Origin of the sequence: Heliophilum fasciatum, assembly GCF_004341395.1 — a bacterium.
Classification (GTDB): Bacteria; Bacillota; Desulfitobacteriia; order Heliobacteriales; family Heliobacteriaceae; genus Heliophilum; species Heliophilum fasciatum.
The window spans coordinates 1-57671 of the sequence record NZ_SLXT01000019.1; the positions used below are offsets into that span (position 1 = coordinate 1).

The window sequence follows — 57671 nt, forward strand, 5'->3', positions numbered from 1 at the left end:
GTGCGTTTTGTGGCTACTTTCTTGATTAATTTGGAAAAAACACAGTTTCAACGAATACCATGCTTATTTTCATTAGGTTCCTAGACGGACTCTATTAGCTAAAATATTAACTGGTGTTGTGAAGTGGAATCCTTTTTTGGCTTTAAATGTAACAATATCGTTAACTTCTAGTTTAGAGGGAGGAGCAATTATAACCGCTATTGCATTTTCAGTGTCTGAGTCCGATGGCGTCTTCGCTATACCGGTTACTTTGTCATAATATTTATCATCACCTAACTGAGGTTTGGTCGTAATCTCAGCAACTACTATTTGTTTTGGATCATCCTGATCTTCTTTCAATTCATCATTTTGAAATCCTTCAGAAATTACTTGATACACATCATCACTTATTTTAATAACCTTTGTAACAAATCTCCCCGAAGAAGTGGTCTCTTTGATGGTAAATACCTTTTTATCACTTGGTGCTTCCTGCCACAGACGTATAGCCATCTCAGCGCCTGAGCGCGCTTGATAGTAAGCACCGGCCCGCTGGCGATTGTCATTCAAATATTTACTATCCTGCATGGCAAGCTCAACTAATTTCATACCAAGGAAGCTAAGCATCAACAAAACAATCAGTGCGATCGGCAAAATAAATCCCTTTTCATTTTTCCGATGCAATGCTTTCACCTCCTTGCTTTGGGTAAGGTCGCTACCACTTCGGCTCACCGTGCTTAGCTTAATGATGTGGTGATGGCAAACATCGGCAAGTACAACGCGATGATGATGCCTCCCACGATCAAGCCGATAATCACGATCATAAACGGTTCTAACAGGGCCGTTAGGCCTTTTGACATCGTCTGAACTTCTTCGTCATAAAATTCTGCTGCCTGAGTTAACATGTGGGTAATATTACCGGTTTCTTCACCAACGGCAACCATATCGATCACCATGGGGGGAAAGAATAGACTTTCCTGTAGCGGTCCCGCAATCCCTTGACCTTCTTGAACACGCTCACAAGCGGTTTTGATTTTTTCTGCGGCTAAACCGCTACCTGTCGAAGGCCCTGCCGCTTCCAGCGCTTGAATAACGGGAACCCCACTGGCCAGCAACGTCGCCAGGGTACTTGTGAAGCGCGCAATGGCCGCTTTTTTCAAAAGCGGGCCAAAGAGAGGCAACGAAAATTTATAATGATCCCACAATTTATGGTCTGTGCCCGTAAAATACGTACGCAAGGCAAAGAAGACCGATACCCCGCCGATCAGGTAAACATACCAATATTCGCGTACGGAGTGACTGGCAGCGAAAACTACCTGTGTCGCAGCCGGTACCGGTATGTTTTTCGGAAACATCCCCTCAAAAGTCGGCACAAGGTAAAAAAGCATAACCAACACTACAACTAAAGCGATACAAACCATAACGATAGGATACATAGCCGCCGATCGCAAACTATCCTTCAAACGCTTATCCCGACGCAGTTGTTCGGCAATACGGTGTAACATCTCTTCCAGCACACCGCCGGTCTCACCGGCTGCCACCATATCAATTTGCATCGCCGGAAACACATCGGGAAAGGATCGTAAGGACTCAGAAAAGCTCATCCCAGACTCAACGTTGCTAGCAATCTCTTCGATCACTTTGCCCATGGCCGGGTTTTCTGACTGGCGCTTAAGGGTTTGCAGTGATCGCGCCAAAGGCATCCCCGCTGAAATCATCGTCGCTAACTGAACCACAAAAAACAAAACATCTTTAGTTTTGATGCTACCGCGTCCTTGGGTTAAGCGAGCAAAAGGTGATTCCTTAACAACGGTAAGATCAAGCACGGAGTAATCCATCTTGCGCAAGCGAGCAACCGCTGCCATGTCATTTTCGGCTTCTACTCTTCCCTGCGCCATATTCCCATATTTATCAATCGCCTCATAGTTAAATACCGGCATTGGTTCCCCCCCTATGGGCTTTGTTTTACTACCCGCTGCTACAGTGCTCGTAAATACATCCTCTTATAGATTAAAAATACATACTCACTTTTTGCATTTCCCGCTCCAACTCGATCGCATCGACACAGTATTCAAAAGCGGCTTGACGGGTAATTCGTCCCGACGCATAAAGCGCTGCCAAAGCTTGATCCATCGTTTGCATGCCTTGACTGCGGCTCGTTTGCATGACCGTATAAAGTTGATGTTCCTTGCTTTCACGGATCAGGTTCTTTACGGCAGCATTGCTGATCAAGATCTCCGCCGCTACAACGCGACCTTTACCATCACTGCGCGGTAACAGCTGCTGCGAAACAACAGCTTGCAAGCAACTGGCTAACTGCTGAGCCATTTGATCGCGCAAATGGTTTGGCAGAACGTCAATGATGCGGTGAATTGTCAGCGGTGCTGTTTGGGTATGCATGGTTGAGAAGACCAAATGCCCCGTTTCTGCTGCTGTAATCGCGTTGCGAATACTCTCTAAGTCACGCATCTCGCCAACCATGATCACGTCGGGATCATGGCGCAAAACATGCCGCAGTGCATCAGCAAAAGAAAGCGTATCATTACCTACTTCCCGCTGGCGAATGATCGATTTTTTTGGCGTGTGGATATATTCAATGGGATCTTCGATGGTCACAATATTGAGATTGTTTTTTTCATTAATCTCACGCAGCAAGGCTGCTAATGTCGTCGATTTGCCACTGCCTGTCGGTCCAGTAACCAGGACTAACCCCCGCGGCAGTTGCGCAAATTCATGAATGACACTAGGTAAATTCAGCTCTTTCAAGCGCGGTATTTCTAACGGCAGAAGACGAAAGTTCGCTGAAATCGTTCCCCGCTGCCACATGATATTGCCGCGAAAGCGACTGACTTGGGAAATGGAGTATGAGAAATCAAGTTCTAAATCTTGCTCTAACCGCTCCCGTTGTTCCGGCGAGAAAATCGCATAGATCAGCTTACGAATCTCATCAGCTGATAACGCTTCCTGACCCTCTAATGGTATCAACTCACCGAAAACACGGACCATCGGCGGTAGACCAGCGACTAAGTGGACGTCCGATGCTTTTTTTTCCACTGCTTGGTTAAGCAATCCATCTAAAGTATGTTTGTTGGGTAACAACATGGTAACTACAGCACCACCCTTAAGACCTCTTCCAGCGACGTGAATCCTTCCTTGACTTTGCGGAGGCCGTCCTGGCGCAAGGTAATCATGCCTTCGGCAATCGCAGCTTGCTTGATCTCCGCGGCGGAGCGATTGGCAATCGTTAACCGTTGAATCTCTGAAGTCATCGGTAAGAATTCAAAGATACCAATCCGTCCTCGATAGCCGGTGTTGCTGCAACGCATACAACCAACGGGTCGATATAAGTTGAATGTTTCTTCCCCGCGTTCCAGCGGGAACCCGGGAATATTGACGACTTGAGCACGTGTAGCCGTATAGGCTTCTTTACAGTGTGGGCAAAGCAACCGTGCCAGACGCTGCGCTAACACACACACAAGCGATGATGTGGTCAGAAAAGGTTCTATTTCCATCTCGCCAAGACGGCTGATCGTACCGGCCGCGTCATTGGTATGTAACGTGGAGAAAACCATATGCCCCGTCATCGCTGATTCTACGGCAATGCGTGCTGTTTCTTTATCCCGCACCTCACCGACCATAATAATGTCCGGGTCATTCCGCAAGATGGAGCGCAAACCCGTAGCAAAGGTTAAGCCGGCTTTGGGGTTAATCTGTATCTGGTTGACCCGATCAAGTCGGTACTCAACTGGATCTTCGACAGTGATCACATTGCGCTGATCGCGATCTAGGTCCAGTAAACTGGCATATAGCGTCGTACTCTTACCGCTACCTGTCGGACCCGTAACAAGCACAAAGCCATAAGGAAGCTGAATCGCTTTACGGTAACGCTTGAGAATATCCGGTGCAATGCCCAGTTCCTCTAATGTAATAATTTCATTGGAGCGATCGAGTAAACGCAGCGTCAATCGTTCACCATAACTGCCGGGCAACGAAGCCGCTCGCACATCGATCACACGCCCATCAAGCCGAAAGGTCATCCGTCCGTCTTGCGGCGTTTGACGGTTGGCAATATCCATACCAGCCATGACTTTGATCCGCGATACCAGGGAAAGATGCATGCGCTTCGGCGGTTGCATCATGTCGTGAAGTACACCATCCAGGCGAAAGCGCACACGTAAATACTTTTCATAAGGTTCAATGTGAATATCGCTGGCTTTGGCACTAACGGCTTGCGCCAGAATCATATTAACGAGTTGAACCGCCGGTCGCTCAGCACCGTCATCGCCGGTAGTCTCCAACTCAGGCATCGTGTCTGTTTCTTCATTTTCATCAAAGTTGCTACTATTACGAAAATATTGTTCAATGGCAACTTCAAGTTCTCCATCAGGAGCAATAACAGGTTGAATCTCATAGCCGGTAAGTACACGCAGATCATCGAGCACCATGATATTTCTCGGTTCCTTCATGGCCACCAGCAACCGTCCGTCGTTATCAAACCCAATGGGTAAGGCATTGTAGCGTTTCGCCGCTTCCGGAGCAAGCGTCGCCAATGCATTCATATCACTATTATAATTTTCCAGGGAGATAAACGGAACACGGTCACGCTTAGCCATGATGCGCGCCACATCATTTTCCGTGCAATAGTTCAACTGGACAAGAATTTTGCCGATCAGCTTTTTATCTTTGCTTGTGCTTTGAATTTGTAACGCTTCTTGCAATTGTTCCGGTTTGATGATGTTTTCTTTAACTAGCCAGGCACCGAGGTAATTCTTAGCTACACCTTGCTGCATCTCTAAACAAACACCTCGTTTATTACGTTTTTACTATGCCCACGATGGATTTTGTAGAAACTGGATAGTCTACTTTATTATAAGCATTATCTATCCTTTATTCAATGTTTGGTGAACAAATGCTCAAGGTGTGTTTCAAGGTGTCAGCTTCGGTGCTGTCAGCGTTACCGAACGAGTGCTTTCATCCCAGCCGACTTTGACGCCCCACTGTTCACAGACCCAACGCAGGGGAACCATATAACGGGGGCCATACACAAAGGCGGGAACCGTCAGTTGGTGCTTGTCATCATTCACCTTAACTTCCTTACGGTCGGTAACAAAGCGGATTTCTTTACCATCGCGCTGTAAGGTTATGTATTCAACGGTGTTGGCCGGTTTAAAACTTGCGCCCAGCGCTTTGGCCAAATCTTCAGCGTCCACAAAAATCTGCCCTTCACGGTTCAGTGGATTCATAGTTGTCACAAATTCTTTGCCATCTACAACAATGTTAACGGCTAGGTTCGCCCTTTTGTCGCGCTGAACCGATTGGATGGCCGGTGCAACGGTGATGTTCGCCAAATACGCTTGGGCATTGACCGCTTCTTTTCCTTTATATGCTTGGTTCCACTTCAATTCTTCCGCCCAGATCCCGGTAACGGTCAACCCGCCTTTTTCATCGATACCGATTGCCATTTGCTCACTAAACTTGTCATTAGCCAAGCTACTGTAGCTGAGGCGGTTGCCGGACCCGTCTAGGCGCAAAAGGAACAGATCATACTTACCGGCTTTTTTGCTCTCGGTCCATCCGGCGATATAATAGCCGCCATCCAGTGATTGCTCCACATGCATCGCTACATCCCAGCCGTTTTGGCCGAATGATTTTTCCCACATCAAATTGCCGCCGCCGTCGGTCTTGACGATATAGGTGTCATAGTCGCCGTTATTAAAGGAAGCCGTGCGCCCTACGAGAATATAGCCGCCGTCCATCGTCGCTTCCATTGATTCGGCGATATCCCAGGCTTTGCCGCCATAAGTCTTGGACCATTGCTCTTTGCCGTTGGCGTCGATCTTCATGAGATAGAGATCATAACCGCCTTGACCACGGGAACTGGTTTCACCCAGAATCATCAAGCCGCCGTCAGCAGTCGGACGAATGGCTTTTCCGTGCTCATCATCCTTGCCGCCCCAAGATTTTTCCCAGACGACTTTGCCATTCGTATCGATTTTAGCTGCATAGAGATCGGCCCGTTGACTGCCGTGCTTATCGATGGTGCCTGTCATCACATAAGCGCCGTCATTGGCGATTTGCAGATCATTAAGGGTTACATCGGCTTCACCGCCGATTTTACGGTCCCATTCTTTTTTGGCACTGGCATTTAGCTTAAGCAAATAGGCGTTATCATAGCGCTTAAAGCCGACTTGGGAGCTGCCGCCGATGATGTACCCGCCGTCGGCCGTTGCCAGAATGGCTGTGCCCGTATCGGGGCCATAATCGCCGATCATTTTTTCCCACTGCAGATAACCGGTCTTATCAGTCTTGGCCAGATAAATATCGGCATCGCCAAAGGTATACTGCGTTTGGGCATCGACAGCCTGTCCGACGAGGGCAAACCCATGATCGGACGTAATGCATGTAGCATAGCCACGGTTTTGCTCCTTGCCGCCGTAAAGTTCTTCCCAGGCGAGGCTCATCGCCGGGGACGCTGCTTCAGCCGAAGTAGTTGCCCCCGCAGTAAAGCCGATCAATTGCGTACATACGAGAAACGCGGCCAGTGATTTGGTGCGCCACGTTTTGATTATTGAAACTGTCACCTACATCCCTCCCGGTTCTCCCGGCGCTGTCGACTGCAGCGCCAGTTTCCAGATTAGCAGCTATTTTCCAAATTCTAATCTGAATGCTAACATAAACATTTTCGCCAAAAATAACGAACATCCTGCAAAAGATTAAACAAATATTAGTCCTACTTATATCAATCCCTGAACAATGTAAGTAACCTACAACATTCATGGTTTTTTTCACTTTTAGTGCAAAATACTTGCTATCGGCGATGTGAAAAAAATAGGGCTGCAGAATATTCTGCAACCCCACTCCTTGGGCCACTCCGGTTGTACCGGAGCTTCCTATGTTCTATCCGTTACACCAGGGCGTCCTGCCCGGTGTTTCTAACGCACCCATCCATCGTTGCGGAGATCCTTTAGTAGTCTTTCAACAAACGCACACGGATCGCACAACGTCCGTCCGTTGTTCCTTCATAGGTTTGAAGCACTTCGGGGCAAAGAAAACTGCATACGGCTTGACCGTCATCACAACCATATTCGTTTTTGATGTTTTTGATCTCAACCTGGAAATTCTCCCAGAGATAAGCGGCAATGGGGCACATACCGTCTCCAGCCACGACTATCGCTCCTTTTGCTCTTGAATTCAGCGTGCGCCGGGAGCATCATACGACTGATCATATGACTATCATACAACTAATCATACGATTGATCGTGCGATCATACGCTCATTACCGCTGTTCCCGTTCCAGCGCCCGCCGTCCAATGTCGCGCCGGTATTGAACCCCTTCAAAACCGGTTTGTGCGCATTGGCTATAAACCAATTCGATAGCCGATCGAATATTCCTGCTTTTTGCTGTAATTCCGAGAACTCGTCCACCCTGGGTCACAATTTGACCATCACGAAGGGCGGTTCCGGCATGGAAGATCGCCACACCGGGCAACACCGGTGATAAACCGTGGATCACCTGGCCCTTTTCATAGTCGCCGGGATAGCCGGCCGCAGCCTGGACGACACAAACGGTCGCTTCTTCACTCCAGCGAATCGGCTGCTCATCTAAGCGCTTTTCCAGGCACGCTTGAATGATGTCCACAAGATCGGTCTCCAAGCGCATCAGTACCGGCTGCGTTTCGGGATCACCAAAGCGGGCATTGTATTCCAGCACTTTGACACCTTGCGCACCGACCATCAATCCGGCATAAAGCACGCCCACATAGGGACGTCCCTCCGCTTCCATGGCCGCAATCGTCGGACGCAGCACCTTCTCTTCCACAATCGGTGCCAGTTCTTCCGTATAAACCGGCGCCGGTGAATAGGCGCCCATGCCGCCGGTGTTTGGTCCTTGGTCATGATCAAAGATACGCTTGTGATCTTGCGCTGAGACCATCGGCACGATATGAATTCCATCACTGAAGGCAAGAATACTGACTTCTTCGCCTTCAAGGAATTCCTCGATGACCACACGGGACCCGGCGGCGCCGAAGCTGTTGCCGGATAACATGGAGCGCACTGCTTCTTTGGCTTCTTCCACGTCGGCAGCGACGATCACGCCTTTGCCGGCCGCCAGGCCGTCAGCCTTGACCACACAAGGGCATCCGCCGTCGGTCTTGGTGGCGGCCAGTTGGTCGATAAAGGCCAGGGCCGGTTCCACTTCGGTAAACACGCCGTAGGCAGCGGTGGGGATGTTGTACTTTTGCATCAAGTTCTTGGCGAAGGCTTTGCTGCCTTCGATCTCGGCCGCACCTTGGCTGGGGCCGAAGATCAGCAGATCGTGCGCTTCAAAGGTATCGACAATCCCTTTGGAAAGGGGTAATTCCGGTCCAACGACGGTGAGGTCAATCTGGTTCTTCCAAGCAAACTCCAGCAAGCCGCTCACGTCACCGGCTTCGATGGAGACACACTCGGCGATCTCAGCGATGCCGGCATTACCGGGCGCACAGAAAACCTGCGCAACGCGCGGGCTTTGTTTGATTTTCCAGACCAGCGCATGTTCGCGCCCGCCGCCGCCGACGACGAGCACCTTTAATCCTTCGGGCTTCAGCCGCTTCACAGGTGTTCCTCCCTCGGTTTAATGTTTGAAGTGGCGCATGCCGGTAAAGACCATGGCGATCCCCAGTCGGTTGGCGGCTTCGATCGATTCGGCGTCGCGGATCGATCCGCCGGGCTGAATGATCGCCGTTACTCCATAGGTTGCGGCCGCTTCCACCGTATCTTTAAAGGGCAGGAACGCATCAGAAGCCAGGGCGATGCCGCTGGTAACACCGGCAGCTTTGGCTTGTTCCATGGCGATTTGCGCCGAGCCGACGCGGTTCATCTGACCGGCACCGACGCCTAAGGTGACGCCGTCTTTGCCGACGACAATCGCATTGGATTTGACATGCTTGACCACTTTCCAGGTAAACAGCAAGTCGATCAATTCTTGTTCGGTCGGCTTGCGCTCAGTGACGCACTGCAGATCATCAGCGGTGACTGAGCCGGTATCGGCTTCTTGCAGCAAGAAACCGCCGCGGATTTTTTTGACATCATAAGTCGGGTCGGCCCCTTCCAGGGAACCCGTTTCCATGATGCGCAGGCCTTTTTTGGTTTTCAGGATCTCGATGGCCCCTTCGTCAAAAGACGGCGCGATCACGGCTTCCATGAAGGTTTTGACGATTTCATTGGCCGTATCGCTGTCAACGGGACGGTTGAAGGCGATAATGCCGCCAAAGGCCGAAAGGGGATCGGCATCATAGGCTTTTTTATAGGCTTCCACGACGGTCGCACCGATGGCGGTGCCGCAAGGGTTGTTGTGCTTGATGATGGCCGCTGCCGGCACATCAAACTCGCGGACCAGTTCCAAGGCGGCGTTTAGGTCGTAGAGATTATTAAAGGAAAGCTCTTTGCCCCACAGTTGCCGCGCGGTACCGGCGCCGGCACCTTGGTAGTTGTTTTCACGGAGAAACACTGCTTTTTGATGGGGGTTTTCGCCGTAGCGCAGCGCTTGTACTTGCGTCAGCGCACCGGGCACCACCATGTTGTTAAAAGCGGCAAAAGCGTCACTTGTTTCCACAACTTCTGTTGTATCGTCATTTTCGGCCGTTTGCTTTAACAAATAAGCGGCGATGGCGGTATCATATTCGGCGGTATGGGCAAACGCTTCTTGCGCCAGTTGCCGGCGCAGATCGGCGGGGACACTGCCATGGGTGCGCAGCGCTTCCAAGACGGTGTTGTAGTGGGCCGGGTTAACGACGATCGTCACGGCAGCATGGTTTTTGGCCGACGCGCGCACCATGGCGGGGCCGCCGATGTCGATGTTTTCGATCGCTTCTTCCAGGGTCACACCGGGTTTAGCGACGGTTTGACGGAAGGGATAAAGGTTGACGGCCACGACGTCGATGGGCACAATGGCATTTTCGTCAAGCTGGCGTAGGTGATCTTCCGTACGCCGGGCCAAGATGCCGCCATGTACTTTCGGATGCAGCGTTTTCACGCGCCCGTCGAGGATTTCGGGAAAACCGGTCACTTCCGTTACATAGGTGGCCGGTACACCGGCGGCGCGGATCGTTTTAAAGGTACCGCCTGTCGAGACGATCTCAAAACCAAGTTCAACTAAACCTTGGGCAAATTCAACTACACCTTGTTTGTCAGACACACTGATCAACGCGCGTCGTTTCATCGGTCGCCCTCCTTTATCGGTTCGCCTACAATTTATTTTATTCTAGGGTTCAAGAATGTTCAGGTTGCTCAAGACAACCATCCTGAAGCATCTTCGTTACTGGGCAGGCTGGATCTCTACACGCCGCCCGGTGACGGTCACCCGCCCCTGGGCGATCAGTTGCAGCGCCTCCGGCAAGATGCGGTGCTCTTCCGTTAAAATGCGCGCCGCCAGCGTCGCTTCTGTATCGCCCGGTTCTACGGGAACAACGGCCTGGCAGATGATCGGCCCCGAATCAAGGCCTTCATCGACAAAATGGACCGTGCAACCGGAATAGCGCACGCCGTAGTCCAAGGCTTGACGCTGGGCGTGCAGCCCGGGAAAAGACGGCAAGAGGGACGGGTGAATGTTCAACACCCGTCCTGCAAAGGCATTAATTAAACTGGCCGTCACGATGCGCATATAGCCAGCCAGCAACAGTGCTTCTGCACCGGCTTGCCGCAATTGCGCTGCCGCCGCCCGGTCATAGTCTTCGCGCGTGCCATAGGCCTTGGGATCAAGAAATACGGCCGGAATGCCGCGCTCCTTGGCTCGGGTCAAGGCATAGGCATCGGCTTTGTTGGCCAGAACCATGACCACGTGGGCATCAAGGCGACCGGCGTCGATCGCCTCGATGACCGCCTGTAAATTGGAGCCCCGGCCGGACGCCATCACTGCCAATTGGAGCGTCATCAGGTGCCCTCCGCCTTGGTCCAGGGCAGCGCTCCGGTATAGGTTACCGATGCCGGCATGGCGCAGCCTTCACCGTGGACGATGATCTGGCCGATCCGGTAGTTCGCTTCACCCATTTCGGTGAGGTAGGCCATGGCTGCTTCGGCATCTTCCGGTGCCACGACAACGACCATACCGATGCCGCAGTTAAAGGTACGTAGCATTTCGTCTTCAGCCACAGCGCCCAAACGCTGCATCAAGGAAAAGACCGGCGGAATCGGCCAGGAGCCTGGTTCGATTTGCGCTTGGAAGCCTTTGGGCAGGACGCGGGGCACATTTTCGGTGATGCCGCCGCCGGTGATATGGGCCATGCCTTTGACGTTGATTTTTTCCATCAACTTCAGCAGCGGTTTTACATAGATGCGGGTCGGCACGAGCATTTCTTCGCCGACCGTATGGCCCAGCTCGTCCAGATGGGTATCAATGCTGTACCCGGCATGTTCGAGCAAAATCTTACGGGCCAGGGAGTAGCCGTTGCTGTGTAATCCCGCCGACGGCAGACCGATCAGCACATCACCGGGAATAATCGTGGAGCCGTCAATGATTTTTTTGCGGTCGACGATGCCGACGGCAAAGCCGGCCATGTCGTAATCTTCTTCGGCATAAAAGCCGGGCATTTCGGCGGTCTCGCCGCCGATCAGGGCGCAGCCGGCTTGGCGGCAGCCGTCCGCAACGCCACCGACGATGGTGGCGACTTTTTCCGGGCTTAACTTGCCGACGGCGACATAGTCCAGGAAAAACAGCGGCTCGGCACCTTGCACCAAGATATCGTTGACACACATGGCTACACAGTCGATGCCGATGGTGTCATGTTTGTCCATGAGCATGGCGACGCGCAATTTGGTGCCGACACCGTCAGTGCCGGAAACGAGCACCGGCTGTTCATACTTATCACGATCCAGGGCAAAAAGACCGCCAAATCCGCCGATATCGGTCAGGACACCAGGGCGCAAGGTACTTTTTACGTGCGATTTAAACAAGTCGACGGCGCGGTTGCCGGCGGCAATATCAACGCCGGCTGCGGCGTAACTGAGGCCCTCCGCCGGGGACGGAGTGGTTGTACTCATAAAGGTGCCCCCTCTGCTTCCGGGGCATGCAGGCGATTCCCTGCCCTTCCGGAAGTCTTGTGGTTATGTGCTTTTACATGCTGGGTATCACAAAGGTACTGCCGATCGCCCTTAGCAACCGCAGCCTTCCATCGTGAATTTATCCACACCCTGCGGTACGTCGATGGGATAGTTGCCGCTAAAGCAAGCGGTGCAGTAACTTTCAGCGGGAAGATCGGCACGCTGATCGACCATGGTGTTCAACAAGCCCTCTTCGGACAGATAGTAGAGGCTGTCGGCGCCGATGGCCTGGCGGATCTCTTCAATGGTCTTTGTCGCGGCGATCAACTCTTTACGTACCGATGTATCGATCCCATAGTAGCAGGGATGGGTGATCGGCGGCGACGAGATGAGCATGTGCACTTCCTTGGCGCCAGCTTGACGCAGGAGTTGTACGATCTTGCCGCTGGTCGTTCCACGGACGATGGAATCATCGATCAAGATGACCCGCTTGCCTTCAACGGCTTTGACGATTGGGTTGAGTTTTAACCGTACCGCTTGGCTACGCATCTCTTGCGACGGCTGGATGAAGGTCCGGCCAATGTAGCGGTTTTTCATCAATCCTTCTTCAAAGGGGATGCCCGATTCGGTGGCGTAGCCAATGGCGGCGGCCGTACCGGAATCAGGTACGCTGATTACCACATCGGCGTCGATGGGGCATTCGCGAGCCAACTGCCGTCCCATGGCGCGACGCGCCCGGTTCACCGAGATGCCGTCGATGTTCGAGTCGGGTCGGGCAAAGTAGATGTATTCAAAGATGCACATGGCCCGCGGCGCGCGGATCATCGATTTGATCGATGTGAGGCCGCGCTTGTCAGCGACGACGATCTCGCCCGGTTCCACGTCGCGGACAAATTCGGCACCGAGCGTATCGAGGGCGCACGATTCGGACGCGAAGATATAGGCATCACCGAGGCGGCCGATACACAGCGGCCGCACACCGTGCGGGTCGCGCACACCCAGCAAGCGGTCTTCCGTCATGACCAACATCGAGTAGGAACCTTTGATGTCGATCATCGTCTTCATCAAGCCTTCTTCGATCGATGACTGGTTATATCGGGCCAGTAAGTTGACGATCACTTCGGTATCGGTGGTGGTCTGAAAAACAGCGCCGGTCACGGCCAAGTTATGGCGCTGTTCAGTTGCGTTGGTCAAGTTGCCGTTATGAGCCACGGCCATCATGCCTTTTAAGTAGCGAAAAACCAGGGGCTGGGCATTGGCCAGCAAACTGGAGCCGGTCGTCGAATAGCGTACATGGCCGATGGCTACTTGTCCGGCCATTTCCCGCAATTTATGCTCATTAAACGCTTCGGTCACCAGGCCCATGCCTTTGTTAAACTGGATGTCTTCGCCGTTGCCGATCGCGATACCGGCGCTTTCTTGCCCACGGTGCTGCAAGGCATGCAAACCAAAATAAGTCAATCGTGCTACGTCTTTGCCGGGACCATAGATCCCGATGACGCCGCACTCTTCCTCCATCTTATCCCAGGGCATCCCATGGCTGATTTCGTTCGCCATCGAAGGGCCTCCCGCCAGATTTTTCATCGTTATCTCCTCAGTTCGCCAGCTTGCTCTCCAGGCGGCGCAGGATCTCTTGATAGGCTTCTTCCAGGCCACCCATGTCGCGGCGGAAGCGGTCTTTGTCCAGTTTTTCTTTGGTCTCGGAGTCCCAGAAACGGCAGGTATCCGGGGAGATTTCGTCGCCGAGGATCACTGTATCGCCATGAACACCGAATTCCAGTTTAAAGTCGACCAGGTCAATGCCCAGATCGGCCATGAAGGTTTTGAGGATGTCATTGACGCGCAGCGCGATCGAAGCGATGGTGTCCATCTGCTCCGGTGTCGCCAAATCGAGGGCAGCAATGTGGTAGTCGTTGATCAGTGGATCGCCCAGTTCATCATCTTTGTAGTAGAATTCGAGGACCGGCTTGGCCAGCACCGTGCCTTCAGGGCGGCCGACCCGCTTGGCCAGCGAACCGGCTACGATGTTACGGGCAACCACTTCCACAGGAATGATGCGCAGCGATTTGACGAGCATTTCCCGGTCGCTCAGTTGCTCCACAAAGTGGGTCGGAATGCCTTGCTTTTCCAGATACTGAAAGAATAAGGCCGAAATGCGGTTATTCAGGATGCCTTTGTTGTCAATTTCTGCTTTTTTAACACCGTTGAACGCAGTGGCCGAGTCCTTATAGGCGACCCAATAAATGTTCGGATCGCTGGTGGCGTAGATTTTCTTGGCTTTGCCTTCGTAAAGCTGCTCTAATTTTTCTACCGATGCCATTTGGGCTGCTCCTCCTTTACCGTTCCGGACGATCGTTGATTAACATGTGTTTGGATGTAATGGACAGCCGGGCGAATTACAGTCCAACCCGTTTGAACAAGGTATCGACGTGTTTGATGTGATAGTCGTAATCAAAAAGGCCTTCGACTTCGTCGACGCTGAGTTTGTCCATAATGTCGGCGTCGCCTTTAACCAGTTCTTTGAAGGGCCGTTTGACTTCCCAGGCTTTGAGGGCGTTCCGTTGTACCAGATGGTAGGCCGTTTCTCGCAGTACGCCTTTGTCGACCAGGGCGAGCATGACTCGTTGGCTGTTGACGAGGCCCAGCGTTTTGTCCAAGTTGGCTTGCATGGCTTCAGGGAAGACTTGCAGGTTGGCCACAATTTCGATCATCTTGGCCAGCATGTAGTCAAGGAGGATCGTCGAATCGGGAATGATCACGCGCTCCACCGAGGAATGGGTAATATCGCGCTCATGCCACAGGGCGACGTTTTCCATAGCCGCCAGGGCGTTGCCGCGCAGGACCCGCGAAAGACCAGCCACCCGTTCCGACGTGATCGGGTTTTTCTTGTGGGGCATGGCCGAAGAACCTTTTTGGCCTTTGGAAAAAGCTTCTTCCACTTCGTGAATGTCGGTACGCTGCAAGTTGCGCAGTTCCGTTGCGAATTTTTCTAAGGAAGAGCCGATCACGGCGATGGTGGCCATGTATTCGGCATGGCGATCACGCTGGATCACTTGGGTGGAGATCGGCGCCGGCTTGAGGCCCAGGCGTTGGCAAACGAATTCTTCGACCGAAGGATCGATCTGCGCAAAGGTACCGACAGCACCGGAGATGGCACCGACGCTGATGATGTCGTTGGCAGCGTTCATCCGTTTGATGCAACGGCCCACTTCGTCATACCACAGGGCCAACTTCAGGCCGAAGGTGACCGGCTCGGCATGGATACCGTGGGTCCGGCCGACCATGACGGTGTACTTGTGCTCTTTGGCACGCTCAGCGATGACTTCACGCAGTTTCTTGAGCTTTTGCACGAGAATCGCGCCGGCTTCTTTCATTTGAAGTGACAGGGCTGTGTCCAGCACGTCCGACGAGGTCATACCCATGTGCACATATTTGGACTCTTCGCCGATGTACTCAGCGACGCAAGTCAAAAAGGCCAGGACGTCATGTTTGGTGATCTCTTCGATTTCATTGATGCGGTCAACGTTGAAGGCCGCTTTTTCACGGATCACTTCATAAGCTTCCCGGGGAATTTTGCCTTGCTCCGTCAGCGCTTCACAAGCGGCCACTTCCACATCGAGCCACTTTTGAAAACGGTTTTCGGCCGCCCAAATGGCGCCCATCTCAGGCAGGGTATAACGATCGATCATGGAAACATCCTCCTACATTGATTTGCTACTCTCGGTATTTTTGGCGGTTTTCTGGTGGTTTGATGAATAAAAAACAAAAGCCGAGACGGATAGATCCAAAACCAAACTCTGGAACCTATCCGCCTGGGCTTTTTCCCCTCCGGTGTAAAAGACGTGTTCGACGTTCGGTCGCCGTTGACTTCTTTTTGCAGCGCTCGGTCCAAACCGGTCTCCCGTGGAACCCTGAGCTGCTCTTCCTTCTATGCAGTTGTAATTAAAAAACAGGCCGTGGTTCGCCTAAAAGCGCATCTTTGGCCATGACTTGCTCGGCCATTTTTTGTTTGTAGGCAGCAAATTGTGCGCGCAGTTCCGGGTATTTACCGCCCAGGATCTGCACGGCCAGTAAACCGGCATTCTTCGCACCATTGACAGCAACGGTCGCCACCGGTACACCGGGCGGCATCTGGGCAATCGCCAGGAGGCTGTCCCAGCCTTGCAACGCGCCCGATTGCAGCGGCACACCAATCACCGGCAAGGTGGTAAAGGCTGCTATCACACCGGGCAGATGGGCCGCGAGACCGGCACCGGCAATGATCACTTCCAAGCCACGGGCTTCTGCCGTCTCGGCATAGCGGGCAGCGCGCTCGGGCGTACGGTGCGCCGAGCAGACGATCATTTCAGATACGATACCAAATTCTTTGAGTGCATTCACAGCTTCTTGCATGACTTTCAAGTCTGAGTCACTGCCCATGACAATGCCGACTTTTGGCGTATCTACACCCACGCGACGATCACTCCTGCTACTTTTCTAGGTATTCGCTTATATTAAACCACTTTTTGAGGAAAAACGCCACTGAAAGCTAGCGCTTAGTGGCGACTATTCCCACTCGATCGTGCCGGGCGGCTTGGACGTCACATCATAAACAACCCGGTTGATCCCGCGCACTTCATTGACGATGCGCGACGAGATCGATTCGATCAAATCATAAGGCAGTCGTGCCCAGTCGGCCGTCATGGCATCATCGGAGGTCACAGCGCGCAGCACTGCCGGAAAAGCATAGGTGCGCTCATCACCCATGACACCGACACTGCGGACGTTCGTCGGCAACACGACGAAGGATTGCCAAATCTGACGATAGAGGCCCGATTTTTTGATCTCTTGAAACACAATATCATCGGCATGACGCAGAATATCGAGGTTTTCCTTCGTCACCTCGCCAAGGATGCGGATCGCCAGACCCGGTCCGGGGAAAGGCTGACGCCAGACGATATCTTCCGGCAAGCCCAATTGCAGACCGGCTTCGCGCACTTCATCTTTGAACAAGGTGCGCAGCGGCTCGATCAGTTGAAACTTCATGTCTTCCGGCAACCCGCCCACGTTGTGATGCGACTTGATCACCGCCGCCGTCGACGTGCCGCTTTCGACGACGTCGGGATAAAGCGTGCCCTGTACCAGGAAGTCCACTTGGCCGATCTTGGCCGCTTCCGCTTCAAAGACGCGAATAAATTCCGTGCCGATGATCTTGCGCTTCGTTTCCGGATCGGTCACACCGGCCAACTTGCCGAGAAACTGCTCCGAGGCATCGACGGCGATGAGGTTCATGCCCAGCTCTTCCCGGAAGGTCTTGACGATGCGCGCTGATTCATTGAGGCGCATAAAACCATGATCCACATAAACGCAAGTCAAGCGATCGCCGACAGCGCGGTGCACCATGAGCGCCGCCACCGACGAATCCACGCCGCCCGAAAGGGCGCAAAGCACATGACCGTCACCGGCTTGTTCCCGAATGGCCGCTACTTGCTCTTCCACAAAGTTGGCCATCGTCCATTCGCCGGTGCAGCCGCAGATGTCATAGAGGAAACGCTTGAGCATCTCCAGGCCTTGCGGCGTATGGCGCACTTCCGGATGGAACTGCACGGCATAAAAACGGCGTTCTTTATTACCCATGGCCGCTACCGGTGCATGGGCCGTTTTGCCGATAACTTCAAATCCGGCCGGCAGAGCTGCCACTTTGTCGCCGTGGCTCATCCAGCACTGCACATCGCCGCTAAGTCCGATAAAAGGGCCTTCCGAAGCCAGTACCGCGAGGTCCGATTTACCGTATTCACGCTGCTCTGCACCAATGACGGTGCCACCCAATTGATGGGCCATCAATTGCATGCCGTAGCAGATCCCGAAGATGGGAATCCCTAACTCATAGATCGCCGGATCAACTTGCGGTGCTTTGTCCGCATAGACGCTGGATGGCCCGCCGGTAAAAATGATCCCCTTGGGATTCATTTGTTTGATCGCTTCGATGGAGATGGAAAATGGGTGCATTTCACAATATACGTGCAGTTCCCGCACCCGGCGAGCGATCAATTGATTATATTGACCACCAAAATCAAGGACTAAAATCGTTTCATGTGCTTGTGCCAACCAACTCGCCCCTCTCATAATTCTTGTGTTTTATGTTCGGTGACCCGCTTGGGTCAGTTTCCCCGCCTGGGTCAGTTTCCGGAGAACCCTCATCTGGATTCCGTACCTGGCGCTACCCGCCGTAGACCTCACGCTTCAGTACCGCCACAAACGGTAAATGGCGATATTGCTGCGCATAGTCCAGCCCATAACCAACGACAAATTCATCAGGAATCGTGAAGCCGTTGTAATCGACCGTCATCGCTACGCGTCGACGTTCCGGCTTGTCCAAAATCGTACAGACCTTCACCGATGCAGCGCCGCGCGACTTCAAGTTATCCATGAGATAGTTCAGCGTCAGGCCTGTATCGATGACATCTTCAACGACTAGAACATGGCGATTTTCAATCGATTGATCCAGGTCTTTGAGGATACGCACCTCGCCCGATGTGCTTGCGCCGGAACCATAGCTGGAAAGCGCCATGAAGTCGATTTCGAGGGGGATGCGGATCGCCCGGAGCAAGTCGGCCATAAACAGCAGCGACCCTTTAAGAATCCCGACGACCAAAAGATCTTTGCCTTCATAATCCCGCGTGATTCGCTCACCCAGTTCCTGCACCTTGGCCTGCAATGCCGTTTCGTCGAGCAGCACCCGGTCAATCACATGCTCCACGCTCATGCCTCCCTTTTCGTACTTGTCCACTCCATAAACACAAAGAAGGCCGGTATTATCTACCGGCCTCAACCTGACCTGTGTACCAGGTCGCCTACGACGAGCATACCTATCGTCAAAATTATAGCAGTAAGCCAAAACTCCGTCAATCGACGCCAAAGAAAAGTCGAATTTCGCCGCTACGGCAAAACCGGTGGTTCCACTGCATGAGTGCCGTCATAGTCGAAAAATTCAACCGTCAGCAGTAAGCGATCATTGGGGGCATTGCGGCTCGTCGCTTCCACCACCGTTTTGCAGATGACGTTCTTCCAGGGATCGATCCAAAGACGATAGTGAAAATCCTTCCAGAGTACATTCAGCAAGCGGTTGTGGACTTCCGTTTGATAATCCAAAAGCAAGCATTCGCGGTCACGCACTCTTTCCCGCCCCAGCACGCCCACATTCTGCAGTTCTTGGAAGTCAAAGATCGACAAGGGGCTGACTTCGGATAAAAGCAGATCTTGCGGGCCAAAACTGTTTTTCTCCAGTGTGTACCACGTCTTTTTCACCGGATCCCAAAGATAGAAGACCGAACCGGCTGTGTAAAACTCCGCCGGTGACTGCAGCATGATCCCCTTGTAATGAAAGCGATCGCCTGAGGCTCGCTCACCGCTGAAACGACTGACCACTTCTTCGCGACCGTCAACCTGAATTAAAAAGGTGCTCTCAAAACGAAATGCCGGACTTTGCAGTGTACCTACGACCGCCCGCCGAACCACTGCCGCCGGGTCCGGCGGATCCCAGCGTTCTTGATACCCGCGGATTGCCAAGACGACTGCGGCTACCATCATCGTCAACGCCACGCCGATCAAGGTGATCAGCCAGTACCGTCTCATGCCCTTCCCTCCCTGCGCTGAGCCGCTCTACTCAGAGCATATTCGGGAGGGAATGTCCAACTTACCAGCTATTATTCGTCATCTTCTTCATGACGCCGGTATTCCGAGCGACTCCACCGTTCACCGTCTCGCTCATAGCGGGAACGCTCCCCCTCTTCCCATCGTTCCCGTCCGTCGTGGCCTGAGCCGCTGCGATCATCGCGATGGCAAGACATGCAATCGGCAATTTTATTATAATCGCTGGTGCGATGCTTGCGGAGCATCTTGGCTTCACTGTGGCAAGAAGTGCAAGAATAGGTCGAATAATCATTGCCCGGGTGGCATTTCACGCAAGAAACCTGGTGCTCCTTGATCAATGGGTAATACTGGCTGTGATCAAACTTCGCCCCCTGCCAGGACTCGGTCGTATGACAAGTTGCACAATCATTGCCGGCCGTTTTATGGAGACTGTCGGCCGGGACCTGATGACAATCGATGCAGGCCTTTCCCTGGGCCAGCTTTTCATGATCGATCTTGGCCCCTTGCCAGGTCTCGGTCGTATGGCAGGCCGCACAATCGTTGCCTGTCGACTTATGCAGTTCATCCTTGGGCAACTGGTGACATTCGGTGCACGACATGCCCGCTTCCAGCTTGCTGTGATCAAAAGCGGTCGACTTCTGCCCGTCAGCGCCGCGATGGGCACTGTGACAAGCCAAGCAATCTTTCTGCTGGTTTTTATCATGGAAAAGCACCATCTCCGGCGACAATGTCTCCGCCATTTGTTCACGGCTGTGACAGTTCGATGTGGTACAGTTGGTACCCGTCACCGCTTCCCAGGGCTGATGACAATCGATGCAGCCCTTCACCGCATCGGTATGCTCTTGACTTAATTCACCGGGCGAATAAAAAACCTCCGGCAGCAGTTGCTTTTGCATCGCAAAGGCCGCCGTCGCCATCAACACAAAAAGCATCGAAAGCAAAATTACCTGCTTGGTCATCCGCGATAAGCCTTGACTTTTTTCCACCCGTTACACCCCCCGGTAATAGAGTGCCGAAACGATATGCAAGAGCAGCAACAGGCCCAGGGTGATGTTCAACGGAATGTGTACCTTCCGCCATCCGGCCAGGATCTGCTCCCCGGTGATCAACCAGGCCAACGCTTCCTCCTGCTCGGCCGGTGCCAGCCCTTCTTCTTTTAATTCCTTGCGCTCCTGGGCAATCTTACGCTTGCTATAAAAGTGCAGGTAGTAACCGACGAGGCCACTGAGCATGACCACCAGGAAAAAAACAAAAGTCAGCCACGGTACCAGCGCAAAGGACCGGCCACCGACGTGGAGGCAGACAAAAAAGTTCCCGGCCATACTTAACACCATGTGCAGATCCAGCCATGTGCCTAATTTACCGGGCAAGGGCTTCCACAGTTTTTTCACTGAATAACCGAGCGAAGCAAGTACCATCACCGTGCCGAGCCAGCCGGAGAAATACAACAGGTCGTCATAACGGTTGTGCACCATCCACCCACCCAGCCGGTAGGCCACGACCCAGACCAGCAAAAACCCGGCTGCCAGCCCCAAGGTACGACCAATCAAACTGCCCATTAAGGTTCACCTCACCTGTATCCACGATACGATAATACCGGAAATTAAAGAAACGGGCCGCCGTACCGGTAGCCCTTGACTGGCTGAAAATCACAGCATCTATTCAAAAAGCAAGTGGGCAATCGTCAGTACACCGGCAAAGACAAAGATACCGATATGAAGTTTTCGCCAGCTTTTCCCCGACTCCGGCTTTACCGGCACCAGCAGTGCCGCCAGCGCACCGACCACCATCGTCGTGCCTGCCAAGCCGCCGGCGATCAAGGCCGGCTCCAGTTTTCCTTCGGCCATGTACATCATCACGCCGTGCGCCACCGCCCCAATAACGGCAATCCCGCCGATCCACTTATGCCAGAGCGGTTTATACCCTTTCCAGCCGACTAGACGGAGGGGCCATTTGACCGCTGCCGCCGCCATCAGTGCCCCGCTTAACAAGCCGATCGCTTTGGATGCACCCTTGACCGGATTGCGCGGGCGGCCTTCTTTGCCCAGTTCACCGCTTCGCTCTCCATTTTGGACCACTTGGCCTTGGCCGTCATAGGACTGGCTCGTCACTTGCTTCTCTTTATAATCATCATCGTCGTCATCATCATCGGCCCAAGCGGGACCTCCGGCGTAAGCCAAACTGCCAATTCCCAGGCAAAAAGTCAGAAACAAAGCCATCAGTTTGTCGAAACCCCAACGCCGCATGCTCAATCGTACTCCTCATTCTCTTTGTTTGTTCCTATCGCTACCTTCAAAGGTTACCGTCACACATCGAATCCAGTTGGTTTTTCCTTGCCGTGCTTGCCCATGGGCAAACACACTTGGAACGTAGTGCCCTCGTTCAAGGTGCTTTCCAAGCCAATCGTTCCTTGATGGGCCGTAACGATCCAGTGGGCGATGGCCAAGCCCAAACCGGTACCGCCGCTTTCTCGCGATCGCGCTTTATCCACCCGGTAAAACCTTTCAAATACATGGGCTTGCTGCTCCGGCGCAATGCCGATACCCGAATCCTTGACCGTCAATAGGGCGCGCTCCTGGATGCCTTGTTTTTGCGCCACAAGGTTCACCTGCACCTGGCCACCTTCCGGCGTATACTTGATCGCATTGTCCAGCAGGATATACAAAAGCTGCGTCAGCCGCTCTTTGTCCCCCCAGAGCATCATCGGTATATGCGCCGGCCCACCGGTTTCATCGGTTGTGTCATTCATTGCCGCATACTCTCTTTCGTCCTGCACCGGGCTTCCCCACAGCATCAGTTGAATGCCTGCCTTTTCCGCCGCCGGGCGAAAACGCCGCACCACCTGAGCCACAATGGCCGCCATATCCATCGAAGCAAATTTCATCGCGCCCGCTTCCGTGTCGGCTCGGGCCAGCGTCAGCAAATCGCTGATCAACCGGGTCATCCGCCCCACTTCATCGCGCAGATCCGCCAGCACCTGCTGCGAAAACAGGGAAAGCCGGTCCGCTTCTTCCGCTTCCACCACTTCAATGGACGATTGAATCACACTTAAGGGCGTACGCAGTTCATGGGAAGCATCGGCCACAAAGGCCTTTTGCCGCTGAAAGGCCTCCTTGATCGGCACCATCGCGCGTCCAGCCAGGAAATAGCCCGCCCCTGCAGCCACTGCCAGAAATGTCAACCCCGTTGCCGTCAGCACCGCCAACAGCCGCACCAGCACATGCTGATAAAAGCCCACATCTTTACCGGCCAGCACCGTCACGCCCGTTCGATCACCATGACGTAGCGGCTGAGCCAGCACCAGCATCTTCACATCGCCTACTTCCGGCCGTTCCAGCGTAATCCAGCGCTCTTCCAGCTGCTTCGGGTGCCAGTCCGCCAGTTCCGCCAGGAGCATCGATCGCAATTCTGGCAGCGATTCCCGTCCAGCCAGCAATTGACCGTCCGGCCCGATCACATAGGAAAAGCCGCTTGCCAAGCGCCGCTCCCACTCATGATCGGGCCGCTCCTTGCGGTTATCGCTAAGCACGCGCAGCAACGGCGCACCGTTCAGCCCCTCCGGCTTGCCGCCACGCCCTTTGCTAGCGCCGTCACCGTTGATCCCGGCGAGTGCCTGCAGCGCATTGCCTATGCCGTCAGCCATCGCTACGCCGGCAGACATCAAACTGCTGCTTTTGTCTTCATCATCGTCGTTGTTATCGTCTTCGTGTTCATCATCATCATGGTCATCGCCGCCGACATCGCGGGCAGCGCCATTGGCCTCACTACCGCTACTGGCCGGCACCGTTACGCGACCGCGAGCTTCCAGCCGGTGAAAAAGCCCTGTTTCCTCCTGAACCATGGTGGTGATTTCCCGCTTTTGATCTTGATAGATCATCGAAGAAAGCCAGCCAAAGCTGATCCCGCCGAAAGCCAGTAAAAAAAGCGCCATAAATCCCATATAAAGCAGCGTCAGACGCTTGCGGATCTGCGTAAACATCGTTTAAGCCTCCAAGCAGTATCCTAATCCTCGCACCGTACGAATCCGCATTTCTCCTTCTACGCTCTCTAACTTTTTACGCAAAAGCCGGACATAGGCATCCAGCGCGTTATCGGTTACATCGGCCCCGACACCCCAAACCCGATCCATCAGCAGTTCTCGCGTCATCACTTGACCACGGTTCTGCATGAGCAAGTCGAGCAATTGAAATTCCCGGGTCGTCAACGTAATCGCTTCGCCGCCGCAAGTCACCACCCGGCGATTGCGATCCAGCGTAAACCCGCCGATCGTCATCGTATCGTCGACCAGCGGCACCGTACCGCGCCGGTACATGGCTCGCATCCGCGCCGACAGTTCGGCGAACGCAAAAGGCTTGACCAAGTAGTCATCGGCACCGGCATCCAAACCGTCCACCCGATCCTCTACGGCATCGCGAGCTGTCAGCATTAAAATCGCACCGCTGTAGCCGTCTTCGCGCAAGCGGCGGCACACACTGACCCCGTCTTCCCGGGGCATCATCCAGTCCAAGATCAAAATATCATAGCTGCCTTCCAACGCTTGTTCATAGGCCGCTGCCCCGTCTTGCACCCACACCACTTTATGGCCTTCCCGCTGGAGCATGTGCACCGTCAATTGGCCCAGCCGGCGATCATCTTCCGCTATCAAAACCTGCATGGTCATTCCTCCTCGTCACACGCGCAAAGGGCACCGCATCCTTCCTTAAGTAATTCGCTTTCCTGAAGAACAAATCCTTCAACAAATCCCAGCGTTACCCTCACCATGATCCCTAAAGAACGAACGGTGGATAATTACCTCCCTTACCATACAGGACTCATCTGAATTTTTTATGAAAAAAAAGATATAATCGCCTCACGTTACGGAGGGATTATACCTTTCTTTGTCAGCAGGGATTTTTCAGTCTCCCAATCAAAACGGGCCCTTTCGGTTAAAAGGCAGGAACAACAGCTCCCTTATACGTATCTTGTATGAATTGCTTGACTTCCGGGCTGCGCAGCGCCTTGTCTAACTTTTTGATTTCATCCCGATTCTCATCTCCTTGCCGAACAACAACGATATTCGCATAGGGAGATTCCGCATTTTCTCGGAACAACGCACTGGCTGGATCGATTTTCGCATCCAAGATGTAATTGGTATTGATCACCGCGCCATTGACATCCGGTAACACTCTGGTCAGTTGCGGTGCTTCAACTTCGACGAACTTCAATTGTTTTGGGTTATCAATAATGTCACGCGGCGTCGCTTGATAATTGCTAATCCCCGCTTTAAGTTTAAGCAAGCCCTTGTTCTCTAACAAAACGAGCGCGCGATATTCATTGGAAGGGTTATTGGGAATCGCAATGGTGCTCCCCACTTTGATTTCATCGGCTGATTTTATTTTTTGCGAGTAAAAGCCGATCGGTTCAATGTGAACTTTCGTGGCAACAGTGAAATTATAACCCTTTTCTTTGGAAACAGAGTCAAGATAGGGCACGTGTTGGAAGTAATTAGCGTCGATCTGTTTATCGTTCAACGCCGGATTAAGTTGAGCTTCATCATCCATTACCACAACCTGAAGATCAACACCTTCCGACCTAAGCTTTGGTTTGATGAACTCCAGGATCTCCGCATGGGGAACAACAGCAGCCCCTACTTTAAGTACTTTTGCCGTAGCGGCCGGCGCTACCGTTGATTGGGCGCCACCTCCACCGGATTGGGCACAACCGGTCATTAATCCTGCAACCAGAAGCATGCCGGCCAACATCATTGACACAATTTTCTTCATCTCTTTACCTCTCCTTTTCTAATCAATCCGAATTGGATTAAAGGTTTGCCGCATCACATTACCCAAACTGGTGGCGCCGACGATCAATACTGCGGGCAAGCAGATTTCCTCCCCACTGAAATCCTTGCACAAGCAGAATCAGCGCCACAATCGTGGCGATCATGACATCATCCCGATAGCGCATGTATCCGTAACGAATGGCTAAGCTCCCTAGCCCACCGGCGCCGATAGCACCGGCGGTAGCTGTAAAGCTGGTGATGGTGATAACCGCCAGTGTCATGCTGCGAATCAGCGAGGCTAACGCTTCGGGAATCAAAACTTTGCCGACAATCTCCAGCGGGCTAGCGCCTAACGCAATCGCAGCTTCGATTTTCCCCCGCTCCACTTCTTTGAGTGAGTTTTCGATAAGACGTGCTACAAATGGCGCTGATCCCACGGCCAAGGGTACGACGGCAGCCGTTGCACCTAATGTCGTTCCCACGATCAACCGCGACAAGGGCAGCAAAACAACGATTAAAATAATAAATGGAAAGGATCTTGTTGCGTTGATGACCGTACCCAACGCATTATGGAGATGAGGTAACGGCCATATATGATTCGGCGCTGTAATTACCAGAATGATCCCCAACGGAAACCCCAACAGGAAGGCCATCAGGGACGATAAGGTGATCATATACAAAGTCTCGATCGTACCCGTCAACATCAGCGGCAGTAAATCATCCGGCAAGAGAATTCACCTCCTGATAATCCGCCCTGTTTGTCAGTTGATTTGCCTTTATCGGCTCTTTCTGTTGTCCAAACAACCGCAGGGTTGCGCTGGAGGGCCGCCGGAAAACGGCTTCCACGGCTCCCGTTTCCACAATGCGCCCCTCTTCCATGACTACCACCTGATGGCAAATGCTCTGCACCACGTCCATCTCGTGCGTGATCAGCACAATCGTGACACCCATTTGTTGATTAATCTTTTGCAGCAATTCCAGAATCGATTGGGTAGTACGTGGGTCAAGGGCCGAAGTCGCCTCATCACAAAGCAAAAGGTCCGGATGATTGGCCAAGGCGCGCGCGATACCAACACGCTGTTTTTGCCCACCGCTGAGTTGTGCCGGATAAACGTCGGACTTGTCGTCTAAGCCCACCAAAGAAAGTAACGTGGCTACACGCTCTTTAATCTGTTCTCTACTCCAGCCCGCTACTTCCAGGGGGAAGGCAATATTGTTCCATACTGTCCGTGAATCAAACAGATTGAATTGTTGAAAGATCATGCCGATTTTTTTCCGTGCCTCACGCAAGGGCTTTCCTTGTAGTCCGGTGATGGTTTGTCCGTCGATGACGATCTGACCGGCATCGGGTTCTTCCAGTCGATTCAAACACCGAACTAAGGTGGATTTCCCAGCTCCACTAAAGCCGATGATGCCTAAAATGTCCCCTTTTTTCACTTGAAAACTGACATCGCAAATCGCTTTGATCTTGCCGCTCGGTGTGTGGTAGGTTTTACTCAATTGCGTTACTTTCAGCATGCTCCATCCCCCTTAGCGGGCCGACGAAAAAAAGAGGCTGAGAAAACCGCCTTTCGTACAGGCGATTTTCTCAGCCTCTGGTTTTTTCCAGTCAGCCCTTTTGCACATTGGCACCCGGTCAATGCGTTCAAATCCTATGGAAAACATCTTAGAAGATGCAGGGATATCTGTCAACCTTTTTTTGCAAATTATAGAGATACGCCCGTTTCCTTAGATCTTCCTTTCCCTTATGGCCGGGCACAGTCACCGGCTTCACCGCCCAGCACCTCCAACCCATGGGACAATACTGGGAGAATCACGGCCAGACATTCGCGAACCGCCTTGGGGCTTCCCGGCAGATTGACGATCAGCGTGCGCCGGCGGATACCGGCAATCCCCCGGGTTAACATGGCCCGATTAGTCACCTTGGCACTTTCCGCGCGCATCGCCTCGGCAAGCCCTGGTACCAACCGGTCGATCACATCACCGGTCGCTTCCGGCGTCACATCACGAGGCGCAAAACCGGTGCCGCCCGTCGTCAAAAGCAAATCAACGTGCAGTTCATCGGCCATCATGCGCATGGCCGCCGCCAACTCCGCTCGATCATCAGAAACTACCTGGTAACCAACGACCTCCGCACCAAGCGCTGTCAGTTGCTCGCGAATCACCGCGCCGGAACCGTCGACCCGTTCGCCGCGGCTACCCTTATCGGATGCGGTCACAATGCCTACACGCCAAGGTCGATCCTGTCCCGTTCGGGCAACGCTGGCCCTGGACTCCGGCGGAAGCACGATCACGGGATCGCCGACCTGCACGGCACCGCCGGCGATCACCCGCATAAAGATCCCTTCCCGAGGCATAACGCAATCGCCGGCTTGCTCATAGATGGCACAGCGCGAATGACATTCCTTACCGATCTGGGTCACCTCACCGATGGCAGTTCCACCAATCTTCAGCCGTGTGCCTACAGGTAGGGAAACCAAATCGAGCCCTACGGTGGTTAAGTTCTCGGCAAAATCACCGGGATGAACTGATAACCCTTGCGCCCGCATCTTTTCAATGCTTTCCAGCGCCAACAAACTGACTTGCCGATGCCAGGGCCCACCATGGGCATCGCCTTCCAAACCAAAATCCGGCCGCAGGATACCACGGCCGGTGTTTATTTTGCGCGTACCTTTCTGTTCACTGCTACATACCGCCACCAGATGGCCCACGGACCTCTGTTTTTCGTTCATCGCACTGCTTCCTTCCGGACAAAGTGGCCGCTCCGGCCACCTTGCTTTTCCAGCAACCGGATTTCCCCAATGACCATCGACCGGTCCATCGCCTTGCACATGTCATAGATCGTCAGACCGGCCACCGTCACCGCCGTCAACGCTTCCATTTCCACGCCGGTCTTGCCGGTCGTCGTCACCTGCGCGGTGATCATCACCTGCGATGCTCCTTCATCGAGCTCAAAGTCAACGGCCACACGATGCAGCATCAACGCATGGCACAGGGGAATCAACTCGGGCGTACGTTTGGCTGCCATGATGGCTGCCACGCGGGCCACACTCAGCACATCGCCCTTCGCCAGCGTACCTTCCCGGATGCGCCGCAGCGTTGCCGGCGCCATCATGACCGTTCCGCGCGCCACCGCCCGCCGCTCAGTATCGGCCTTGGCCCCCACGTCGACCATGTGCGCCTGTCCCTGTTCATCAAAATGGCTCAAGGGATCTTGCACCGTGCACCGCTCCTTCCTTTAGATGATCAACCGCACGCCACCCAGTTCAGCCAGATTATAAGGAATCCCCGCACCGGGCGAACCCATAAACATAAAATTCATCGGAATCCCCCAGGACTGCGAAAGTTCTTGCACCAGTTCGGGACTGAATTTGCCTTCGATCACGACGACTTCAATATCAATCTCCGGATAGACGCGGTCAAAAAACTCCACATCCTCATACAAACGTGGCGGCACCTCCGCACCGTCACGGACGATCGTCACAATCTTGATCCGGTTCGTATGTTCGTTATTGCGCACATACTGAAGCGCCAAGTTTAGGTTAGCCGGATCGGCACCCCGGGTAAAAAACACGACTTGCTGCGAGTTGATCTGCTCGACCTTCGTCTCGATCATCTCCGTCATCTGCGACGTCCACCCGGAAATCCGCGTATTGATCGCCCGGATCAAAAACAAACAAGCTTCCAGCAAGGCAATCCGGTTGAGCATGGTAAACACAATGATTACCGTAGGCAAAAAATACTGTAAAAAAATCTGCACATATTTCGGGTTCATGATCACCGTACCGGTCAGCGCCGCCAGCACCGCACCAATCGCCAAAAGCGCTACCGGCCAGGCTGCCTGCACAGGCCGGTTCAACCCACCGCGCCGGATCTTCAAGAGCAAATTACCGATGCCAAAGAGCGCCATCACCGCCAAAAAGCTAAGCGAATAGACCCCGGCCAGCGCCGGCAGTTCACCGGCCGTCACGAGCAACACCGAAACACAAAGCACAAAAAAAGCGATCACAATCCGGTGCTGCGTGCCGTAGCGATTTTTTTTCAGCAAATACTGGGGCAAACAGCGATCAAGCACCATCCGGTGCACCAACCCGGTCACACCCACATACGACGTCAACACGGCACCGCTCAACACCAGCGCCGCATCGACGGCCACCATCACCGTCAGCCAAGGGCCGCCGGCCATGCCGCCCAGATAGGAAAGTAGTGCTTCCTTATTCCCCAGGATCTCGCCCATCGGCAAAAGCGCCAAGGCTAGAAAAGCAATCGACGGGTTGATCACCGTCACCGCCAGCCACATATTACGCAACGTCTTGGGAAAGACGCCCCGTTCCTGTTCCTCCACAAAGTTAGCCGAACTTTCAAAGCCAGAGATGCCCAACATGGCTGCCGAAAAGCCGAAAAACAGCGCCATGCCGATACTGCCTTCGATGGGCAGTGCATAATTGGCCATCAAGATAGCTGTGCCTTTTTGCAGGAAAATCCAGAACCCCGTCACGATCAGCATGCCCAGCGTCGTCAAGTGCAAAAGAAAAATCCCGGTGGCCACCTTCGCCGACTCACCGATACCGATGATCGTCAAGGCCATGAATAAGGCTAAAAGAGCAATCGTCGCCAACACCACCGGCAAATCCACCCATAGCGTGTGCAAGTAGTGCATAGCCTCATTGGCCGAGATGACCGCCGTCGCCATATAGGACAGCAAGGTAAAGCATGCCGCCAGCGAAGCGATGAATTTGCTCGTGGTGTTGAGCAACGCATTATAGGCACCACCGTTCAACGGCAGCGCCCCGACCACTTCCGCATAAATTTTGCGGTACATGAACAGCACCAGCGAAACCATCAGCAAGGAAACCCAGGCCCATTTCCCGGCATAGGCAATCGCCAGGGCCGATACATACAAGCACGATGACGTAATATCATTGCCACAAATCGCGGTCGCTGCTAATTCGTTGAGTTTCCCGTTCTTCTCACTCATTTTACCGTTCCTATCTTTTCTGCCGCCCTGTTTTTTCTACTGTCCCGATCTTTTCCTGGGCGTTACTATCCGTATTATACCGCACCGTTGGCGCGATGCAACAACCCTGTGACCGGCATGGAGCCACAAAAAAAGCAAGGCGGTAAACGACCCAGCATCCAGCAACAAACCAGCTATCTCAGCACGCCTCCCTGGGAAGAGTAACTGCATAACTATTCTTGTCGATGGTATCTCGGAACATTACCGCCTTGCACCCTTAGTATGTTTCAGGCCGCAACAGGCTATACCAATGGAAAATTATTTATTTCAACGCATGACCTATCTTATCCTGCAGTCCACGCAAGCTTGTTAGTTCGCTATCCGGAATAGCCACCGCAACATCGTCCAGTACCGATCATAGACGGGTTGCATATCCCCCACATCAGTAAACTGCTCTGCGCGCTTGAGATGTGGGTTCACATGGATCATCAGATTGGTAAGGTATTCCCTGCTGTGCAGCTCCAGCGCTTTTTTATTGGGATTGCTATACTCGATCCATTCATAGTTTTTCACACTTACTTCCGGTTCCAGCAGATAGTTGATGAATTGTTCCGCCTGCTGTTTATGCTTAGCCCCCTTGGGAATGGCCAACGAATCAATCCACAGCATCGTTCCCTCTTGGGGCACGCTAAACTCCACATTTGGGTTATGCTTATGAATAAAGGCGGCATCGCCGGCCCAAACCGTACCAATCCAATACTCATTCGATATAAACTTCTCTTTAATCGTCTCCGAATCAAAGGCCATCACATTGGGTAGCAGCTTTTGCAGATCCGTAAAGGCAACCTTAATCTGCACCTCATCATTAGTGCTGTTCGAGAACCCATTCTTGATCAAGCCCATGCCCAAGATTTCCCGGGGATCATTTAAGAGCGCCACACGCCCTTTGTATGCCGGGTTCCATAGTTCCTGCCAACTTTCCGGCTTTGTCTTGACATACTCCCGGTTGTAAGCAATCCCGGTTACACCCCATGTATACACGATGGAGTATGTTTCCTTGGAATCAAAAAATAACGTCTGAAAGTTATCCCGCAAGTTCCGCGCATTCGGAATATTACCTTTGTTGAATTCGGCAAGAAGCCCTAATTGAACCAGCTTGTCCACCATATAATCGGTCGGTACGATCAAATCATAGTCCGCACTTCCCGTTTGGATTTTCTTAAGCATTTCCTCATTGCTGGAGAAAACATCATATTTCACTTTGATGCCATACTTCTTCTCAAAGTCGGCCAGCACTTCCGGGTTAAAATAACCCGGCCAGCTATAGATATGGAGTACTTTGTCTCCCGACGCTTGGCCGTTTTTGACCGCTCCTGCGCCACAATCCGTAAGCAGCCCCAGCCACAACAACGCCACAATACCCAGTGACATCCACTTGCGCAACCCATCCCCTCCTTCCCCTAGTCATTACCGGAAAAAAAGCAGCAAGGCTGTGCCTTGCTAAGATGATCTCAATATCGTTATCTATCGTCTCTTCCTTTAATCCCGCCAGGACTTTAACATCTCCCAGTACCGATTATACAAGGGTTGTGCTTCATCCATATCCGTAAACCATTCCGTCCGCTCCAGCTGTTCCTTACTCATGTTCAGGATCGGGTTGCTACGGTAGGCCTCACTGTGCAGGGCCATTGCTTTTTCATTCGGGTCGCCATAGCCAATGGCTTCATAATTGCGCGCACTCACTTCCGGTTCCAGCAGATAATTGATAAACTGCTCGGCCAGTTGTTTGTTCTTGGCCCCCTTGGGAATCGCCATGGTATCCGCCCAGATCGCGGCACCTTCCTTCGGGATCACAAATTCTACATCAGGGTTACTCTTTTGAATATACAATGCATCGCCGGACCAGACCGTACCAATCCAAGCATCATTGGCAATAAACTTCTGCCGGATCATATCCGAATCCAATGACATGACGCCCGGCATCAATGTTTTCAGATCCGCATAAGCGATGCTCAGTTGTTGCTCATCTTTGGTGCTGTTCGAGAACCCATTCTTTTTCAAGGCCATGCCCAGCACATCCCGCTCATCTATTACGAGGATGACCCGTTCCTTATACTGCGGATTCCACAGATCCTGCCAGCTTTCCGGCTTCGTTTTCACGAATTTTTTATTGTAAGCGATCCCGGTAATCCCGGTGGTGTAGACGACAGAATATTGGTTTTCCGGGTCAAAAAAAGGCGCCCGAAAGTTGCTTTGCAAATTCGACAGATTGGGAATATTGGCTTTGTCCAGTTCGGCCAGCATGCCCAGTTTGCTCATCTTGCTCACCATATAATCCGTTGGCTGGATCAAATCATACTTGGTCGGACCAGCTTGCATCTTGACCAACAGTTCTTGGTTATTGGAGTAGGCATCGTAAACAATCTTGACACCGTATTTTTTTTCAAAATCATCGAGCACCGACGGTGCAAAATAGTCCGTCCACCCGTAGATATTCAGCACTTTCTCCTTGGTTTTGCCGCCTTGCGAGGTACTTTGCGACGCGCTCTCCGCTCCGCAGCCGGTCAGCATGCCCGCCATGCCAACTACAGCCAGCATGATCGAGAGCCATTTTCTCAACTGCATACGCTTGTCCCCCTTGACCCGTTCTTCGTCGCCACCGGCATCGCGCCTGTCGATTTGCTACTTTCTACTTCGACGTCATTATGCTATTTCCTACTCCGCCGGACGCATGCTCAACGAAATCCGTCCGCGTTCCAGTTCCACACCGATGACCCGCACCGTCACGGGCTGGCCCACCGATACCACTTCCAGCGGATGACGAACAAAGCGCTCGGCCAACTGCGACACATGAACAAGTCCGTCTTGTTTGACGCCGATGTCCACAAAAGCGCCAAAGTCCACTACATTGGACACCGTGCCGGTAAGCGTCATCCCCACTTGCAGATCTTTCATTTCCAGCACGTCCGTGCGAAACGACGGCTTCGGCAGATCCTCCCGGGGATCGCGGCCCGGCCGTGACAGGGCGGCTACGATATCAGTCAACGTGGGCACCCCGATACCCAGTTCCGCGGCAACAACGGGAATATCCAGCGCCGCCAGCGCCTGGCGCAGCTTGACCATTTCCGGACTGGCTTGCGAGCCGCTGAGCACGGCGGCCGGCACACCGAGGCGCTGCAGCAGTTTTTGCGCCGCTTGATACGCTTCCGGGTGGATCGGCGTATTTTCCAGCGGATCATCGCCGCCGGGAATGCGCACAAAGCCGGCACACTGCGTATAGGCCGCCGGACCGAGACGAGGCACTTTCAAAAGTTGGTTGCGCTTGCGAAAGCGCCCTTGTGCTTCCCGGTAGGCCACAATGTTCTTGGCAATGGCCGGCTTGACTCCCGCTACATAGGAGAGCAGCGACGGCGACGCCGTGTTGAGATCGACACCGACGGCGTTAACACAGTCCTCGACGACGCCGGTCAACGCTTGATCGAGCCGCTTGGGCTCCACATCATGCTGATACTGGCCCACACCGATCGACTTGGGCTCAATCTTGACCAGTTCCGCTAAGGGATCTTGCAGCCGCCGGGCAATGGAAATGGCACTGCGCAGTGACACATCCAACTCCGGAAACTCCTCTGCCGCCAGTGGCGACGCCGAGTAGACCGACGCGCCCGCTTCCGACACCATCGTGTACTGCACCGGCCGCGCCAAGTCGCGGATCGTTTCCGCAACGAGCACTTCGCTTTCCCGGCTGGCCGTACCGTTGCCGATGGCCACTATGGCCACATGATGCCGTTCGATCAACTTCACCAGTTTGGCTTGCGCTTCGGACCGTTTGTTTTGTGGTTGATGAGGGTAGATCGTCGCCACTTCGGCCAGCTTGCCCGTTTCATCGACGACGGCTAGCTTACAACCGGTCCGGTAACCCGGGTCAAAGCCCATCACCACACGGCCCCGCACCGGTTGCTGCAGGAGCAGCGGCCGCAAATTGGCGGCAAAGACCTTGATCGCCTGCTCCTCCCCTTGCTCGGTCATGGCTGCCCGCAGTTCGCGCTCAATGGCCGGCGCGATGAGCCGCTTGTAGGCATCATCGATGGCCCGGCCCACCGCTTCCACGGAGGCCGCCGGTGCACCAGGACGGGTCAACCAGCGCGTGCGCAGTTCTTGCTGCAGTTCCGGCACGGGCACTTCCAGCTTAACTGACAGCACCTTCTCCCGCTCGCCGCGATTGATCGCCAAGGTTCGGTGGGCCGGGATCCGCGCCACCCGTTCCCGGTAATCGTAGTACATCTCATAAGGGCCGCGCACCGCTTTATCGACGGCCTGCACGACCAGTTCGCCCTTTTGCCGCGATTTTTCCCGCATTAATCGCCGCATCTCTGCATGATCGGCGATCTCTTCGGCAATGATATCCAAAGCCCCTGCAAGCGCAGCTGCTGCATCGGCCACATCGCGCTCTTCCGACACATAAGCGGCAGCCAACACGTCGGGCGCTTGCGTAAGCAGTTCAGGGTTCTGCGCCAACAACGCCGTCGCCGGTTCATAAGTACGACAAACTTGTGCCAGGAGTACTTCCGCCAGCGGTCCCAAGCCTTTTTCCCGCGCCACACTGGCCCTGGTTTTGCGCTTCGGCCGGAAAGGGCGGTACAAATCCTCTACTTCCGCCAGCGAGCTTGCTTTTTTTAACGCCCCGACCCAACCATCGTCCAGCTTGCCCATTTCCTGAACCAAGCGATAGACATCAGCCTTACGGCCGTCCAAATTACGCACATAGGCCAACCGTTCTGCCAAAGCCCGCAGTTGCACTTCGTCCATTTCCATTGTCCGTTCTTTGCGGTAACGGGCGATAAACGGGATGGTGTTTCCCTCATCCAATAACTCAATCGCCGCCTGCACACGCGGCAGCGCAATTTCCACATCGGCCGCCACGCGAGGGGCGACCGGCGATTCCCAAGGCATCGCTTCCATAGTCATTCACTCCTTCAAGAATTAGCTTTCTCTACCATACCAGTTTGGGCCATCGGGCGTCAAATTCTTCTTTGACCGCAGTCCGCAGTTCACTTTCCACCCCTTGCCAACGGCGAAGATTGGGTGTATTGTATTGCATAGGGGCAGGGGGTATAATAATGGCATAGCAAATCCTGGGATAACGTGCTTTCCCCATGACCATGGTTCACGCCATTGGCCCCCACGAAAGGAGTATGTTTTTTCTATGGCTAAAAAAGTCCTGATTATCGGCGGCGTTGCCGGTGGTGCCAGTGCAGCCGCCCGCCTGCGCCGGCTTGATGAACATGCCGAAATCATCCTTTTTGAACGTGGCCAGTATATTTCCTTCGCCAACTGCGGCTTGCCCTACTACATCGGCAACGTCATCTCCGAGCGCGACTATTTGCTCGTCCAGACGGAAGAATCGATGGAAGCCCGCTTTCACATCGATGTACGTCCGGAGCACGAAGTCGTCGCCATTGACCGCGGCCGCAAAGAAGTGGAAGTCATCGCCAAGGGCGAACGGTACCGTGAAAGCTACGACTACTTGATCCTGTCGCCCGGCGCCGAGCCGCTTGTGCCGCCCATTCCCGGCATCGATCATCCTTCCATCTATACCGTGCGCAACATGAACGATATCGATAAAATCCACCGGCACATCCAGCAAGTTCAACCCCAAAAAAGCGTCGTCATCGGCGGCGGCTACGTCGGCATCGAAATGGCGGAAAACCTGCGTGAACTTGGCCAAGACGTGACCGTGATCGAAGCCGGCCCGAACATCTTGGCTCCCTTTGACTTTGAAATGGCCCGCATGCTGGAAAAAACCCTCCATGATCACGGCATCCCCGTCATCACCAATGATGCCGTGACGGCCTTCGCTCCCACCGCGGCCCCCGCTACCGGCTCCGGCGACAAGAGCCATCGCGGCCCCGTCACCTTGACACTCAAAAGCGGCCAAACGCTCACGGCCGATCTGGTCATTCTTGCCGTCGGTGTCCGCCCTGAAAACAAATTGGCCCGGGAAGCCGGCCTGGACATCGGTGAGCGCGGCGGCATCAAAGTGGACCCGTACCTGCGAACTTCGGACCCTTCAATCTACGCCGTCGGCGACGCCATCGAAGTCAAAGATCGGGTCAACGGCGCCTACAGTTTGATTCCCTTAGCCGGCCCAGCCAACAAACAAGGCCGCATCGCCGCCGACAACATCTGCGGCCGCAACATCCAATACACCGGCTCCCAAGGTTCGGCGATTCTCAAAGTCTGCAACCTCACCGCCGCAGCCACCGGCAACAACGAAAAACAGCTCAAGCGTGCCGGCATCGCTTATCGTAAATCCTATACCCAGTCACCTTCGCACGCCGGCTACTACCCCGGCGGCAACGAAATGGTCGTCAAAATCCTCTTTACACCCGATGAAGGCAAACTGCTCGGTGCTCAGATCGTTGGCGAAGACGGCGTCGACAAACGCATCGACGTCCTGGCCACCGCCATCCGTCACGGCATGACCGTCTACGATCTGGCCGAATTGGAGCTGGCTTATGCGCCGCCCTATTCTTCCGCCAAAGATCCGGTCAACATGGCCGGCTTTGTGGGCACCAACATCCTCCGCGGCGATGTCAACGTCGTGCACTGGGATGAGCTTCCTGCCATGGATCCTTCCACCTATGTGCTCCTCGACGTCCGCACAAGGCAGGAGCATCAATACAGCCATCCCGAAGGCGCGCTGTTGATTCCCGTCGACGAACTGCGTGAGCGCATCGATGAAATCCCGCGGGACAAAAAAATCTTCGCCTTTTGCCGCATTGGCATTCGCGGCTACATTGCCTGCCGCATTCTTGCCCCCCACGGTTTCGATGTCTATAACATCAGCGGTGGCAACGAACTGTACGCCGCCATGACTAATCATTACGGCGAAACATTGACACCGACGCAAAAAATGCGCCGCTCGGAAGGCCATTAAGCCGCCTTCCATCGCAGCGACAACAAGGCAACAAAAAAAGCACCGCTTTGCCCCTATGGCACAGCGGTGCTTTTTGCTATCTCTTTTTACCGTTGCCAAAGCTTTTGGCGCAAGGCCTGATCTTGGTAGCCCGTGAACAGCGTTAGCGCCAACACCGACCCGGCAAAAGCCAAAAACATATCCCACTGAGCATCCCAAGGATCGCCTTGCATCCCGGCAAAATCAGCTGAGAGGGGCAAGCCCATGCCTACCACAGCCCACTCAAAAAACTCATAGATCGAACTGAGCGCCAAGCCGGCGGCCAGCACGTACCCTGTCAACAGCCATCCCGGTTTCATCGGCGTCAAGCGCAGCAAAAGCTCCCGCGCCACCAGCGCCGTCGCAATACCTTGGATAAAATGGCCAACCCGATCAAAATGATTGCGCTGCAAATGAAAATGATCCTTCAGCCAGTCAAACCAAGGAACATGGGAATACCCATAATGGCCACCCACAGCCCCCCAGATCAAACAAGCCGCAATCCAGCCATAACAAAGCGTTGTCAGGGTCAATCGCCGGTAGGTCAACGCCAGTAGCGCCACACCCAAGAGCAGTGGCACCATCTCCATCATCCATAAGGTATAACTGGCCGGTTTGATCGCCGACCATAGGAACACAGCCGCAACGGTTACGAGCAACCCTAAGTGCCAAGGATGCGTCGTCATCATCATCCCCTCCCCTTACGGTTTGCCCCAAGTGTGGGCCGCTTATCCCCATCCCCGGAAAGAATTAACTCCACGGCGGTGAACTGTTACTAGCCAATCATAATCTTGCCTTCAGGGTAACGAATTCCTCCGGAACCGTTCAATTGATCTTGCGTCAGTGCAAAAACAAGTGTCAACGGTCCCACCCGGCCAGCGAACATGGCCAGCATAACCGTAATTTTGCCCACATCGGAAAGCGCCGGGGTCAGCCCCAGCGACAGGCCCACCGTAGAAAAAGCCGACGTCGCCTCAAATAACGCCGTAAGCAAGTCTGTCTTTTCGGAGAAAAGTAAGATAATCGTAACGATAAGAATCAATATGGACGAAACAAAGACCAGCGCAATCGATTTCTTGATCAAGCTGCGTGGCAAACAGCGCCCCATAAAATTGATCTCTTCACTGCGCTTAAAGGTGCTGACCACAGACAAAATCAGAGTAGCAAAGACCGTCGTCTTGATTCCACCGCCCGTCGAACCCGGTGAAGCACCGATGTACATCAGCACAATAATGACCAGTAGGGTCGCCGGATACAGTTCAGAAAGATTGAGGGAGTTAAGGCCGGCCGAACGCGGAGCCACCGACTGAAAAAAAGCCGCCAGCCACTTGTTTCCCCAATCGAACGACGCCAGTGCGTTACCGTTTTCAAAGAGGAAGATCAATCCCGTCCCGCCCACGATCAGTGCGCCGCTCATCAGCAACACACATTTGGCGTGCAGCGAAAGGCTGCGCCAACTTTTTCGCTCCCGGGCCAGTGTATAGATCTCCATCAACACGGCAAAACCTAAGCCGCCTAAAAAAATCAGCCCGGCCATGGTCAAGTTGATCATCCCATCATCAACATGGCCAGTTAAGCTGGAAAAATTGCCGAACAAGTCAAAACCAGCATTGTTGAAGGCCGAGATCGAATGAAAGACACTGTAATAGAGCCCTTTTTCCCAACCCATTTCCGGTACAAAACGGACCGATAAAATTAAGGTCCCGACCGTTTCAATCAGGATCGTCACGATCAACACGGCCCGGGCCAGCTTCACAATTCCCTGCAGCGAATCGGAATTAAGCGCTTCCTGCAGATACATGCGTTCTCGGTACGATACTTTCTTACCCAGCAAAATAGCGATAAAGGTGGTAAAGGTCATGACCCCTAAACCGCCGATCTGAATCAACGTCAAAATAATCAGTTGGCCCAGACCGGTAAAGGTCGTTCCCGTATCCACAACCACCAATCCGGTAATACAAACGGCGGATGTAGCGGTAAACATGGCGTCAAGCAAGCGCAGCCCCTTGCCGTCAACGGTAGTTTGCGGAAGCGTCAGCAATAACGAGCCGATGAAAATAAGTACTATGAAACTGAAGGCGAGCGTACGGGATGGCGTAATCAAGTTTTTTTTCAACGTTCCCATTGCCGCTTTTACTCCTGCAGCTTCGACAAATCATCATTTTCAGCGAGGATCACCAGCACATCGCCTTCTTGAATGATCTCATCGCCACCCGGCGCCGGAATGATTTCCGCACCGCGTTTGATCGTCAGCACTGTCGCCTTATAGCGGGCGCGCAAATCAAGCGTCTTCAACGACTTACGGCGGAATTTGGATGGAGCAACGATTTCCACAATGCTGTAGCCCGGAACCAGTTCAATAAAGTCAAGTACATTCGACGACAAGCTTTGGGCCAAGCGCGCGCCCATGTCTTTTTCCGGATAGACGATCTGATCGACACCAATCTTCTCCAAGACCCGGCCATGGAGCGCCGTTTGCGCTTTGGCGGCCACAAAAGGAATACCCATATCCTTTAACATCAACGAGATCAGAATATTTGCCTGAATATCATCGCCGATCCCTACGACAGCTGTTTCGAAATTGCGCACCCCGAGGGCGTTCATCTGTTTTTCATCACGACAATCGGCAATCACTGCGTGAGTAATCTTATCGGCCACGGCCTGCACCAGTTCCGGATCTTTATCGATCCCCAAGACCTCATGACCCATGGCCGCCAAGTTCAGCGCTACACTGGAACCGAACCGGCCCAGCCCGATCACAACAAATTCTTTTTGCTTCATGAGACATTCTCCATTTACGCTACATAATGATCGTGGTACGCCTATTCAAGTAAGTATATACTTCGCGTACGCTTGGTGCAATGACCGAAATGATTACTCATCACTCATCGCGGTAAACCGCCCGATCCACATGGACAATGGAAAGGCCGCCATTGCGCAAGTCGCGCTTGACGATGCGGCACCCCGGTGTCCACTGCAGCCAGAGCAACAGGATACGCAAAAAACCCAGGTGCGATACGACGACGATCGGTAGCGGATCATGACGGCGGCCGTGCGCGATCAGATCATGCCAGACCCGTTTGCTTCGGCGCCACGCTTGGTAGACCGTTTCCTCCTCTTTTGTCCAGGGCCAGGCGTGACGCCAGATCGTCATGGCGCAAAGCAAACCGTAAAAGCGCCGGCGCCGACCGCCACTCCAGGGGGCTCGCGCCAGTACCAGTTCGCCCAGATCGTCATGAACGATCGTTTCAGCACCCCAAACTTCGGCCAGTATGGCCGACGATTCCCGCGTTCGCCGGAAGGGACTGGTGATGATCTGCCGTACACCGAGCGGACGCAGCTGTTCCGCCAACATGCGGATCTGCTTTTCCCCGGTTTGATTGATCGACATCTCCGTCGGTGACGCCTTGATCATGGCATTAAACTCATCAATCGTATAGCGCCGGTAAAGCGGAATGATATTTTCATCGGTTTGTCCATGCCGAATAAATAGGATTTGCAGTTTCATCAGCCTCAACGTTGCAAAAATTACTCCCCCAATTATAAACGAATTCGCTGGCAATCCCAACCCTTCTTATCCCCACCCTTCTTGAGATTGCCCGGGTCAACTGGTATCATGATGCTACCTTTCCACCACGGCAACTGCCAATCACCCACAGCCCATCACCCACGAAAGAAGGAGTACTGATGAATCTCAAAGATCAACTTTACCGCATCATCCGGGAACAATCCGAAACGACCGTCGACAACCTGATCGTCCAAATGTACGGCGGCAGCTTGATCAGCAGCGGCCAGATGGAAGAACTCCAGCGCGCGCTCGATCAACTGGCGACGGAAGGTAAGATTGAGCGCACCTTCTGGAGCATTAAACCGCTTGGATAAACGACGCAAAAAGGACGGCCCCCTCAGGGGTGGCCGTCCTTTGCCGTAACTTCATGCCAGAATCAAGGGAATTCCACCAAACCAAGTGCCCGAGCCAAGGCCGCCCAGGAATCGACCACTTGCCCGGCACCGTTCGCCTCGAGTTCCGCCGCAGCAGCCATTCCCCAGGTCACACCGATGGACGCCATGTTCGCGGCAGCCGCCGCCTGCATATCAAAGGGACCGTCACCTACATAAACACAGTTTTCCACGGCCGTCCCGGCCAGTTCGGCCGCCTTCAGCAGCGGATCGGCAAAGGGCTTGGCCCGCGGCAAATCATCGGCACCGACAAGAAAACTCATGAAAGGCCAGATCCCGGTATACATCAGTGAATGGATCGCCGCATGATGCCGCTTGCCCGTCACGATACCCAGCTTACGCCCTTGTCGATGGAGCGCTTTGACCAGCGGCAGCGCCCCGTCAAAAGCGCGGGTCCAAGCATCATGGTCACGCTGGTAGATCCGGCTGTACGCCTGCATAAAATCTTCCCAGCGATCGCCGGCAAACTGCTGGCTGATTTGCTTTAAAGGCACGCCCATCATGCCCATGACCTCACCGTCATTCCAGGGAAGATCAAACTGACGAAAAACCTGCTCGTAGGTATTCCGGCAAAGCGGCAACGAATCAAGCAGCGTTCCATCTTGATCGAAAATCACCGTTGACCACGGTGCACCCATGACAGCACATCCTTTACATTCGAATCGATAAAATCCTCAAAACCTTCCGTCCCTGCTTTAGCGAGCGAAAAGCAAGCTGCCCATACCGGACCGGCGCACGGCAACGGCCCCTTCCGGACATAGCTCCTGGCAGCAAAGACAGCCGATACAGTTCCCCTTATCCAGCTTGGGCACCGCTCCCGGCACTTCTTTCAAGATCAGCGCCGTGGCCGGACAACTGATCACACAAACACCGCAGCTCACACATTTTTTCGGGTCAAACACCGGCAGGGGCCGCACTTGCCGTGATACCCAGTTGGCCATAGCGCTTGGCAGCCATTGGGCAGCAAAGTTAAGCTCACCATTGCGGGCCGGCACAAAAGGCACCGTACGGATGCGCTCACCGTCAGTGACCATCTCCGGCATCCCGATGCGCCCTTCTGCTTCCGCCACCATATCGGTAGCAATGCCCGTCAAGCCGATCAGACCCAGGGCTACCCGATCCAGGGCATAGGTTGATGTCGAGGCCAGGAGACACCCCAGTTGCTTCGGTGCCCCCGCCGTCGGTCCGTCCCCTTCCATACCCATGATCCCATCCATGATCGTCAACACAGGGCGTAACCTTTCATTCAGCGCGATGATCAGCCGGGCAAAGGCGCCCGGATCTTGCACACGAAAATGATATTCCGCTTTGATCATGCCCGGAATTGCCCCATACAAGTTCTTTACAGCGCCGGTATAGCCCATTTGCGCATGGGTTTTGATCTTGGGTAAATTGATGATCGCGTCAGCTTCCACCAATGCTTTTAAGAGCGTCACCCGGCGCAGCGGTGAGCCCTCATCGAGCGGTACCTCCACCGTCGTTACATCATCGCTCACTTCCACACCCAAACGGCGGCCCACGTCGGCCATGCCTGTTTGCTCATAGACAGCACGCAACCCGGCACCGCCGCGCCCGGCGGGACCACCGGGACTGTCGATGATCACCGGCACCGCGCCAACAGCCAGCACTGCTTTAGCTACGGCTTCCACAACCTGCGGATGGGTGGTCACCGCTTTTTCCGGCGCCTTCGCCATCACCAGATTCGGTTTCAGCGCCACACGCATGCCCGGCCGGATCCACCTTTCGATTGCACCCAAACGCACAAAGAGTCGCGCAAGCGCTGCTCCCACATGGGCCGGCTCATAGGTGTTACATCCCGTCGCTGCTACAGGAACTCGTTGACTCATCCCTACCGCCTCCTTGCTATACCAAAAAAAGCCCGCCGGCCCCGATCATCGAGAGCCAGCGAGCCCAGACCAAGCCGTTCTAAAAAAGATCTACCTGTCCCTATTCTGCCGCTTCAACCTCAAGCCCAGCAGCAGCCAGACGCCGCCGCCGCTGCTCCTCGCAATGCTGACACGTAGGCTTGGCAATCATCAAGGTCAACTCCGTCGGTAAGATCTCCAACTGATCGCCCACTTCCACCACACAAGGGGCCAATAAGGGTGAACAATATCCCCGGTCCCCTTCGACAAGAATCCCCATGTGCGTAATGGTACCCCAGTCGGTCTCAGCCACCGGAAACAAAATCGTCTCTTGGTTCTGCGCCATCCAACCGTCACCTGTTTTTTGCACTGCAAACACAACCGACGGTCGTTCATAGCCGCCACCCTGGACCTCCAAGGACCGGTTCATCGCAAAAAGGCCCTGGTCATCCATGGTTGACGACATCACCGGATTCTCTACATATAAGGCCACTTGACAAATTGGTTGCTCCACGTTTTTTCTCATCCTTACTGTTATGATTATGCTATGCTGTTTCATCGTTTCGCCGGGATGGTTTCGCCAGAATGGTTCCGCCGGGGATGCTTACTCGGAACCACCTTCCCTGGCACTGCCGATCGTGCTCCCCCACATCCACCGCTCCGACCTACGATCGCGGAATTCTACAAGCGCGATGACCACGATGGCCACCAGAAAGGCCAAGAACAGATTGGATTTGAGGGCCAACAAACCAAACATCAATAACACACCTTGATACAAGCGCCGCGCTTGCTCCAGCACCTTCCCCTGGACCTCACGGATGGGAAACAGCAGCGATAACAGCGCAGCCAGCACAAACCACCCGGCAAAGTTCTGTGCCGGAATCCCATAGTACACACCCGTATCATACCAAGTCCAGAACCCCCGGGCATAGGCCACCGGATCAAGAACCGCATCAAAAGCCAGTGCCCAACAACCTACTTCCAACGCCCGCCAGCCCAGTGTACGGGCTCGAGCAATGGTCACCCCATTCGTTACCACACCGATCCAAGCAAAACCAATCGCCAGCGGCACACCGCCCAAAGCTTCACCGAGGACCGTGGAATAGGAGTAGGCACCAAAGGGCCAACCCGTTTTTGTCCCTACCCATTCCACAACAAAAGCAATGACCGCCACCGCTATGGCGCGGCCGAAAAACAGCTTTCTACTCCCCGGCGTATGGCGATCCAAATACAGCGCATACAAAGCATAGAAGAACAAAAAAGCTCCATTGGCAAACCGCAACATCTCAGGAACCTGCAAAAATAGCAGTAAAATCAAACCGATGGCATACCAAAACCAAAATACATACGCGATCAGATGCGTTCCCACAATATCGCTCCTATGCAACAGCCATCTTCTTACGCCATTATCATACCATACAATCGGTACGGTCACACGGTTCGCACAGGAATCGCCTGTCTTCTTTTGCCACCAATCATCAAGGAACCCATTTCTGCAACACAGCAATCAGGCGATCACGTGAAAAGGGCTTGCTCACATAATCATCCATTCCGGCCCGCAAGCATTTCTCTCGCTCGCCGGCGACAGCATGCGCTGTCAGTGCAATGATCGGCGTGAACTGCTTACGCTGCGCTTCGCGCTTACGGATCCGCCGCGTCGCCTCATATCCGTCCATCACCGGCATTTCACAATCCATCAAAATCACCGCATACGGTTTGTCTTCCACCGCTTCCACCGCTTTTAAGCCGTTGTCAACGATATCCACCATGTAGCCCAACCGCTGCAGATGCATGCGCGTGACCATCTGATTGACTTCATTATCTTCGACAACCAGCACCAGTCGCCCCTTCTTGGACGATGAATCGACGTTGGCTCTTCCCACAACCCCTTCACTGGCAGCAACAGCGGACCATTCGTGCTTCATGGGAAGCGCAAAGGAAAAGATCGAGCCCTGCCCTTCTTGACTTTGCACTTCCATCGTGCCCCCCATCAACCCGATCAACCGGTGTGAAATCGCCAGTCCCAGCCCCGTACCACCATACTTGCGCGTCGTTGTCTGATCGGCCTGCGTAAAAGGCTGAAAAAGCCGACTAAGTGCTTCAGACGATAAGCCAATCCCCGTATCGGTAACGACAAAACGCACCAACACCGCTTCCGGATCCACGAGCGTCACCGTCAGACCGACCTTACCACGCTCAGTAAACTTGACAGCATTGCTAAGTAAATTTAAGATCACTTGATTTAAACGTACAGGATCACCGCAAACCGTTGCCGGAATCGCCGGTGAAATTATACTGTACAAAGACAATCCCTTTTCCTTCGCTGGCTTATCAATGATCGCCAGCATCTTGGTAATTGATGAGGGTAAATGAAAAGGAATCCTTTCCACTTTTATCTTCCCTGCTTCAATTTTGGATAAATCAAGAATATCATTGATGATGCTCAAGAGGGCCTCGGAAGAATTCCGTGCAATGGACGTCATGTGCCCTTGTTCTTCCGTTAGGTTTGTATCCTGGAGCAAATCAAGCATGCCCATGATCCCGTTGATCGGTGTGCGAATCTCATGGCTCATCATCGCCAAGAACTCGCTCTTGAACTGGCTGGTAATTTCAGCTTGCTCCTTCGCGAGCTGCAGCGACGCTTGCGTCGCCATCAGATCCTGATAGGTCCGCGCATTGACAATGACCAGCCCACAAATCCGGCTGAGTGTTTTGGCCAGATCCATGTACCGGTGAATATGTTGCGGAAACATCACCTGATCAATCAGAAACAAGCCCATCTTACGGTTGTGGTAAATGATACGAAAAAAAACCCTTGCCCTGAAGCCAGCGGCTTCAAGATCCAAGAATCCCCCTCGTCAGTTTGCTCATCCGCTTCCCGCAAGGGCCGATATTCCAGTCGTTGGGGTGCAAATAACATCGTAAAGAGTTCTTTGATCTTCTCGATCGCTTCTTTTTCTTCCATAAGTTGTGTCAAATCAATGATGAGATCAAAGGCCATCGCATAATTGGCGATCCGTTGCGACAGACTTGCCTGCACCGCCGCATGTTCTTGACGGTCTTTTACCAATTGCCATTCCAGCAAACGATTTTTGACGATATAAGCAAAATGATCGAGACCCACGGGCAACACTTCGTAAGGTACGCCGAGATAGTGGGCCATCGCTTGTAGGTTACGCACACCGTCCGGATCAACACCGGTATCCAGAAGCACTAACCCGGTGAGACATTCCTGAAAAAACCCGCGCGCCGTTGCTTGATCAAAGCCCCAGTCGGCAAGGTACTCTTCCCAGCGGGCAAGCCACCCCGGCGTTAATAGATATTTGCCCTTGGCCAGCAATGCTTGCACCGTCGCTTCATTCAGAAAATAATGAAAGCAAAGGGCCGGCATAGCCGAATCCCGGGAAAAATCGACATCGCACGTTCCCAAGCATGTTGCCGTCATGATCCGTAATAGGCCCTTCGTTGCTTGTTCTTGCTGCTCCCGCTCTTGTCCCCGTCCCTGCTCCAGTTCATTGTACGCGCTGTCACTCGTCTGTCCATTACAAAGCGCGGCTTTTTGCTTCGCTCGCATGCAACAAGGCGGGAACGTTTTGATCTGGATTGACGGCGCCGTCACCAAACCCGTACGCAACAACATTTGCACTTCACCGGCGAGATTGGTACAAACCTGAATTGTTATGTCTTTATCGCTTCGTCCATTCAAGAGGATACCGCCCCCATTTTTCTACAGCCAAAGCAATCGCTTGTAGTGTCTCTTCGGTTACCTGATAGGGGATTTCACCATGATTATCAGCCAGCAAAAAGCCGCCATGTGGCCCTGCTTTGGCGATCGTCGCTTTAACAATGGCTTCCGCTTCCTCCGGTGTCCAGTTCCACATCTCCAGACCATTAAGGTTACCAAGAAGGGCTGTTTTTCCGGCACAGTTCGCTTTCAGTTGCCCAAGATCCTCCAGCGTACTCACGCCAATGGCTTGCACCCCAAGGCGAAGTAAGTCATCGAGCACTGGCATACAGCGACCGGACGCCAGGTGAATCACCGTGGGGCCCTGTATGCGCGACAACACACGCTGGGCAACAAGGTAGCCCGTCTGTCGATACAGATCGCGCGAGATCATCGTCGGTGAACTCAAAGGATCAAAGTAACAGATCGCCGTTGCACCCGCCGCAAGCTGCGCATTGGCCCACTCCACACAAAAAGTCTCGTTCACTTGCATCAACCGTTCAAATAACAAGGGTTGCTCATAGATCAATTCAATATACCGTTCAAAACCAAATTGCATCACCGGCACAGAAAAGGGCGAGATGACCACACCGATCACGGGCACCGCCCCGGCCGAGAGCCGGTGTAACCCCTCGGTTACCGTCAACAAGCGTTGCAAGCATGGCACTTCCGCTACGCGAACTGGCTCCAAATTCCGGATGGCCTGCACATCTTGAATGATGGGCGTCCCGGAATTGGGCGGGCCGTCATCACAAAAAATAACATCCCCACCATAGGCTTCAACTTCAACAGCAGCATACGTGAACGTGTAATAACAATCGTTGCGGTACTTTTTTTGTAACCGCCGTTGTCCCTCGATCACATGGTCGGCCGCAGAGTAATACTCCTTGATACTCATTCCCAACTCTTTGGCGCCGTGCATCGTCAATGTCAGCAACAGCGGCACTTGGTCCGGTTCTTGATGCTGTAATGCCCGCAGTACACGTTCCATCGATGTCATCGGTTGTTCCCCCTTTCCGGAGTCATTGTGCTCATCCGGTCCGGCGATGCGATCACTCGTTCCAACACTTGCACGGCGTCACTGGCATTGGTGGCCATCGCATGGGCACCGACGTAAGCCCATAACTTGCGGTTTAAATTGAAGGGAGCTCCACCGACGATCACCCGAACTGACAAGTGGGCCTGTTGGAACTTGTCGACCAAATCCTTTACTGCTAACGCCGAATTTAAAATCAATGTGGAGAGCAGCAAAATTTCTGTACCGTGACGTTTGACGGCTTCGATCACTTCTTCGACTGTCAGGCCATGGCCAAAATCAACCATGCGATAACCGTGAGAATGCAAAAAAGCGGAGACAATCCGTTTGCCTAGCGAATGGTAATCAGCCAGCGTGACAATGGCAATTGGTGGAGTTTCCTTGGGGGCAATGCAATTTTCTCCGGACAACAATGATTCCACAAGTTGTTCACAAATCCGCGAAGCCATATACACTTGTGCCAGTGATACGGTCCCTTCTTCCCATCCCTCACCGATATCGGTCAATGCCGGAACGATGACCTCCTCAATCACGGTTAATGGCGGAGCACTCCCGAGTCGCATGGCAATGAACTGTTCCGCTCCTGCACGCTCCGCTTGCAAAAGCAAGTTGTAAAAATCGTTGTACCCCCCCTTATCAACCAAAGCCGAACCTCCTTCCACGGAAACCGCTTACCCCTATCTTCATGGGGTTCTCGATGTGACATCTAAAAAAAGCAGGAGCATATGATCGATGCTCCTGCTTTGCGCAGTATGTTACTTAGACCGCGGATAATCACGATGATGATGGCATTTGGCCTGAACCTCGTGGGCGTGGCACTGGCAGTTGTCATCGTGGTGGTGATGACCACCTTCATCCGGCAGAAAGTCCCTGTTTTTATGCGGACATTCGGTAATCTCCGTACTGCCGAGCAGCGGGAGAATCTTGTTGAGCTGAAAATACAGGACATGCAAGGGTTCCCGCTCATCGTTCGCTTCTATGCCGTAGGCATGTTTTAGGATAGCAGCTGTTTTTTGCGGATCTTTTTCTTCTTCCGTTCGGGTTAAGTATAGCCGGACACCGGCAAATTTACCGGCTTCCGCAAAAAGATAGGAGGCGTGAGGATTGGCCATGATATTGCGATAGGTCAAGCGCTCACTCATGATAAAAGCGAGCGTTCCATCGTCCATAAACAGCGGTCGGTCGTAGACAGCCGTATTGACCTGCCCTTGTTCATCAGCCGTAGCTAAAATACCGATGCCGTGCTGTTCTTCAAAATACTTTTTTAAGGTCATCCACGTCTGATCTCTCCAACGGAAAAATCAGCCACTCACCTCCTGTTTTGGTTCTGACTTGAGGAGCGCCTCGTGCTGATTACATCTTGGTGCGGATACGCTCCAAGGCACGGGCGGTGTTTTCCCGAGTACCAAAGGCGGTCAAGCGGAAATAGCCTTCCCCGCTGGCGCCGAAGCCTGCGCCGGGCGTACCAACCACGTTAGCTTGCTTGAGCAGCTTATCGAAGAATTCCCAAGAACCGAGGTTGTCCGGCGTTTTCAGCCAGATATACGGCGCATTGACGCCACCAAAGACTTTATAACCGAAGCTGATCAGGCCTTCGCGGATCATCTTGGCGTTTTCCATGTAGTAATTGATGTTATCGCGGATTTCCTTTTGACCGGCTTCAGAATAAATGGTTGCGGCAGCTACCTGTACCGGATAGGAAACGCCGTTGAACTTGGTCGTTTGCCGACGCAGCCAGAACTTATTCAAGCTGTGGGCATTGCCGTCCTGATCATAGGCCATCACTTCTTTGGGCACGACAGTGTAGGCGCAGCGGGTTCCGGTAAAGCCGGCCGTTTTGGAGAAGCTGCGGAACTCTACGGCGACTTCGCGGGCACCTTCGATCTCATAGATGCTGCGGGGAATATCGGCTTCTTGAATGAAGGCTTCATAGGCAGCATCGTATAGGATGATCGATTTATTTTCGCGGGCATAGTCAACCCATTGCTTTAGCTCATCGCGGGTCAGCGTCATCCCCGTGGGGTTGTTAGGGAAGCAAAGATAAAGCATATCGACGCGGGTCTTGGGCAGTTCCGGCTTCATGCCGTTTGCTTCCGTACAGGGCAGGTAGACAATGTTGTCAAACTGGCCTTTTTCATTGAATCGACCGGTGCGGCCGGCCATGACGTTGCTGTCTACATACACAGGGTAGACAGGATCGGTGACGGCAATGATGTTGTTAAGGCCGAAGATTTCCTGGAAGTTGGCGGTGTCGGGCTTCGAACCGTCGCTGACAAAGACTTCGTCCACGTCGACCTGAATACCGCGGGATGTAAAATCGTTGTCGATGATTTTTTGAATCAGGAAGTCATAGCCCTGTTCCGGACCATAGCCGCGGAAAGATTCAGCGCGCCCCATTTCATCGACGGCGTCATGCATCGCTTGAATGACGGCCGGTGTGAGGGGCCGGGTAACGTCACCGATACCCAAACGGATAATATCGGCATCGGGGTTTTCTTGTTTGAACTGATTGACACGACGGGCAATTTCCGAAAAAAGATAGCTTCCGGGCAACTTCAGATAATTCTCGTTAATCAGCGCCATAACTTTTGATTCTCCTCTTTGCGTTGGTAAGGTTCTATCTTCAATTATAGTATAGGCAAGCAGATGGTGCAAACCAATGACGGCAGATCATGGGCAAATCCCGGTCAAATTCTACCTTCTTGCCGGTACCGGCTTTTCCGCTTTTTTCATTAACTCACATGTACGGCGACAAAAATTACACTGCACGAGCATGCGAACGACATCATTCGTTTGCAAAAAAACAGTTGCATCACTTAAGCAGATGCTCAATTGCGTCGCTTGTGCCTGATCATCAAATACAAACTCACAGCCGTAATGATTGCCTTGCTTCCAGACGATTTTGGCCCGCAAACGTAATGGTTGAATCAATCGGGCTTCCAGATCAAGTTCAAAGTGAACTTGATCATTCACCGGAAAATCCAAATTAGTCCGAAGTCCGGCACCACCATTACTGATATTATAAATGCAGGCGTGGCCCTCATGGCTATGGTTGATAGGTATCCCATTGATTTTGCTGATTTTTATTTTTGTACACAGATGGGTACCATTAAATTGAATGCGTTCATGCCTTCGCCGTTCCATGGTAGGGGATCCCCCTTCGTGTTTGAGATTCATGCGAACTTATACGGTATTGGCACTGTCTTGATACTTAAATTTTACATGAGGAAAAAGAAAAAGTCTTTTCTTTTGTCTAATTTTTCTTTTGATCACACGGCAACGAAGGGTAAAAAAAACGGCTGCCCTTGTAAGGGCAACCGTTTTTTTCGGAAAGTATTCTTAATCATCCCAAATTCCAACCCTACGACACCTCGATACCGTTCATAACCTCACAATTCGTCTGGCAAAAATCACATTCCACAAAAATATGGGCAATATCATTAGTCTTCAAGTACACGGCTGTATCATTGATGCAGATATTCAGGTACACCCGGTCCTCTTCATGGTCAAAATTAAACTGGCAGCCAAACATTTGTCCATGCTTCCACATCAAGTTCGCCCGTAGCTTCAACGGATGCACCATCCGGGTTTCCAGCTCAACTTCCACTTCACAATGGGGATCAACGGGCAAATCCAGATTGGTCCGGAATCGCGCGCCGCCACTGCTGATATCAAAAATACAAGCTTGGCCTTCTTTTCCTCTTACGGGAATGCGATTGATATGGACAATTCTGAGCGTTGTGCACAAATGTCTATCGGCAAAATTAAGCCGTTCATATTTTCTTCTTTCATCCATCGAATTACCTCCCTTCATACTGTTGTAACCATTAGTTCATCAATAACTGCCATGACTGCCTGCATTAAGACCCAGCGAACACACTATATGTATTAAATTTTACATTACTTTAATGCAAAAGTCTTTGCTTTGCAAATGGGTTTCCCAAACTTTTTTATACCCATAACATACTTATATTTACAACTATGCTCTACAAAAAAGTCAGTTGCCCTCCTTTTTCCGCCTGCTTCATCCGGGTTACAATAGAGCTACGTTACCCATGATGCCGAGCAAAGGAGGCATGCCCTATGCACTGGACCGTCGACCGCTTGGAAGGCGACTGGGCCATTCTTGAATGCCCTGATCAACAGATCGTTCGCTTACCTCGCAATCAGCTTCCGGCCGATTTACGGGAAGGCGACCTGCTGCAGGTTACCTTCACTATTAATCATCAAGCCACCACTAGGTGTCGCCAGCAGATGAACGATCGGATCGATGATTTTTTCACTAATCCCTGATAATGCCGATGACATCCCTGGATCAACAACAAAGGAGTGGACCCTATGCCCCACCATTTTACCGCTGCCGGCGCTGCGGGAGCTTCCCAACGATCGCCGATTACCGGCCGTTGGCACATCCCTAGCCGTTGGCTCCTTGCTCCACTGGCCCTCTTTTTCGCTTTGACGATTGCCGGTTGCGGTAGCCAGGCCACCACCGGCAATGCCGTTCCCTCGGCGCCATCGTCTCCCTCCCACGCCACTGCCACCGCGCCAACAGCCGGCGCCACCGCTGTCAACGGTGACACCGCATCCGTAGTACCGGCAGACCAGCGTTCCCCAATCACTGCCGGTGACGGCCGCCTGCAGATCCACTTTATCGATGTGGGTCAAGCTGACAGTACGCTCATCGCCACACCGCAAGGCCAGTTCGTCTTGATCGACGGCGGCAACCGCGATGATGATAAAATCGTTACGAATTACCTGCAAGCCCAAGGTGTCAAGAAGCTTACTGCCGTCGTAGCAACGCATCCTCACGAAGATCACATCGGTGGCCTGCCGGCCGTCCTCAAACGCTTCTCTGTGGAGACAGTCTACCTGCCCAAGGCCACCAGTACCACGAAAACCTTCGAAAATCTGCTCAACGCCATTGAAGCCAGTGGCGCCAAGCGCGTGCAAGCCAAAGCCGGCGTTGTGATTCCCTTACAGGATATCACTGCCACGATGCTTGCTCCCCTGAGCAACACCTATGACGCTCCCAACAACTACAGCCCGGTGATCAAACTGACCTACGGCAAGACATCCTTCTTGCTTACAGGCGACGCCGAAACCGCATCGGAGTCGGAAATGATACGCAGCGGCGCCTCGTTGCAAGCAGACCTGCTTAAAGTAGGCCACCATGGCAGTTCTACCTCTACGTCGCTTGATTTCCTCAAGGCGGTTTCGCCAACCTATGCCGTCATCACCGTAGCTACACCGAACGACTACGGCCATCCCCATCAAAAGATTCTCGAACGTTTGGCGAAGGCCAAGGTTCAAGTGTTCCGCACCGACCAAAACGGTACCATCGTCGCCGTCAGCGATGGCAAAAAACTGCAAGTGATCCCGTCTCGCCCCTAATCGTCTTAGGAATACCCTGGCTAGCAACATATTACGAAACGATGAGGCAACACTTGGGAATATTTTAACCTTTCTCGCCCTAAGTAAGCAGGCGCTACGGTCCTGCTTTTTTTGATCAGCATCGAAGCTGCGATCCTGCTTTTTTGGATCGGCACCGAAGATCCGGTGCCGACATAATCTAGATCACACATGCCGAAAGCAAGAGAGAGGATGTCTGGTGACTAAAAAAAACAACAATCAAAAAAAATCCAAAACGGCCTCCCCGTCGCCACTCATCGGGTCGCCCGATTCTCTGCTTGTCATCCTTGGCTTATTGAGCGGCGCTTTGATCGTTTCCTCCGTCATCATCAAAAACGATCAAACCATTCAGATCGTCCTTGACGGCTCCTTGGCCCGTAGCAAAGCAGGAACGTCTGATGATACGCCCTATGAACTCTTGCGCTAAACAGGAATACACACCCATACATAACAGTATCACTATTTAAATAAATGGTGATGTAAGATTGGAAGTTGAACGAAATGAGCATACCGGTAGGTTATTTACCATTCTCCCATATGAAAAATGATGTTTTTTATACGGTTTTTCGCACCAGCCCGCAGCTCATGACCATTCATCAGTTCCCTGACGGTGATTTTCTCGATGTCAATGACAGTTTTACTCGCTTCACCGGTTATACCCGGGCTGAAGTCATTGGCCAATCACCAAAAAACAAGAAGTTCAACGGCCCTTTCACTCACATCGATAATTTTTTAACGTTACTGCTGAATCGCACCAACCCGAATGGCTACATGGCTTCTTATTTCACTAAAGATCATCAAGAGCGGGTCGGCCTTTTTTCGGGTGTCCTGGTCTCACTGCAAGGACAAGCATGTGTCGTCCTGCAAGTTCAGGACATTACTGAACAGCAGCAGCTTTTGCATGACGTCAAACGCAATGAGCGCCTGCATCTGATCAGTCACGTCGCCGCAGGCATCGGCCATGAGATTCGCAACCCCCTGACCACCGTTCGCGGGTTTCTACAGCTCATGCACAAAAAAGAAACCGATCCGACACGAACCGATCAATTCGCGCTCATGATCGAAGAGCTTGATCACGCCAACAACATCATCACCGATTTTCTCTCGTTGACCCGCTCCCAGCCATCCTCCCTTTCCTGCTACGGGCTCCATGCTTTTATCACTGCCCTCCTCCCCGCCTTCCACGCCATGGCGGAAGCGCGAAGCCAAACGGTTGTCCTTACCTTGGATTCCAGCGAACCGATCGTCCACATCGATCAGATGGAATTCCGCCGGCTAGTACGTCACCTTGTGCAAAACGGGCTGGAAGCGATGGAACCTGGTCAGACCTTGACCATCGAAACCGCTTCCACGCCCCATGCCGTTTTACTGAAGATACGCGATCAAGGATGCGGCATTCCTGCCGGAAACCTCGCCAAAATCTATCATCCTTTTTTTACGACCAAAGATCACGCGCTCGGCTTAGGCTTGGCGATATGCGAGCAGATCGCTGCCCATCATCATGCCACATTGCAAGTGGACACAGGCCCGCAAGGAACCACGTTCACGGTGTGCTTGCCGCACTAAACCCGGCACCGTTCAGGTAGGACAGGCTTCTCCCAGCGCTTTATAGATGGGCGCCAAACGGCGTCGTTCTTCTGCCGAGGCTAACAGCCGACCTGCCGGGCCTTCCAGATAGATCTGTTTGTTGCCCTCATCCATCACCAGAAATGGTGCACCGTCGATCACCAGTACCGGCCATCCCTGCTTGTGGGCAAAGCGCACTTCTGCTGCCGGGACTCCCGGATACCCATTGGTAAGCCGCAATCGACCTTGACGATCACGATACGCATAAGCCATCTCTCTCACCTCTTCTAGCCAAGATATGCAGTAACCTCGAAAAGGTCAAAACACCACTCCCATCCCTGCCTGAACCGCTAGCTGAAAGACGCAGGGATTTCGTTGTTCCCGTCGAAAATTACTCCATATCAACATCATGAGGAGGAGTTGACTCCATTGCCAAAGGTCCGGCTTTTTATCCTTGCCCTCAGTCTTGCCGCGATGCTCACCGCTTGCGGCGACGACACCAAATTCAATGCGTCCTTCGCGGCTAACCAGTTCGTTATGCAAAAGTTAAATGCCTCCACCGGCCTTGCTTTCCAGCGCTTCAGCGAAGAACAAGTGACCCCCCTGGGCGACAAACGCTATCAGGTCGTTTCCTTTGTCGATGTTCCCACCGCCACCGGTGAAACAAAGCGGATTCATTATACGTGCATCGTCAAAGACAGCCCCATGAAATGGGAGCTGGAAAAACTCGATACGACTCCGTAAGGTGAAAAAAAGACCAACCACGGAAGCAACAGCTTCATGGTTGGTCTTTTTTGATTGGTCTTTTGATGATGATCTTTGATAAGTAGCCTTTTGATGACAATGACGATTATGCCTGGTGACGCGGGCAGGTGGTGACTTCCTCGCCGCCTAACAGCTTCAAGGTGCGGTCCACTTGGAAATAGACCAGGTGAATCGGTCCTTCCGCATTGAGCTCATCGGCATAGCAACGACGGCGAATTTCTTGTGCCTTGGCATCGTCGGCTTCCACTCCAACTTTGGTCAGGTACAAACGATAACCGGCCATCTTCGGTGCTTCTACAAAAAGATAGCACGCTTTGGGGTTGGCCAGGACGTTTTGATAGGTCAAGCGTTCACGCATAATAAAGCCTACCGTGCCATCTTCCATGAAATGCGGTTTTGCATAGATCGCCGCATTAACTTCTCCTTGTTCATTGGCCGTCGACAAGATGCCCAGCCCGTTGGTTTGTTCAAAATAGGCCTTTAACGTCATCAATGCTCTGATTCTCACTGAGGAAAATCAGATATTCACCTCCTGATAATAATTCCTTTTTATGCTTCGACGGCGGGAAGGTTTTTCCTGCTCATCAATGCTAGTTCCTCTTGAAATGATCTCCCTCGATGCCAATGATTATCCGCAAAAAATCACTTTAGCCGGCGTGGGACACCCGATGTTCCAACTCGGCTTTCTTGGCATCATTAAAATTATTCACTTTGCTTAAGTACCCGGTTATGCGACGAATCCGTTCAATGGGCACCTCACCGCAAACACGAAAACAAAGCCCATCTTCCCGCCAAACTTCCACGGTGTGGGGCATGTACACCTTATCTTCTTCGATAACTTGCTGCGCGGCTGCCATGATCTCGCTTTGCTCTTGCGCAGTCAGGACCGAACCATCAAGAACTTTCATCTTCATTGCGCTCACCTGCTTACTTAAAATATGTTTTTAGTCTACCACAACCTTTTCATTTTGTCTCACTGATCGGTCGTTTTTTTTAATAATAGTTACTGCTATCTAGACTATATCATTTTTTCGTTGATGTTGTTGTCGATTTGGATTTAGATGTGGATTTGCTCTTTTTCACTTTGATGTCTGTATCACTATACTTCTTCGAATCATCAAGAATGTCATCATCGGCGGCATAGACATAGCCGGCTTGCTGGGCCGCAGTTACATCGGGTAAAAATACTTCTTCAATAACTTCATTGTAATCATCATGACCGGGTTCAAAATATACTTTTTGACCGTCCCTCGCAGTGACCCCTTTCACTTGGCTGGCGCTACCGCAAGCAGTAAACAAAACAAGCGATAGGGCCACACTGACAGCGGCAATGGCTTTACGATGCATTAAAAAATACGCCTCCTTGTCATAATCTCGAAACTGAGTGAGGTTGAATATGGAAAAGAAAATGCTGTCCCAAAGAAAAGTAGGCTTCGCCAGTGGTGGCGAAGTCTACTTTTTACTCATTTCGGTCGAAAGATAGTGCGACAACGTTTCCAGCAACACTTTTTTCTTTACTGGTTTGGCGAGGACCGTATTGCAACCCGCCGCCAGACAACGCTCCTGATCCTCAGCGAACACGTTAGCCGTTAGCGCGATAATCGGAATCGGCTCGCGTCCATTTAATTTCTCCCATTGCCGGATTTCCTGGGTCGCTTCATAGCCGTCTTTAACGGGCATTTGAATATCCATGAGAACAAGATCATATTCTTTCCGCTTGAATTGATCAAGGGCGACCACTCCGTTTTCTGCAACATCAAGACGGCATTGCAAAGCCTTTAGGTATAGTTGAACCATCATGGCATTCACTTCCGTGTCTTCAACCAACAATATCTCCCAAAGACGATCGGTGTCATTCGATTTGCCCGTCGACGATGGCTTGAGTTCATCAACCCCTATCGTCGGGGATGGCAACGGTACCGTTGGCAATGGCAATGAATCGGCCTGTAACGGAAGAAAAACAGCGGTAAAAGAAAAAGTACTCCCTTTGCCCGGCTCACTTTCCACGCGGATTTGACCGCCCATGAGTTCCACTCGCTTTTTACAG

The 57671-nt window shown here is 52.8% G+C and carries 59 protein-coding genes (1 of these 59 running past the window's edge); 7 read left to right on the plus strand and 52 right to left on the minus strand.

What is annotated here, in order from left to right:
- Positions 1–72 precede the first annotated feature (72 nt).
- From EDD73_RS10215 to EDD73_RS10365, 31 genes are all read right to left on the minus strand, one after another.
- Entirely contained in the window at positions 73–660 is a 588-nt protein-coding gene (locus EDD73_RS10215; RefSeq protein ID WP_131919696.1) for a hypothetical protein, read from the minus strand.
- A gap of 53 nt (positions 661–713) precedes the next feature.
- A complete protein-coding gene (locus tag EDD73_RS10220) occupies positions 714–1916 on the minus strand; it encodes a type II secretion system F family protein (protein ID WP_131919697.1) in 1203 nt (400 codons plus the stop codon).
- Between the two features lie 70 nt (positions 1917–1986).
- Positions 1987–3078: a type IV pilus twitching motility protein PilT gene (locus EDD73_RS10225; RefSeq protein WP_131919698.1), complete on the minus strand. Its 1092-nt coding sequence runs from the start codon at positions 3076–3078 to the stop codon at positions 1987–1989.
- Between the two features lie 5 nt (positions 3079–3083).
- The gene (locus EDD73_RS10230) at positions 3084–4766 is read right to left on the minus strand and encodes a GspE/PulE family protein (protein WP_131919699.1); all 1683 of its coding nucleotides are present in this window, start codon (positions 4764–4766) and stop codon (positions 3084–3086) included.
- A gap of 135 nt (positions 4767–4901) precedes the next feature.
- A complete protein-coding gene (locus EDD73_RS10235) occupies positions 4902–6557 on the minus strand; it encodes a copper amine oxidase N-terminal domain-containing protein (RefSeq protein ID WP_131919700.1) in 1656 nt (551 codons plus the stop codon).
- Between the two features lie 383 nt (positions 6558–6940).
- Positions 6941–7141 (minus strand): hypothetical protein, encoded by a 201-nt coding sequence (locus EDD73_RS10240; protein ID WP_131919701.1) that lies wholly within the window; start codon positions 7139–7141, stop codon positions 6941–6943.
- A 111-nt stretch (positions 7142–7252) separates the two neighbouring features.
- On the minus strand, positions 7253–8572 hold the full coding sequence (gene purD / locus EDD73_RS10245) for a phosphoribosylamine--glycine ligase (protein WP_131919702.1): 1320 nt from the start codon (positions 8570–8572) through the stop codon (positions 7253–7255).
- A gap of 18 nt (positions 8573–8590) precedes the next feature.
- On the minus strand, positions 8591–10177 hold the full coding sequence (gene purH / locus EDD73_RS10250; RefSeq protein ID WP_131919703.1) for a bifunctional phosphoribosylaminoimidazolecarboxamide formyltransferase/IMP cyclohydrolase: 1587 nt from the start codon (positions 10175–10177) through the stop codon (positions 8591–8593).
- 96 nt (positions 10178–10273) lie between these two features.
- Complete coding sequence (gene purN / locus EDD73_RS10255; RefSeq protein WP_131919704.1) at positions 10274–10888, minus strand: phosphoribosylglycinamide formyltransferase; 615 nt, start codon at positions 10886–10888, stop codon at positions 10274–10276.
- Positions 10888–11994 (minus strand): phosphoribosylformylglycinamidine cyclo-ligase, encoded by a 1107-nt coding sequence (purM, locus tag EDD73_RS10260; protein ID WP_131919705.1) that lies wholly within the window; start codon positions 11992–11994, stop codon positions 10888–10890. The genes purN and purM overlap by 1 nt, the downstream gene beginning before the upstream one ends.
- Before the next feature lie 111 nt (positions 11995–12105).
- Positions 12106–13551, minus strand: a complete 1446-nt coding sequence (purF, locus tag EDD73_RS10265; protein WP_131919706.1) for an amidophosphoribosyltransferase — start codon at positions 13549–13551, stop codon at positions 12106–12108.
- A gap of 37 nt (positions 13552–13588) precedes the next feature.
- Positions 13589–14314 (minus strand): phosphoribosylaminoimidazolesuccinocarboxamide synthase, encoded by a 726-nt coding sequence (purC, locus tag EDD73_RS10270; protein ID WP_131919707.1) that lies wholly within the window; start codon positions 14312–14314, stop codon positions 13589–13591.
- A 76-nt stretch (positions 14315–14390) separates the two neighbouring features.
- The gene (gene purB, locus EDD73_RS10275) at positions 14391–15683 is read right to left on the minus strand and encodes an adenylosuccinate lyase (RefSeq protein WP_131919708.1); all 1293 of its coding nucleotides are present in this window, start codon (positions 15681–15683) and stop codon (positions 14391–14393) included.
- Between the two features lie 253 nt (positions 15684–15936).
- Entirely contained in the window at positions 15937–16446 is a 510-nt protein-coding gene (gene purE / locus EDD73_RS10280) for a 5-(carboxyamino)imidazole ribonucleotide mutase (RefSeq protein ID WP_264672927.1), read from the minus strand.
- A 93-nt stretch (positions 16447–16539) separates the two neighbouring features.
- Positions 16540–18081 (minus strand): glutamine-hydrolyzing GMP synthase, encoded by a 1542-nt coding sequence (gene guaA / locus EDD73_RS10285; RefSeq protein WP_131919709.1) that lies wholly within the window; start codon positions 18079–18081, stop codon positions 16540–16542.
- Positions 18082–18193: 112 nt separating this feature from the next.
- Positions 18194–18739: a hypoxanthine phosphoribosyltransferase gene (gene hpt / locus EDD73_RS10290; protein WP_423244903.1), complete on the minus strand. Its 546-nt coding sequence runs from the start codon at positions 18737–18739 to the stop codon at positions 18194–18196.
- 173 nt (positions 18740–18912) lie between these two features.
- Positions 18913–19608 (minus strand): hypothetical protein, encoded by a 696-nt coding sequence (locus EDD73_RS10295; RefSeq protein ID WP_131919711.1) that lies wholly within the window; start codon positions 19606–19608, stop codon positions 18913–18915.
- A gap of 71 nt (positions 19609–19679) precedes the next feature.
- Positions 19680–20612 carry a cytochrome c3 family protein gene (locus EDD73_RS10300; RefSeq protein ID WP_131919712.1) on the minus strand — a complete coding sequence of 311 codons (933 nt, stop codon included), beginning with the start codon at positions 20610–20612 and terminating at the stop codon, positions 19680–19682.
- 3 nt (positions 20613–20615) lie between these two features.
- Entirely contained in the window at positions 20616–21185 is a 570-nt protein-coding gene (locus tag EDD73_RS10305) for a hypothetical protein (protein WP_131919713.1), read from the minus strand.
- 99 nt (positions 21186–21284) lie between these two features.
- A complete protein-coding gene (locus tag EDD73_RS10310) occupies positions 21285–21872 on the minus strand; it encodes a ferric reductase-like transmembrane domain-containing protein (RefSeq protein WP_131919714.1) in 588 nt (195 codons plus the stop codon).
- A gap of 59 nt (positions 21873–21931) precedes the next feature.
- Positions 21932–23605, minus strand: coding sequence for a sensor histidine kinase (locus tag EDD73_RS10315; protein ID WP_131919715.1), 1674 nt, complete (start codon positions 23603–23605; stop codon positions 21932–21934).
- A 3-nt stretch (positions 23606–23608) separates the two neighbouring features.
- Positions 23609–24280, minus strand: coding sequence for a response regulator transcription factor (locus EDD73_RS10320; protein WP_131919716.1), 672 nt, complete (start codon positions 24278–24280; stop codon positions 23609–23611).
- Between the two features lie 271 nt (positions 24281–24551).
- A complete protein-coding gene (locus tag EDD73_RS10325; RefSeq protein ID WP_131919717.1) occupies positions 24552–25388 on the minus strand; it encodes a MetQ/NlpA family ABC transporter substrate-binding protein in 837 nt (278 codons plus the stop codon).
- A 58-nt stretch (positions 25389–25446) separates the two neighbouring features.
- Positions 25447–26115, minus strand: coding sequence for a methionine ABC transporter permease (locus EDD73_RS10330; protein WP_131919718.1), 669 nt, complete (start codon positions 26113–26115; stop codon positions 25447–25449).
- Positions 26105–26905 (minus strand): methionine ABC transporter ATP-binding protein, encoded by an 801-nt coding sequence (locus EDD73_RS10335; protein WP_131919719.1) that lies wholly within the window; start codon positions 26903–26905, stop codon positions 26105–26107. Before EDD73_RS10335 ends, EDD73_RS10330 begins: the two co-directional genes overlap by 11 nt.
- A 227-nt stretch (positions 26906–27132) precedes the next feature.
- The gene (locus EDD73_RS10340; protein WP_207668866.1) at positions 27133–28119 is read right to left on the minus strand and encodes an MOSC domain-containing protein; all 987 of its coding nucleotides are present in this window, start codon (positions 28117–28119) and stop codon (positions 27133–27135) included.
- Entirely contained in the window at positions 28116–28562 is a 447-nt protein-coding gene (gene moaC, locus EDD73_RS10345; protein ID WP_207668869.1) for a cyclic pyranopterin monophosphate synthase MoaC, read from the minus strand. Before moaC ends, EDD73_RS10340 begins: the two co-directional genes overlap by 4 nt.
- Before the next feature lie 63 nt (positions 28563–28625).
- Positions 28626–30365, minus strand: coding sequence for an APC family permease (locus EDD73_RS10350; protein WP_131919721.1), 1740 nt, complete (start codon positions 30363–30365; stop codon positions 28626–28628).
- A gap of 348 nt (positions 30366–30713) precedes the next feature.
- Positions 30714–31787: a polyamine ABC transporter substrate-binding protein gene (locus EDD73_RS10355; RefSeq protein WP_279222104.1), complete on the minus strand. Its 1074-nt coding sequence runs from the start codon at positions 31785–31787 to the stop codon at positions 30714–30716.
- 96 nt (positions 31788–31883) lie between these two features.
- On the minus strand, positions 31884–32969 hold the full coding sequence (locus tag EDD73_RS10360; RefSeq protein WP_165876455.1) for an ABC transporter substrate-binding protein: 1086 nt from the start codon (positions 32967–32969) through the stop codon (positions 31884–31886).
- A 90-nt stretch (positions 32970–33059) separates the two neighbouring features.
- Positions 33060–35294: a Tex family protein gene (locus tag EDD73_RS10365; protein ID WP_131919757.1), complete on the minus strand. Its 2235-nt coding sequence runs from the start codon at positions 35292–35294 to the stop codon at positions 33060–33062.
- Positions 35295–35547: 253 nt separating this feature from the next.
- Between EDD73_RS10365 and EDD73_RS10370 the strand changes: the two genes are divergently transcribed.
- A complete protein-coding gene (locus tag EDD73_RS10370) occupies positions 35548–37281 on the plus strand; it encodes an FAD-dependent oxidoreductase (RefSeq protein ID WP_131919722.1) in 1734 nt (577 codons plus the stop codon).
- An 86-nt stretch (positions 37282–37367) separates the two neighbouring features.
- On the opposite strand, the gene EDD73_RS10375 is transcribed toward EDD73_RS10370, so the two are convergent.
- The 4 genes from EDD73_RS10375 to EDD73_RS10390 form a co-directional block, all read right to left on the minus strand.
- Positions 37368–37985: a DUF2238 domain-containing protein gene (locus tag EDD73_RS10375; protein ID WP_131919758.1), complete on the minus strand. Its 618-nt coding sequence runs from the start codon at positions 37983–37985 to the stop codon at positions 37368–37370.
- 89 nt (positions 37986–38074) lie between these two features.
- Entirely contained in the window at positions 38075–39424 is a 1350-nt protein-coding gene (locus tag EDD73_RS10380; protein WP_131919723.1) for a TrkH family potassium uptake protein, read from the minus strand.
- Positions 39425–39432: 8 nt separating this feature from the next.
- Positions 39433–40080 (minus strand): potassium channel family protein, encoded by a 648-nt coding sequence (locus EDD73_RS10385; RefSeq protein ID WP_131919724.1) that lies wholly within the window; start codon positions 40078–40080, stop codon positions 39433–39435.
- A 100-nt stretch (positions 40081–40180) separates the two neighbouring features.
- On the minus strand, positions 40181–40807 hold the full coding sequence (locus EDD73_RS10390) for a histidine phosphatase family protein (RefSeq protein WP_131919725.1): 627 nt from the start codon (positions 40805–40807) through the stop codon (positions 40181–40183).
- Positions 40808–40986: 179 nt separating this feature from the next.
- Between EDD73_RS10390 and EDD73_RS10395 the strand changes: the two genes are divergently transcribed.
- Complete coding sequence (locus EDD73_RS10395; RefSeq protein ID WP_131919726.1) at positions 40987–41181, plus strand: hypothetical protein; 195 nt, start codon at positions 40987–40989, stop codon at positions 41179–41181.
- Positions 41182–41243: 62 nt separating this feature from the next.
- Here the strand turns inward: EDD73_RS10395 and EDD73_RS10400 are convergent, their stop codons facing one another.
- The 12 genes from EDD73_RS10400 to EDD73_RS10455 form a co-directional block, all read right to left on the minus strand.
- Entirely contained in the window at positions 41244–41897 is a 654-nt protein-coding gene (locus tag EDD73_RS10400; RefSeq protein WP_131919727.1) for an HAD family hydrolase, read from the minus strand.
- Between the two features lie 57 nt (positions 41898–41954).
- Complete coding sequence (locus EDD73_RS10405; RefSeq protein ID WP_131919728.1) at positions 41955–43106, minus strand: DUF362 domain-containing protein; 1152 nt, start codon at positions 43104–43106, stop codon at positions 41955–41957.
- Between the two features lie 100 nt (positions 43107–43206).
- Complete coding sequence (locus EDD73_RS10410) at positions 43207–43638, minus strand: phage tail fiber protein (RefSeq protein WP_131919729.1); 432 nt, start codon at positions 43636–43638, stop codon at positions 43207–43209.
- Positions 43639–43728: 90 nt separating this feature from the next.
- Entirely contained in the window at positions 43729–44493 is a 765-nt protein-coding gene (locus EDD73_RS10415) for a carotenoid biosynthesis protein (RefSeq protein ID WP_131919730.1), read from the minus strand.
- Between the two features lie 109 nt (positions 44494–44602).
- Positions 44603–45898: an ATP-binding protein gene (locus EDD73_RS10420; protein WP_165876456.1), complete on the minus strand. Its 1296-nt coding sequence runs from the start codon at positions 45896–45898 to the stop codon at positions 44603–44605.
- Positions 45889–46830 (minus strand): DUF1638 domain-containing protein, encoded by a 942-nt coding sequence (locus EDD73_RS10425; protein WP_131919732.1) that lies wholly within the window; start codon positions 46828–46830, stop codon positions 45889–45891. The genes EDD73_RS10420 and EDD73_RS10425 overlap by 10 nt, the downstream gene beginning before the upstream one ends.
- Positions 46811–47848, minus strand: a complete 1038-nt coding sequence (locus tag EDD73_RS10430; protein ID WP_131919733.1) for a uroporphyrinogen decarboxylase family protein — start codon at positions 47846–47848, stop codon at positions 46811–46813. The genes EDD73_RS10425 and EDD73_RS10430 overlap by 20 nt, the downstream gene beginning before the upstream one ends.
- On the minus strand, positions 47845–48528 hold the full coding sequence (locus EDD73_RS10435; protein WP_165876457.1) for a cobalamin B12-binding domain-containing protein: 684 nt from the start codon (positions 48526–48528) through the stop codon (positions 47845–47847). The genes EDD73_RS10430 and EDD73_RS10435 overlap by 4 nt, the downstream gene beginning before the upstream one ends.
- A gap of 111 nt (positions 48529–48639) precedes the next feature.
- Positions 48640–49158, minus strand: coding sequence for a pyridoxamine 5'-phosphate oxidase family protein (locus EDD73_RS10440; protein WP_131919735.1), 519 nt, complete (start codon positions 49156–49158; stop codon positions 48640–48642).
- A gap of 79 nt (positions 49159–49237) precedes the next feature.
- Positions 49238–50467, minus strand: a complete 1230-nt coding sequence (locus EDD73_RS10445) for an LL-diaminopimelate aminotransferase (RefSeq protein ID WP_131919736.1) — start codon at positions 50465–50467, stop codon at positions 49238–49240.
- Between the two features lie 111 nt (positions 50468–50578).
- Positions 50579–51028 (minus strand): PilZ domain-containing protein, encoded by a 450-nt coding sequence (locus EDD73_RS10450; RefSeq protein ID WP_165876458.1) that lies wholly within the window; start codon positions 51026–51028, stop codon positions 50579–50581.
- A gap of 217 nt (positions 51029–51245) precedes the next feature.
- The gene (locus EDD73_RS10455; RefSeq protein ID WP_165876459.1) at positions 51246–51680 is read right to left on the minus strand and encodes a PilZ domain-containing protein; all 435 of its coding nucleotides are present in this window, start codon (positions 51678–51680) and stop codon (positions 51246–51248) included.
- A 287-nt stretch (positions 51681–51967) separates the two neighbouring features.
- On the opposite strand from EDD73_RS10455, the gene EDD73_RS10460 reads away from it, so the two are divergent.
- The 4 genes from EDD73_RS10460 to EDD73_RS10475 all read left to right on the plus strand — a co-directional run bounded on the left by EDD73_RS10460 (position 51968) and on the right by EDD73_RS10475 (position 54859).
- Positions 51968–52177: a DUF3006 domain-containing protein gene (locus EDD73_RS10460; protein ID WP_131919739.1), complete on the plus strand. Its 210-nt coding sequence runs from the start codon at positions 51968–51970 to the stop codon at positions 52175–52177.
- Positions 52178–52222: 45 nt separating this feature from the next.
- Positions 52223–53275 (plus strand): ComEC/Rec2 family competence protein, encoded by a 1053-nt coding sequence (locus tag EDD73_RS10465; RefSeq protein WP_131919740.1) that lies wholly within the window; start codon positions 52223–52225, stop codon positions 53273–53275.
- Positions 53276–53492: 217 nt separating this feature from the next.
- Complete coding sequence (locus EDD73_RS10470; RefSeq protein ID WP_131919741.1) at positions 53493–53720, plus strand: hypothetical protein; 228 nt, start codon at positions 53493–53495, stop codon at positions 53718–53720.
- Between the two features lie 74 nt (positions 53721–53794).
- Positions 53795–54859 carry a two-component system sensor histidine kinase NtrB gene (locus EDD73_RS10475; RefSeq protein WP_131919742.1) on the plus strand — a complete coding sequence of 355 codons (1065 nt, stop codon included), beginning with the start codon at positions 53795–53797 and terminating at the stop codon, positions 54857–54859.
- 12 nt (positions 54860–54871) lie between these two features.
- On the opposite strand, the gene EDD73_RS10480 is transcribed toward EDD73_RS10475, so the two are convergent.
- The gene (locus EDD73_RS10480; RefSeq protein WP_131919743.1) at positions 54872–55132 is read right to left on the minus strand and encodes a hypothetical protein; all 261 of its coding nucleotides are present in this window, start codon (positions 55130–55132) and stop codon (positions 54872–54874) included.
- 156 nt (positions 55133–55288) lie between these two features.
- Between EDD73_RS10480 and EDD73_RS10485 the strand changes: the two genes are divergently transcribed.
- The gene (locus EDD73_RS10485; RefSeq protein WP_131919744.1) at positions 55289–55603 is read left to right on the plus strand and encodes a hypothetical protein; all 315 of its coding nucleotides are present in this window, start codon (positions 55289–55291) and stop codon (positions 55601–55603) included.
- A gap of 106 nt (positions 55604–55709) precedes the next feature.
- Here the strand turns inward: EDD73_RS10485 and EDD73_RS10490 are convergent, their stop codons facing one another.
- The 4 genes from EDD73_RS10490 to EDD73_RS10505 all read right to left on the minus strand — a co-directional run.
- Positions 55710–56117 carry a pyridoxamine 5'-phosphate oxidase family protein gene (locus tag EDD73_RS10490; protein WP_207668867.1) on the minus strand — a complete coding sequence of 136 codons (408 nt, stop codon included), beginning with the start codon at positions 56115–56117 and terminating at the stop codon, positions 55710–55712.
- Between the two features lie 154 nt (positions 56118–56271).
- Positions 56272–56538, minus strand: a complete 267-nt coding sequence (gene nrdD, locus EDD73_RS15620; protein ID WP_406567189.1) for an anaerobic ribonucleoside-triphosphate reductase — start codon at positions 56536–56538, stop codon at positions 56272–56274.
- A gap of 109 nt (positions 56539–56647) precedes the next feature.
- Positions 56648–56971: a hypothetical protein gene (locus tag EDD73_RS10500; RefSeq protein WP_131919745.1), complete on the minus strand. Its 324-nt coding sequence runs from the start codon at positions 56969–56971 to the stop codon at positions 56648–56650.
- A 105-nt stretch (positions 56972–57076) separates the two neighbouring features.
- Positions 57077–57671 carry the final stretch of a hybrid sensor histidine kinase/response regulator gene (locus tag EDD73_RS10505; protein WP_165876460.1) on the minus strand. It continues 1736 nt past the right edge of the window, so 595 of the gene's 2331 nt are visible here — the last part of the coding sequence; its start codon lies off the right edge, out of view — the gene reads right to left on this strand; the stop codon is at positions 57077–57079.

Excerpts from the sequence above, each read along its gene's own strand:
- EDD73_RS10220 (WP_131919697.1), bottom strand. The coding sequence starts at position 1,916 with ATGCCGGTATTTAACTATGAGGCGATTGATAAATATGGGAATATGGCG.
- EDD73_RS10225 (WP_131919698.1), bottom strand. The coding sequence starts at position 3,078 with ATGTTGTTACCCAACAAACATACTTTAGATGGATTGCTTAACCAAGCA.
- EDD73_RS10230 (WP_131919699.1), bottom strand. The coding sequence starts at position 4,766 with ATGCAGCAAGGTGTAGCTAAGAATTACCTCGGTGCCTGGCTAGTTAAA.
- purH (WP_131919703.1), bottom strand. The coding sequence starts at position 10,177 with ATGAAACGACGCGCGTTGATCAGTGTGTCTGACAAACAAGGTGTAGTT.
- purN (WP_131919704.1), bottom strand. The coding sequence starts at position 10,888 with ATGACGCTCCAATTGGCAGTGATGGCGTCCGGCCGGGGCTCCAATTTA.
- purM (WP_131919705.1), bottom strand. The coding sequence starts at position 11,994 with ATGAGTACAACCACTCCGTCCCCGGCGGAGGGCCTCAGTTACGCCGCA.
- purF (WP_131919706.1), bottom strand. The coding sequence starts at position 13,551 with ATGGCGAACGAAATCAGCCATGGGATGCCCTGGGATAAGATGGAGGAA.
- purC (WP_131919707.1), bottom strand. The coding sequence starts at position 14,314 with ATGGCATCGGTAGAAAAATTAGAGCAGCTTTACGAAGGCAAAGCCAAG.
- purB (WP_131919708.1), bottom strand. The coding sequence starts at position 15,683 with ATGATCGATCGTTATACCCTGCCTGAGATGGGCGCCATTTGGGCGGCC.
- hpt (WP_423244903.1), bottom strand. The coding sequence starts at position 18,739 with ATGAGCGTGGAGCATGTGATTGACCGGGTGCTGCTCGACGAAACGGCA.
- EDD73_RS10295 (WP_131919711.1), bottom strand. The coding sequence starts at position 19,608 with ATGAGACGGTACTGGCTGATCACCTTGATCGGCGTGGCGTTGACGATG.
- EDD73_RS10305 (WP_131919713.1), bottom strand. The coding sequence starts at position 21,185 with ATGGGCAGTTTGATTGGTCGTACCTTGGGGCTGGCAGCCGGGTTTTTG.
- EDD73_RS10310 (WP_131919714.1), bottom strand. The coding sequence starts at position 21,872 with ATGCGGCGTTGGGGTTTCGACAAACTGATGGCTTTGTTTCTGACTTTT.
- EDD73_RS10315 (WP_131919715.1), bottom strand. The coding sequence starts at position 23,605 with ATGTTTACGCAGATCCGCAAGCGTCTGACGCTGCTTTATATGGGATTT.
- EDD73_RS10320 (WP_131919716.1), bottom strand. The coding sequence starts at position 24,280 with ATGCAGGTTTTGATAGCGGAAGATGATCGCCGGCTGGGCCAATTGACG.
- EDD73_RS10325 (WP_131919717.1), bottom strand. The coding sequence starts at position 25,388 with ATGAAGAAAATTGTGTCAATGATGTTGGCCGGCATGCTTCTGGTTGCA.
- EDD73_RS10335 (WP_131919719.1), bottom strand. The coding sequence starts at position 26,905 with ATGCTGAAAGTAACGCAATTGAGTAAAACCTACCACACACCGAGCGGC.
- EDD73_RS10340 (WP_207668866.1), bottom strand. The coding sequence starts at position 28,119 with ATGAACGAAAAACAGAGGTCCGTGGGCCATCTGGTGGCGGTATGTAGC.
- moaC (WP_207668869.1), bottom strand. The coding sequence starts at position 28,562 with ATGGTCGACGTGGGGGCCAAGGCCGATACTGAGCGGCGGGCGGTGGCG.
- EDD73_RS10350 (WP_131919721.1), bottom strand. The coding sequence starts at position 30,365 with ATGAGTGAGAAGAACGGGAAACTCAACGAATTAGCAGCGACCGCGATT.
- EDD73_RS10360 (WP_165876455.1), bottom strand. The coding sequence starts at position 32,969 with ATGCAGTTGAGAAAATGGCTCTCGATCATGCTGGCTGTAGTTGGCATG.
- EDD73_RS10365 (WP_131919757.1), bottom strand. The coding sequence starts at position 35,294 with ATGCCTTGGGAATCGCCGGTCGCCCCTCGCGTGGCGGCCGATGTGGAA.
- EDD73_RS10370 (WP_131919722.1), top strand. The coding sequence starts at position 35,548 with ATGGCTAAAAAAGTCCTGATTATCGGCGGCGTTGCCGGTGGTGCCAGT.
- EDD73_RS10375 (WP_131919758.1), bottom strand. The coding sequence starts at position 37,985 with ATGACGACGCATCCTTGGCACTTAGGGTTGCTCGTAACCGTTGCGGCT.
- EDD73_RS10380 (WP_131919723.1), bottom strand. The coding sequence starts at position 39,424 with ATGGGAACGTTGAAAAAAAACTTGATTACGCCATCCCGTACGCTCGCC.
- EDD73_RS10385 (WP_131919724.1), bottom strand. The coding sequence starts at position 40,080 with ATGAAGCAAAAAGAATTTGTTGTGATCGGGCTGGGCCGGTTCGGTTCC.
- EDD73_RS10390 (WP_131919725.1), bottom strand. The coding sequence starts at position 40,807 with ATGAAACTGCAAATCCTATTTATTCGGCATGGACAAACCGATGAAAAT.
- EDD73_RS10395 (WP_131919726.1), top strand. The coding sequence starts at position 40,987 with ATGAATCTCAAAGATCAACTTTACCGCATCATCCGGGAACAATCCGAA.
- EDD73_RS10400 (WP_131919727.1), bottom strand. The coding sequence starts at position 41,897 with ATGGGTGCACCGTGGTCAACGGTGATTTTCGATCAAGATGGAACGCTG.
- EDD73_RS10405 (WP_131919728.1), bottom strand. The coding sequence starts at position 43,106 with ATGAGTCAACGAGTTCCTGTAGCAGCGACGGGATGTAACACCTATGAG.
- EDD73_RS10430 (WP_131919733.1), bottom strand. The coding sequence starts at position 47,848 with ATGACATCGATGGAACGTGTACTGCGGGCATTACAGCATCAAGAACCG.
- EDD73_RS10440 (WP_131919735.1), bottom strand. The coding sequence starts at position 49,158 with ATGACCTTAAAAAAGTATTTTGAAGAACAGCACGGCATCGGTATTTTA.
- EDD73_RS10445 (WP_131919736.1), bottom strand. The coding sequence starts at position 50,467 with ATGGCGCTGATTAACGAGAATTATCTGAAGTTGCCCGGAAGCTATCTT.
- EDD73_RS10450 (WP_165876458.1), bottom strand. The coding sequence starts at position 51,028 with ATGGAACGGCGAAGGCATGAACGCATTCAATTTAATGGTACCCATCTG.
- EDD73_RS10455 (WP_165876459.1), bottom strand. The coding sequence starts at position 51,680 with ATGGATGAAAGAAGAAAATATGAACGGCTTAATTTTGCCGATAGACAT.
- EDD73_RS10460 (WP_131919739.1), top strand. The coding sequence starts at position 51,968 with ATGCACTGGACCGTCGACCGCTTGGAAGGCGACTGGGCCATTCTTGAA.
- EDD73_RS10465 (WP_131919740.1), top strand. The coding sequence starts at position 52,223 with ATGCCCCACCATTTTACCGCTGCCGGCGCTGCGGGAGCTTCCCAACGA.
- EDD73_RS10475 (WP_131919742.1), top strand. The coding sequence starts at position 53,795 with ATGAGCATACCGGTAGGTTATTTACCATTCTCCCATATGAAAAATGAT.
- EDD73_RS10480 (WP_131919743.1), bottom strand. The coding sequence starts at position 55,132 with ATGGCTTATGCGTATCGTGATCGTCAAGGTCGATTGCGGCTTACCAAT.
- nrdD (WP_406567189.1), bottom strand. The coding sequence starts at position 56,538 with ATGAAGATGAAAGTTCTTGATGGTTCGGTCCTGACTGCGCAAGAGCAA.
- EDD73_RS10500 (WP_131919745.1), bottom strand. The coding sequence starts at position 56,971 with ATGCATCGTAAAGCCATTGCCGCTGTCAGTGTGGCCCTATCGCTTGTT.